The sequence below is a fragment of the Paenibacillus sp. OAE614 genome, from assembly GCF_040546645.1.
Lineage (GTDB): Bacteria > Bacillota > Bacilli > Paenibacillales > Paenibacillaceae > Paenibacillus_AQ > Paenibacillus_AQ favisporus.
In genome coordinates this window covers 6,212,115-6,268,064 of sequence record NZ_JBEPOD010000001.1, presented here as the reverse complement: position 1 = coordinate 6,268,064, position 55,950 = coordinate 6,212,115, and the positions used below count along the sequence as shown (strand labels likewise).

Below are 55,950 nucleotides of genomic sequence, written 5' to 3'. Positions count from 1 at the left end.
CCGGCGATCCGCGGTACCGCCACGTCGCCGAGGCGCATATGGACACGGTGGCCGCCGACTTTGTCCGGCCGGACGGCTCCGTGTACCACATCATGCGCTACGACCCGGACACGGGCGAGCGCATCGGCGGCATCGGCGGCCAGGGTTATGCGCCGGAGTCGGCCTGGTCCCGCGGCACGGCCTGGGCCATCTACGGCCTGACGCTGGCCTATCATCATACCGGCAAGCAAGCCTATCTGGACACGGCCAAGCGCGTCGCCCACTTCTTCCTTGCCAATCTGCCGGAGGACCACGTGCCGCACTGGGACTTCCGGGCGCCGCTGGAAGAAAGGCAGTACCGCGACTCCTCGGCCGGCGCGTGCGCGGCCAGCGGGCTGCTCCTGCTGTCAGAGCAGGTGGGTGAGCTGGAAGCGGCCGTCTACCGCGAGCCGGCCGTGCGCATGCTGGAGTCGCTGTACGCGAGTTACGGCGCTTTTAACGATCATGCGCAGGAAGGCCTCATTTTGCATGGGACGAGCCATTATCCGAACCAAACGAATGTGGACGTGCCGCTGATTTACGGCGACTTTTTCTTCGTGGAAGGCCTCGCCCGGCTGCAGGGGAAAGGACCGTTTTATTGGGAATAAGCGGGCGTTGTATTGCGGCGTATGGGCGATTTGAACGTGCAAGGTTGAGCGGTCGAAGCCGTTTTTTTTACAGCTGAATACTTGAATTGACGAAAGGAATGGGACTTTAGGGTCTCATTCCTTTTTTTGTTTCATACTTTTCTAAACTTAATGAAAGGTGATAACTGTTATTTCAGCAGCGATAAGTTAAATATTTTCCAAAGACGATTGAAATTTAATGATTATCATTATATGATTACTTAAAACATTTTAGTTTTAGTTAAATGAAATACATGTTGAAAGCGATTTACAGGTCGATGAAACGGTAAAAAGGGAGGGATCGGTCGCTGGGCCGCGGCAGGCGTCACGATGAAGCAACGCTGTGCGGATCAATGAATGCGTTTTCGCAAAAGGTTGAATGATTTTGTTTTCTGAAGATTTTATTTGTTGGAGGGAGCAAACATGAACAGAAGGTGGGTTTCGGCATTGTTGATGATGATGCTGTTCGTCACGGTTCCGGGGCAGGTATTTGGCACCGGGTCGGACAGTACGGCGCAGAAGGGCGGCAAGACACAGGAGCAGCAGGGACAGGCGCCGGTGTATCAAAACGTATCCGTACACGATCCATCCATCGTGAAAGACGGGGATACGTATTACGTTTTCGGTTCGCATATTGAAGCGGCCCGATCAAAGGACCTGCAGAGCTGGTCCCGCTTCACGAACGGGTATACGACGCCGGGCAACGTGCTGTATGGCGATCTGGCGCAAAATTTGGCCGGGTCGTTTGCCTGGGCCGGACAAAATGATTCGGACAGCAAGGGAGGTTTTTCCGTGTGGGCCCCCGACGTGTTCTGGAATCCCGAATATGTGAATACGGACGGCACCAAAGGCGCCTATATGCTGTACTACTGCACGTCCTCGACGTATATCCGGTCGGCCATCGGGTTTGCCGTGTCGCCAAAGATCGAGGGGCCTTATCAGTATGTCGATACCCTGGTGTACTCCGGCTTTACGGAGGGCGATGCCAAGGATAAGGATAGCGCGATTAATAAAAAGTGGACGAACACGAACATTCCGAAGCTGATCGACGCCGGACAGCTCAGCGGGGCAAGCGGTGCCTGGTTCAACGCTGACGGGTCGTTTGCCAACGGCACGTATCCGAATGCGATCGATCCGAACCTGTACTATGACAAAAACGGGCAGCTGTGGATGTCTTACGGCTCCTGGTCCGGTGGTATCTTCGTCCTTCCCGTGGACCCGAAGACCGGCAAGGTGAAATATCCCGGTAAAGACGGCAAGACCGCCGACGGACGCCTGGTGGACCGGTATTTCGGCACGAAGGTGGCCGGAGGCTACGGCAAATCGGGCGAAGGTCCGTACGTAGTGTTCGATAAAGCTACCGGCTACTACTACCTGTACATGACTTACGGCTGGCTGGGAGCCGACGGCGGTTACAACATGCGGGTGTTCCGCGCGAAGAACCCGGACGGACCGTATGTGGATGCCCAGGGCCAGAATGCCGTTCTGCCCGGAGACACGGACAACGCGCCGTACGGCAACAAGCTGATGGGGAACTACCTGTTTGCCAGAGACGTGGGTGATCCGGGCAGCGGCATCGGCGTCGGCTATGTGTCACCGGGACATAACTCCGTGCTGCTGGAAGATGCGACCGGCAAGCGGTTCCTCGTCTTCCATACCCGCTTCCCGCAGATGGGCGAAGCGCACGAGGTGCGGGTGCATCAAATGTACATGAATGCGGACGGCTGGCCGGTGGTTGCCCCATACCGGTATGCAGGAGAAACGTTGAGCAAAGTGGACCGTCAGGACCTGATCGGGGACTATAAATTCATCAACCACGGAAAAGGGACGACCGCGGATATCCAGTCCTCCGTGTATATCCGGCTGAACAAGGACAACACAATTTCAGGCGATGTGACCGGAACTTGGAAAAAGACCGGGCACAACGAGGCGGAGCTTGTCATTGCCGGTTCCGTGTACAAGGGCGTCTTCGCCAGCGGCTGGGACCCGGTGTCCGAGCGTTATGTCATGACCTTCACGGCTTCTTCGCGGGAGGGCGTGGCGGTCTGGGGCAGCCGGCTTGAAGACAAAACCGATCAGGCGCTGGTTCAGGACGTATACAACGATCTGAGTCTGGGGGATACGGCGAAGGTCGTGTCGGACCTGGCCCTTCCGGCGGAAGGAACCCGACACATCGCGATTTCCTGGAAGAGCTCGGATGAAGCGGTCGTATCGTCCACAGGCGAGGTGCACCGTCCGGCGGGCGGGGCGCCGGCTCAAGCGGTGCTCACTGCGACAATCACCAAAGGCGGCGCTTCGCTGACGAAGTCCTTTACGGTGACCGTTCTGCCGTACCAGGACGCCAAGCTGTCTTCTTATTACGGCCTTGAGGGTAACTTTGCGGACAGTCAGGGGCGGTTTGCCGCAGGTACGGTGACCGGCGACCGGATTGACAAGTCCGGCGGCAGCATCACCTTCGCTGAGGGCAGACAAGGCCAGGCCGCCAAGTTCGACGGAGCCTCCGGGATCCGGCTGCCGGACGGACTGATTTCAAGCAATGCCTATTCGGTTGCGCTGTGGATCAAACCGGAGGAGCTGACGACGTACACGACGGCCTTCTTTGGCGCGAAGGACGGCGACCATTGGGTGAGCCTTGTGCCCCGGGGAGCCGTCGCCAACAATACGATGGTCTGGTCGGGCAGCACGAGCTGGTATGACGGGGCGACCGGACTGACCATTCCGACCGGCGAGTGGTCGCATCTGGCCTTTTCCGTGGAGAATGGCACGCTGACCGTGTACGTGAATGGGGTGCAGAAGTTCAAGGGAGCGAACTTCCCGGACTGGTTTACCGGCACGAAGGCAAGCTTTAGCCTGGGCGTCAATTGGTGGGATCCGCCGTTTAAAGGTCTGATCGACGAGCTGCGCGTGTACGATGGCGCACTGACGCCTGCGCAGGCGGCGGATTTGGCCAAGAATCCGTCTTAAATAATGGAGGGGGGCCAGTTTCTATTCTGGCCACAAACAAGAGGGACAAAGCGAAAGATGACCTTTCGCTTTGTCCCTTTTTTGAAGAGATCAGAAAAGTATAAGTTTCGGAGCTTCTGCTTCCTGATCTCGCAAGAAAAACTTCCTCTAGACGCGGTCTGTCCTCTTTGCGAGTACGTCGATAGACGTTTTTCTTAAGATTACAGAATTTATTTTCTTTAGCAGCGGTTACAGCTTCGGCAGTACTTTGCGCGCGGCGAGGAACAACCAGGTACTGAGCACAAATGGCAGGGTCAGCGCGGGCAGGCCGTAAGGCAGAATCCAGGTATCGATGCCGGCCGTAACCGGCACCGTTACCGCGGCGGCAATCAGCCCGGTGAACGGCGCCCAGCGGCTTTTGGTGTCAAAAACGGCGCCAACGGCGAGAATGGTCAGGACGGCGTTGTACCCGTACAAGCCGAGGTTCATCAGAGATATTTCCGCGCCAAGTCCAAATGCTGTAAGCCACCCGGCTATAGAGCCGATGGCCGCGTAAATGCCGAGGCGCCAGTTCCCCCACAGCACGGCGACCCAAATCAGCAGGCAGGGCCAAATCCCGTCCTGAAAGAAAACTTGTCCGACACCGTCCACGAGGCTGCGGAACAGGTGGATGGCTCCTTCCGGATGAAGCATCCAGTGGGACAGGTCCTGCGGAGCAAGGTCCGGGCTAAGCCTGAACTGGCTCAGCCGGTAGGATGCCATCAGCAGAAACCAAGTGACGACAATGAAAGGGAGCGTCAGCACCGGGAGCCCGCTGCCCCGCATCGCATGCATCATGGCGGCTGTGAGGATTGCGGCTGCGGCAGCACCGGCCAGCGCGATGACCCATCGGTCCGAGCCTCCCAGATAGAGCGACAACGAGATGCCGGCCAGCACCGAGTTGTAGCCGAGCAGCCCCTGCTTGACCGCATCGCGGTCGGCGCCGCCCCACCAGCCGATCAGTGTAGCGATGCAGGCCGACAGCAGTGTGATGACGCCTACCCGGACCGAGGAGATCAGAATGGCGATTAGGATGAGGAGGCCGGAGACGGTATTTTCGACCAGGATTACCTGAGAAATCCCCTTCAGGACGGCTTCCGCAAAAGCGGGCAGTCTCCAAGCCCCGAAGAGATAGCGTTCGATTTTCAGCATCATATTCCCCTTTTCCTTTGATATGCTTTCGAGATATCCGGGCATCCCTCCATGACAAGACGTGATAGATGTATGTAATTTATTATATATATAATTTATGATATATTAAGGCTGCGGGGTTATCAATCACAAAGTTTTTCGCCCGGAAAGGCCATTAAACAAGCGCACCGCGGACGGGAAATCGAAAAGAGATTGCCGCACACAAATGTATCCGAATGGATAAGGAGGCCGAAAGCACAATGCAGCTGCTGCCGCGTGAGGTTGATAAGTTATTGATTGTTGTCGCCGCGGATCTTGCAAGACGCCGCAAGGAAAGGGGGCTTAAGTTAAACCACCCGGAAGCCATTGCCTACATTACCTATGAGGTATTGGAAGGGGCGAGGGACGGACGTACCGTTGCCGAACTAATGGAGTATGGGGCGACCATACTGACCCGTGCTGATTGCATGGAGGGCGTACCCGAAATGATCCACGATATTCAGGTGGAGGCTACCTTCCCCGACGGCACTAAACTCGTCACCGTACATAATCCGATACGATAGGAGGAATCGTGATGATCCCAGGGCAATTATTTTTGCAAAACGACGACATTGTGTGCAATGAGGGAAGGGTCGTGTCCCGGACGAAGGTGACCAACACGGGCGACCGCCCGGTACAGGTCGGGTCCCATTTCCACTTCTATGAAGTGAACGAAGCGCTGCAGTTTAATCGCAAAGACGGCTTCGGCATGCATCTGAATATTCCGGCAGGGGCCGCAGTCCGCTTCGAGCCGGGGGATGAGAAGGAAGTTGAGCTGGTAAGTTACGGCGGAGAGCGACGCGTATACGGCTTCAACAATAAAACCGACGGTTCCGTGGAAGGAGGCCTCCGCCCATGACTTTTCGGATGCCAAGAACGCAATATTCGCAAATGTACGGTCCGACCACCGGCGATTCAATCCGGCTTGCGGATACGGATTTGATCATTCAAATCGAGAAGGACTATACCCACTATGGGGATGAAGTGGTGTTTGGCGGCGGGAAAGTCATCCGGGACGGCATGGGACAGCATCCGCTCGCCACCCGCGCCGACGGGGTCCCGGACGTTGTGATCACGAACGCCGTAATCCTGGATTATACCGGTATTTACAAGGCGGACATCGCCATTCGCGACGGGAAAATCGCCGGCATCGGCAAGGCGGGCAATCCGCTGGTGATGGAGAAGGTGGACATCGTCATCGGGGCATCGACGGAAATCATCGCCGGGGAAGGCATGATCGTCACGGCCGGCGGCATTGACAGCCACGTCCACTTCATCAGTCCTTCCCAGATTGAAACGGCCCTGTCCTCCGGCCTGACGACGCTGATCGGCGGGGGCACCGGCCCGACGGCCGGCTCCAAGGCAACGACGGTCACCCCCGGAGAGTGGAACATCCACCGCATGCTGGAAGCTGCGGAAGGGATGCCGATTAACGTCGGCTTTACCGGTAAAGGCCAGGCCGCCGCAATCGAGCCCCTTGCAGAGCAGGTTCGGGCGGGTGTGATCGGGCTGAAGGTTCACGAAGACTGGGGAGCGACGGCATCGGCACTGGATCATGCGCTGACCGTGGCAGACCAATATGACGTGCAGGTAGCGGTACATGCCGATACCCTCAATGAAGGGGGCTTCATGGAGAACACGATGGCCGCGATCAAGGGCCGGGTGATCCACATGTACCATACCGAGGGTGCGGGCGGCGGTCACGCGCCGGACTTGATCAAGTCCGCCGGCTACCCTAACGTGCTTCCTTCATCCACCAATCCGACGCTGCCCTATACCGTGAACACGATCGACGAACATCTGGACATGCTCATGGTGTGCCACCATTTGAACCCGTCGATTCCCGAGGATTTGGCGTTTGCGGACTCACGGATTCGGCGCGAGACGATTGCCGCGGAGGATATTTTGCAGGACATGGGCGTATTCAGCATGGTCAGCTCCGACGCCCAGGCCATGGGCCGGATTGGGGAAGTCATTCTGCGTACCTGGCAAACCGCTGACAAAATGAAAAAGCAGCGCGGCTCCCTGCAGGGTGACAGCGAACGGTCTGACAACAACCGCGCGAAACGATATGTCGCCAAATATACGATCAATCCGGCCATCACCCACGGCATTTCCGAATATGTGGGCTCGGTCGAAGTCGGCAAGATGGCTGACCTGGTCATTTGGAATCCGGCCTTTTTCGGGGTGAAGCCCGAGTTGATTCTGAAGAATGGCATGGTGGTTCAGAGCCTGATGGGGGATGCCAATGCGTCGATTCCGACGCCGCAGCCGGTCATCTACCGGCCAATGTATGCACAGTACGGCAAGGCTCTGGCTTCCTGCTCCGCTACGTTTATATCGCAATCGGCCTTTGATCTGGGCGTCCACGAAAAGCTGGGCCTGCAGAAAATCGTCCTGCCCGTCCGCGGCATTCGCTCTTTGACGAAAAAGGACATGCGGCTCAACAGCGAAACGCCAGAAATTACGGTAGACCCGCAGACATACGAGGTTCGGGTGAACGGGGATTTGATCACCTGTGATCCGGTCAGCGAGGTGCCGATGGGCCAAAGGTATTTCCTATTCTAAGCATGGAGGTAAGCGCGTTGATCATTGAACAAATCGTAGGCAATCTGGACCGATTGGAGCCGGAGGAAATCAAGAAACGCCATACCGAGAAGGTGTATCTGGAGAGTTCCGATCTCGTGAAACGGATCCAGCGCGTCAAGACCGACCACGGAAAAGAAATCGGGATTCGGCTGAAAGACCCTCGCGACCTTGTGGCCGGCGACATTTTATATATGGATGACACCAACATGATCGTGATCGATGTGCTTTCTGACGACCTGATCGTAATTCGTCCGCGCAGCCTGAAGGAGATGGGGACGATCGCCCATCAGCTGGGCAACCGCCATCTTCCGGCACAATTTGAAGGCGATGAGATGCTTGTCCAGTACGACTATTTGGTGGAGGAACTGCTGATGCAGCTCGGCATCCCGTACCAGCGGGAGGAGCGCAAGGTGAAGCAAGCCTTCCGCCACATCGGCCACAGCCATGGATAAATCGATGTTGTCCCTGCTGCAGCTGTGCGACTCCAACTTTCCGACCGGGGCTTTCAGCCATTCGTTCGGCCTGGAGAGCTACATTCAAGAGGGGCAGGTGCATGATCCGGCGACCTTTGCAAATTGGCTCGGCGTTTATTTGAACCAGCAGCTGGTGCATGCCGACGGGCTCGCCGCGCGCTGCGTGTTTGACGCCGTACAGGGGAACCGACCTGACGAGGTGTGGAAATGGGACCGGCTGCTTACCGTGCAGAATCTGGCACGGGAGACGAGGGAAGGCACGCAGAAGATGGGGGACCGGATGCTTGCGCTCATCGAATCGATGTACAGCTTCCCCCTTCTCTCGCAATACCGGGAGCGCATCCGGGGCAAGGCCAGCTTCGGACATCCCGCCGTCGTCTTTACGATGACGGGTCACCATTTGGGGGCAAGCCGGGAAGATGCGCTTGTATTTTATCTGTACTCGGTGGTAGTCGGCCTGGTGCAAAATGCGGTCCGGGCCATCCCGCTCGGGCAGACGGCGGGGCAGCGAATCATCCGCGACGTTCAGGAGGCGCTGCCTGCTGCTGTCGACCGGATTCTCGCCTTGGATGAAGAAGATTTCGGCGTCTTGTCGCCGGGAATCGAGCTGTCCCAGATGAAGCATGAACGCGTCAATATCCGGATTTTTATGTCCTAAACTATTAATCTATAGAAAGAAGTGTGTGAGGATGGAGCCGATCCGTATTGGAATTGGCGGCCCGGTAGGGGCCGGAAAAACGATGCTGGTGGAAAAGCTGACCCGCCATCTTGACGGAGAAATCAGCATGGCAGTAGTCACCAATGATATCTATACGAAGGAAGACGCCAAATTTCTGATGGCCAACGGGGTGCTCCCAGACGACCGGATCATCGGGGTGGAGACTGGAGGCTGTCCGCACACGGCGATCCGCGAGGATGCATCGATGAACTTCGCGGCGATTGATGAGCTGAAGGAAAGACATCCGGACGTACAGCTCATCTTCGTCGAGAGTGGAGGGGATAACCTCGCCGCTACGTTCAGCCCGGAGCTCGTTGATTTTTCCATCTATATTATCGACGTGGCCCAAGGAGAGAAGATTCCGCGCAAAGGCGGGCAGGGAATGATCAAATCGGACCTGTTTATCATCAACAAGACCGATCTGGCGCCTCATGTCGGGGCACGGCTGGAAGTGATGGAATCGGATACGAAGGTGTTCCGCGGCAACAAGCCGTTCGTCTTTACGAATCTGAAAAAGGAAGAAGGGCTTGACCAGGTCATCGCCTGGATCAAGGATAACGCCTTCCTCCACGGTCTGAGCTAGGCTATGAAGGATTGGACAGGCATTCTGCGACTGGAGGCGGAAGAGCGGGACAGCAGGACGGTCGCGCGGAACGTCTATTTTCAAGGGGCCTTCAAGGTGATGCGTCCCATCTATCACGACGATTCCGGGCAGCCGTGTTATTATTTGCTGAATCCGGGGGGCGGCTACCTGGATGGGGACCGCTATCATCTTGCCATATCGCTGCTGGAAAACGCCCGGCTCACGCTGACGACGCAGTCGGCCACCAAAATCTACAAAACGCCGAACACGCCAGCGTACCAGGAAACGGAGATTTCGCTGAAAAAGGGAAGCTATCTCGAATACATTCCCGATCCGCTGATCGGTTACGAGCATGCCCGGTATGATCAAAAGACGGTGATCCGCATGGAAAAGGGGGCGTCGCTGCTGTACTGCGACAGCGTCACCCCCGGCTGGTCGCCCGAAGGTACCCTGTTCAGCTACGATACCCTTCGGCTTCGCACGGAGATCTATATGGACGGCGAGCTTGCCGTCTATGATCATATTAAACTGCAGCCTGCGGGCCAGCCGGTGGATGGGCTGGGGTTTCTGGAGGGGTACACGCATCTGGGATCGATGCTGTTCATCGGAGAAGAGGCGGATGCCGGACTGCTTGACGAGCTGTACAGCGCCGTTCAACCGGAGCCGGACGGGGTCCGGATCGGCATGTCGCTGCTAAATGTCCCCGGCCTGGCTGTCCGGATCCTAGCTCACTCCACCCAGGCGGTGGAACGGATCCAGGCGGAATGCCATCATCTCGTCAGCCGCCGTCTGTTCGGTAGGAATCCGAGCTTTCTGCGCAAATACTAGATTCGTCCGCCGGCCGCAGCGATCCGTCCCGCCGGCTGCATGTTCTTCGCTAAACTTCTTTGCTAGCTTTTTTAGCCGGAAAGGTACCATTTCGAGATCATTGCGGATACACTGGTAGTATACAAGCCGGATAAAGCTGCCGGTTCGAGGTATATATCTATAAGAACGCAGGGAATGAAACGAAATGAACACATTAGGTTACGCAATACTCGGCGTGCTGGCCCGTACGCCGTGTTCGGGATACGAACTGGCTGCTTACTTGGAGGTTTTGTGGCCTGCCAAGCACAGCCAGATCTATCCGCTGCTGAATAAAATGGAGCAAAAGGGCCTGGTGGCATATGAGCATGTGGAGCAGACGGGACGGCCAGACAAGAAGACGTATTCCATCACGGATCAGGGCCGGGAGGCTCTGGGTTCCTGGGTGGAAGAAAAGCCGGCGGACCCCGCAGTGCGGGACGAGTTCCTCATCAAGGTTTACTCGATGTGGTTGACCGATGAGGAGAACGCCAGAAAGTTGATCCTGGAAAGGATCTCCAAGCTGAAGCTGAGAGTGACGGTCCGGGAGAAAAAAATTGCGTCGGTGGAGAAGGACCATACCCGTGCCTCCTCCAAGCATTTCGGGAGGTACGTGCTGCTGAACCGCAGCAATTTTCTCGACAAGGAAGAGATTTCGTGGTGCAAGTGGGTACTGAATCTGATGGATAATCCGCTGATTGTCAAGTTTGTGATCGGGTTCATCGGCGCCGGCACGTTCAATACATTGATCCGGGGCATTTCGATGCTGTCCGAATGTTGACCGGCTCTTTCGCGAAAGGTAGGAAACATGAAATTCATTTGGAACCGTTACATGCTGGGCGTGGCATTGATCCATGTCCTTGGGCTGCTTGCCTTATTTACGGTGGTGCCCGCCCATCCGGCTTTTGTCGGCATGGGAATTGCGGCTTACGTCTTTGGCGTCCGCCATGCTTTTGATATCGACCATATCTCCGCGGTGGATAACACGATCCGCAAATTGGTGGCGCAGAAAAAGGATTCCCGGGGCGTTGGCTTCTTCTTTTCCTTGGGGCACTCGACCGTCGTCTTCCTGCTGGCGGTGCTGACGGCCATCTCCGTGCGCTTTGTCGCCAAGCATATGTCCGGGATGCAGGAGATTGGCGGCATCATCGGGGTGACCGTGTCAGGAGTGTTCCTGCTGTTTCTGGCCGTGCTCAATTTCATGCTGTTTGCCCAGCTCTGGCGCACGTTCCGCCGAATTCGGGAAGACCGGATCGGGGAAGCGGAGCTTGAGGAGATGTTCGAAGCCAAAGGCTTCTTTACGCGATTTATGGGCAAATGGTTCAAGCTGGTCACGAAAAGCTGGCATATTTACCCGATCGGCTTTCTGTTCGGCCTCGGCTTTGACACCGCCACCGAGATTTCGCTGCTTACCATGTCAGCTGGGGCGGCCAACGAGCAGGTTCCGGTCCTGGGCATCATTGCGCTGCCTTTGCTGTTTGCGGCCGGCATGAGCCTGTTCGACACGCTGGACGGCCTCATGATGACCAAGAGCTATGCCTGGGCCAGTGACCGTCCGATCCGGAAGGTCTACTACAACCTGATCGTCACGGCGATTTCGGTGATCGCCGCCGTGGCAGTCGGCGCGGTGGAACTGGCGCAGATCACGACGGAGAAGCTGCATTTATCCGGTGGCATCTGGGACGTGATCGCAGGCATCGACTTTGGAAATTTGGGTATTTTCCTGGTCGTGGCGTTTCTGGCCATTTGGGGCGTGGCTGTGCTCATTTGGAAGGTTTACCGGATTGAAGAGCGGTATGCGGTGAAAGGGAAAAGTCTATAAGGACCGTGAAAGCAAAAACGGGACCTGCCCGGCGTGATGCCGGCGGGTCCCGTTTTTGGATAAACGCGGTCTGTCTTCATATGAACGTGCGTCGATAAGCGTTTTTCTTTGTCCGCTAGTTCTTTCGGCGCGGAATCGTCAGTGTCTCCCAAGCGTCCGATTGAATCTGTTTGGCGATGTAAATGATCTGCCCGATATGGCTGGAATAGTGCGACATCTGCCGTTCGATCGCTTCCAGCACCGAATGCGGCTTTTCCCGGATGTAGACGGTCCGCAGCAGGTCATCGCTGCCGAGGGAGCCGAGCGCCTGCAGAAAGACGCCCCAGCCGCGGTTCCAGATGTCCAGCAGTTCTTCTCTGGAGGCCACGGTGCCCTCGAACTCGCTGTCCCGGTCGCGGCCTTCTTTTTCCCCGTCGGAATCGAGGAAGTCCGTCCAGCGGGAGATCATATTCCCGCTCATATGATGAACGATAACCGCAATGCTGTTGGAGTCTTCGTTTAACGACCAATTCAGCTTATCGTCCGGAACCTGCGCGATCGCCTTCTCGGCGGAACGCTTCAGCTCGGCGAATTTATCGTTGACCACCCGGAAATATTCAGTTCCGATGTCGTGGGCGCTCATTCCAACCACCTCCACTATAAAATGATTTCTTCATACCAGTATAGGGGCCGTCCTTCTTTCCCGGCAAGCAGGGAGGTGACTTCAACAATATCTTTTCATTTTCGGGTCTTCCGGTTTTATCGCCGCTCTTGCCATTCCTGGACTCCCCATATCCCCAATAGTCCACGGTTACTCTGCTCCGGGGCTGGGGGGCACCAGCTTATCGATACCGCCCATATACGGCCGAAGGGCGCTCGGAATGTAAATCGAGCCGTCTTCCTGCTGATGGTTTTCGAGCAGTGGGATCAGAATGCGGGGCGAGGCCACGGCTGTATTGTTCAGCGTATGGCAGTACTGCAGCCTGCCTTCCGCATCGCGGTAGCGGATGTTCGAGCGCCGGGCCTGGAAGTCGAGCAGATTCGACGACGAATGGGTTTCGCCGTAGGCTCCGCGGCTCGGCATCCAGGTTTCGATGTCGTACTGCTTATACGTCTTCTGCGACATGTCTCCGGTGCAGACGGCCATCACCCGGTAAGGAAGCTCCAGCAGCCGCAGGATCTCCTCGGCATGGCCGGTAATTTCCTGAAGCATCGCTTCCGACGCCGCGGGATCGTTCTCACAGAGGACGACCTGCTCGACCTTGGCGAATTGGTGGACGCGGTACAAGCCGCGTACGTCGCGGCCCGCCGAGCCGATCTCCCGGCGGAAGCAGCTCGACACGCCCGCTAGCCGGATAGGGAGGGCGGCGTCAATCACTTCGTCGCTGTAGTACGACACCAGCGATACCTCCGAAGTGCCGACGAGCCACTTGTCCTCACCGGCCAGCTCATAGGTCTGATCCTTCCCGGTAGGGAAAAATCCCGACCTGGCCAGCGCCTCGGGACGGACCATGACCGGCACGTCCATCAGCGTAAATCCGCGCGACGCCAGGAGGTCAATCGCCAGCCGCTGCACGGCCAGATGAAGGAACAGGCCAGCTCCCTTCAAATAATAGCTGCGGCTGCCCGCCGTCTTGACCCCGCGCGGAATATCGAACAGATCGTGCAGCTCGCCGAGCGTGACATGATCCTTCATCTCAAAATCGAATTGCCGCGGCGTCCCGATCCGGCGGACCTCCACATTGTCGCTGTCGTCCTTGCCAATCGGCGTATCCTCCGAGACAACGTTGGGGGCGAGCAGCATCAGCTCCTCATACTTACGGGTCGCCTCGCGCAGCCCGGCTTCACAGCCGTCCAGGGTGCGGTTGATTTCCTTCACCCGGCCCTTTGCCTGCTGCGCAGCTTCGTCCTGACCCTGTTTCAGCAGTCCCGCGATGCTCTTGGTCAGCTCATTGCGCTGCGCCCTTAGCGATTCCGTCTCCTGCAGCAGCCTTCTTCGCTTCTCGTCCCATTCCAGCAGATCGTCCACCTGAAAGGGAATGTTTTTTTGCTCCGCGACTTGCTGTACCTGCTCCTGATGGTCACGGATGAATTGAATGTTTAGCATCGATACCGTCTCCTTTGTCTCTCTGTCCTGTAAAAATACAAAAAGCGCCCTCATCCCTTGGGACGAGGAGCGCTTGCTCGCGGTGCCACCCAATTTGACCGGCCTGCCCGAAGGCAGTGCCGATCCGCTTGGTTCCGCGATAACGGACGGAGGCCGGTTAACTTAGAGAGGGAATGGTGCAACCGCTGCACCGTCATGCTGCGTACATGCGGGAATCGCCATCCGCTCCGGTCGAAAACGCCTCACAGTTGGATGCTGTTCATCGGCGTAATGTCACTGTTCAGTTCTTTGCGGTTTAGTATAGCGTAAACCAATGAAAAGCACAATATACGTACATCCCTTACCTGGATGCATACTCCTCCAGAAGCTTCTGTATGCTTTGGTGAATGCGGAGCAGGCTTTCAGCATCTGAAGCGGGTAACTGCTCGAGGGCATACCCCATGGCTAGGTAGGAGCGGGGGTTGGCCGCTGACTGAAGGGAGCGCTGCCGACCCTCCGCGGTCAGGCTCAGTTTGACTTCCCTGCGGTCTGTCTCGGAGATGACGCGGTCCACCAGCCCTGCTTGAACGAGACCTTCCACTTGTAAGCTGATGCTGCTTTTGGGTGAGGAAAGACGCACGGTTAATTCCTTTAGCGTCAAGCCGGGCGCGGCATACAGCGTGTTCAGGATGCCGAGCTGCAGTACATTCAGTCCAAGGCTCTCCGCATTGCTGCGCGTAAACTCCAGGAGGCGCCTTTGAATGCCGGTAAAGGATTGAACGACTTCAGCGGCCAGCTTCATTTGGGGATCCTGGTAACCTTGATGATTCATGGCATAAGCAACCTTTCGTTTATCAATTTGTTCAACATTGAACAGTTTAAGTATGAACAAATTATATTCGGATCTGGGGTATTTTTCAAGGTTCAAATCCGCGTTACGGGGTTAAAAACAAGTACCACATTCTAACGAAAGAAAGGTGATCACGATGATCGGACTCGCGATTTTGTTTTTGATCATTGCCATCGTAGCTGCGATTTTCGGCTTCTTCGGCATCGTCTCTGCGCTCGTTGGCGTCGCAAAGGTGCTGTTCTTCGTCTTCCTGATCCTGTTTATTCTGTCGCTGATTTTTGGCAGAAGACGGAGCAGTTGACGCTAGCTGCGCCGCTGATCCCGTTCATACGAACACTCGATAAGAGCAGAAAAGGCTTGCGCCCACATACGTGTGGGACAAGCCTTTTTTTGGGTTGAGAGAATTCGAGACCGCGTAAGTTTTATCCGGTCCGCATGCTGGTGTTTGCAGCAGGCTTTCGCGCGGGCTTCCGCCAAAACAAGGTCAGGCTTTGGGTGGTGCACCAAAGCGCAAACAGCAGAAACAGCACCGACCAGGCGATGGCAGGGAGCACCGTCATGTGAGCCAGGTTGGCCGCGTCACCGGCCTGCCGCGGATTGGTCAAGGAAGTGATGGCCAGGGTAAGCGGCCCGACAACCGATTCTTCCAGGCAAAGGAAGGCGAGCAGAAGGTAATAGAAATTGCGCACGGTGCTGCCCAGCAAATAAAACACGATGTTCAGCGCCATAAAGATGACGAGCCACCAAACGCCGTAGCTGTTCCGGACAAAAAAGAGCAGGTTGACGGCAGCCAGCAGCGTGATCAGGATCAGCCCGGCGGCCTGCTTGCGTTTGGCGTACCCGTAGAACAGAAGCACAGCGAAGATTGAAGCGATCGTATACCCCGACAGCGAGACGAGCACGGAGCTCCAGCCGGAGGATAAATAGGAGTAGGTGGTCCCGCTGTGATCGGCATTGAGCTCGATGCGCAGAACCCTTCCGGAGAGCAGCAGGGTGACGACCGCATGACCGAACTCGTGAATCATCGTATCCAGGGTGCGGAACCAGGAGGAAAACGGGATCAGCCGGGTCAGAATCGCGGATGCGACAAGAAACAATACAGCCTTTAAGGACTTATTCACGGGCAACGGGCAGCTCCTTTCCAAACGGTAACATGCGGATCTAATATCTTTTGTTCCATCATACACGATCCAATGAAAAAGGGAAGCGCAGCGGAGCTGCACTTCCCGGGTCTTGCGAATGTATAGGATTGTGGGCGAGCGGCTTACAGATCGTCGAATCCGTTGTCGTCGCCGACCTTGCCGTAGTTGCGGGATTTGGCTTCGAAGAAGTCCGTTTTGGTGGCGTTGAGCGCCTCGTCGGAGAAAGGACGAATCCATGGCATGCAGTTGGAATCCACGCCTTCGTAGCCTTTTTCCATCCCCATCATTTTCAGGCGTTTGTTGGCGATGTATTTGATGTAGTCGGACAGCTCATTCAGATCGATGCCTTTAACCTCGCTGAGCGTGTAATGCGCCCAGTTCGTTTCCAGCTCTACCGCGCGGTCGATCGTGCGGTAGACGTAGTCCATGTTCTCCTTCGTGTTCAGCTCAGGGAAATCCTTGAGCAGCTGCTTGAACACTTCGCCGAAGAAATAGCAGTGCTGGTTCTCGTCGCGCTGGATGTAGGAGATCATTTGGCTGGTCGCCATCATCTTCTGGTCACGGGCCAGGTTGTAGAAGAAGGCGAACGTGCTGTAGAAGAAAATGCCTTCCAGGATCAGGTCGGCCACGAGTGCTCTAAAGAACGTTTGCGGATTCTGCTCGTCGCGGAACTCCTGGTAGATTTCAGAGATGAAACGGTTGCGGTCGAGCAGCACCGGATCATGCTTCCAGTATTCGAAAATCTCTTTCTGCTCCTGCTCGGATACGATCGAAGACAGCACGTAGGAGTAGGATTGGTTGTGCACGACTTCCTGCTGCCCGATGATGGCCGAGATGGCCTCCAGCGAGGAATCGGTAAAATAACGCTTTACGTCGCTGATGAACATCGTCTGCATCGAGTCCAGCACAGCGAGCAAAGAAATGTTGATCTTGAAGGTGCGCTGCTCCTCCGGATCGAGGTTGACGAACTGCTGCGCGTCTTTGGCCATCGGAATTTCGTCGGCGATCCAGTGGTTCAGCAGCAGAACCTTATACAATTTGTACATATGGGGCATGCGGATATCGTTCCAGTTCAGGATGCCCGAGCATTCACCTTCGATGATGCGGGTCGAGCGGTTCGGCGCTTCGGTGTTAAAAATCTTTTGCATTTGCATACTCGATTTCACTCCTTGTTCTTTATTTTGCTTGTTCATATATATCAACATCCGTCACAGAATGCTGTAATCCATATCAAAGGTTTCTCGTAGTTGTACTTATCCGTTAGCCGGACGCGTGGCGAGCTCCCGCATTTTGCGAAGCAAAACAGGGAGCAAAGCCGCGCGACGCAAGGGGTCTCCGAGAATCGAGGAGACCACCACACGCACCGCTCAAACGTAAAAGCGTGTCCCCCATACCTGCAAAGCAGGAGGGGGACGAAAGCGACTCACAGCACATATTCACATCAAGAAAATCCGCAACCCGCCGGTCATCCGCCACATTCCGGGTGTCCAGAGGGCAGCGCCCTCGGGGCCCTCCCTTGGAAGGGAGGGTTTGGGAGGGATCGAAAAAGGTTTTAGGCTTTAACATCTTTTACGATGCACACGACTCGCACTCTTCAATCGTCAGCGCACGGCTGCGGACGTAGTACGTCGTTTTGATGCCAGCTTTCCAGGCGTGAAGGTGAAGCTCAAGGAATTCCGTCGCCCGGATATCCGGACGAACGTACAGATTGAAGCTTTGAGCCTGGTCGATATGGCGCTGACGCGCCGCGGCCATCTTGATGGACCAATGCTGGTCAATCAGGAATGCCGTTTTGTAATACCAGATCGTCTTCTCGGACAGGTCCGGAGCCGGGTTGGCGATCTTGTAGGTCGTTTTTTCCTCGTAAGACAGAAGGTCGTACAGCGGATCGATGCTGGCGGTGGAGCCGGCAATGATCGAAGTCGAGCCGTTTGGCGCGATAGCGAACAGCCAGGCGTTGCGGACGCCGTTCTGCTGCACTTCCTGCTGGAGCTCTTTCCACTGCTCGGTGGTGACGAACTTGCCTTCATGCTCGCCGTCGACATAACCGCGGCTGGTGAAGTAAGCGCCGTTCTCCCAGTCGGAGCCTTTGAACTTCGGATAGTGGCCTTTCTCCTTGGCCAGCTCCATGCTGGATTTCACGAGCAGGTAGTTGATTTTTTCGTACAGATTGTCGTTATATTCAACCGCCTCGTCGGACTCCCAGCGGATGCCTTCAAGGGCGAGCAGGTGATGCAGGCCGAAGGTGCCGAGTCCAACCGCGCGGTATTGGCTGTTCGTATATTGGGCTTGCAGGACTTCAATGTTGTTGATGTCGATGACGTTATCCAGCATGCGTACCTGGATCGGCACCAGGCGGTCCAGCACATTGTCCGGAACGGCACGGGCCAGGTGAATCGAGTTCAGGTTGCAGACGACGAAGTCGCCGGGAACCTTGGAAATGACGATCCGGGTTTGGCCGTCTTTGGTCACGAGTTCTTCTTTTTCCACCACGGTGGCGGACTGGTTCTGCATAATTTCGGTGCACAGGTTGGACGAGTAGATCATGCCATGTGCACGGTTCGGGTTCGCACGGTTGACGGTATCCCGGTAGAACATGTACGGCGTGCCGGTTTCCAGCTGCGATTTCATGATGCGCTTCATGATGTCGATCGCAGGCACCGTAATTCTTGGAAGCAGCGGGTGGGCAACCGCTTCGGCGTACTTCTCGCGGAACGATCCTTGACCTACCGTTTCGTCATAATAATCCTCAAGACCCGCCGGGCGGCCATTGGCATCCTTCCAGCCCATGATTTTCTTCACTTCATGCGGGCAGAACAGGCTCCACTCGCCGCGGGCTTCAACCGCCTCCATGAACAGGTCAGGCAGGCACACGCCATGGAACACGTCATGCGCTCTCATGCGCTCGTCGCCATTGTTCAGCTTCAGGTCCAGGAAGGCCAGGATGTCTTTGTGGAAGACGTCCAAGTAGACGGCAACCGCACCTTTACGGGTGCCGAGCTGGTCAACGCTGACCGCCGTGTTGTTCAGCTGGCGGATCCAAGGGATAACGCCGGAGCTGGTATTCTTGTGACCGCGGATGTCAGAGCCGCGTGCCCGGACTTTGCCGAGGTAGACGCCGATGCCGCCGCCCATTTTGCTGAGACGGGCCACGTCGGTATTGGAGTCGAAAATCCCTTCCAACGAGTCGTCCACCGTGTCGATAAAGCAGCTGGACAGCTGTCCGGCGACCTTCTTGCCGGCGTTGGACATCGTAGGCGTAGCGGCGGTCATGTACAGGTTGCTCATGGCCCAATACGCTTCCTTCACGAGCTCAAGGCGCTTGTCCTCTGGCTCAGTGTGCATCAGATACATGGCGATGACCATGTAGCGCTCCTGCGGAAGCTCCATAACGCGTCCGTCGAAATCATGCGCAAGGTAGCGGTCGGACAGGGTCAGCAGACCGATATAGTCGAACAGCAGGTCGCATTTGTAATCGATGCAGCGGCCCAATTCTTCAATTTGCTCTTTTGTATAGCAGGTGAGGAGCTCCTCGCGGTAGATTCCTTTTTGCACCAGCTCGGTAATGAGAGGGTAGAACGCACCATATGGCTCGTCAGGATAGGCTTTGTAGCGGCGGTTGTAAGCGGCCTTCTTGTACAGGGAGGTCAGCAGCGAGCGCGCTGCGGCGAACTTCCAGTTCGGCTCCTCCTTGGTGACCAGCTCAAGCGCCGACATCGTGAACGCGCTGCTGATTTCGTCGCCGGTGACTTCCTCGCGGCGCAGTTTGCTCTGCACGCCTCGAAGGAGGCGCTCCTTGTCCAGGGTCTCCAGCCCCTCCAGGATTCGGTCGGCATAAACGGAGAGACGGATTTCATCAAAAGCCAGCTGGCGGTTGTTCGGTTTGGTAACGAGCTGCGGCATGGTGCAGATCTCCTTTCAAAGTTTGTATATTTGGTATAACGGAAAGTAGGACGATGCTGTTAAGAGGGAGCTCTTGCTGTGCTTGCCCATACAAAAGGCATTTCCGAAGAACCTGAAGCACAGGTACGAAAATGCCGCTAGATCCCGTATGCCCTATTTACGAGCATGGGAAAAAATATCTATCACCCTATGTATAGATATCGACTGGCATCACGCACCTATTCCTCGTAGGCCTTTCGTGAGACAAAACAGGCAGGTCTCCTGACTCCCGAAAATGCGATATTCGGCGCCTTCCCGTCCGCGTGACGGACAGTGGCCTTAGCCGATATCGTGCCGAAAGCTCGGAGCTCTCGGGCCTTCCGGTTACAGTGGCGGGACCGTGACGGATTCACACCGTGCTTCCCTATTATGAACGCCTGGCAAATCGAGCCGTGTTCACCTGTTTCCACTATATTTGGTTGCTTTCATACTAATTTAACCCAATATATTGTGTTTGTAAACATAGTTCCTCTTAAAAGACGAGCAATGAGAATTATACCAGATGGACCCCCGGGGCGCTACTGTGAACCATTGGAGATTAACCTCTAGAGGGGGCTGAAAAGGTAGAAATCGGGCGGAATTTGCAGGAAAAACGCGAATAAAAAATTTTGCGGGCCATCCTTTTGCGATTCCGCAGGCGGTCGGGTACAATAAAATTAGGAATAAAGTTCGATCCGCTTGCAAAAGGATAAAGGAGGCGCACGACCATGGCAATTGCAGAGGTAACGGTCATTCCGATCGGAACGGCAACGACCAGCCTGAGTTCCTATGTGGCACAAATGCAGCAGGTGCTGGCGGAACAGAAGGGGATCGGCTACGAACTGACGTCGATGAGCACGATCATCGAGGGGGCTCTTCCGGATGTATGGCAGGCGATAGCAGCCCTGCACGAAGCACCGTTCCTGGCCGGCGCGCAGCGCGTATCCACTTCGGTCAAAATCGACGACAGACGGGACAAAGCCTCTTCCAGCGCCCAGAAGCTGCAATCGGTCCGCGACAAGTTGAAATAAATTCCAGTCGCAATGAAGTATTGCATTTTGGAGAAGAAGTTGTATAATAGTTTTTGTTTGACGGAAAATTTCATTTTCCACGCTGGTGTAGCTCAGGGGTAGAGCAACGCACTCGTAATGCGTAGGTCGGGGGTTCAATTCCCTTCACCAGCATCTTTCATAAGCCTTGCAGGACGCGGGTTTCCGGATTTCGGAGACCGCGTCTTTTTTTGTTGATTTTGCTAAACTTCTAACATTCTTCTACCCTTTGGTTGAGTAAAGTGTGTTTTTCGCCATCAATTAAAAGAAAATGGAATTTCCCCTGACGGCTGTCGCAGGTCCTAGCAGCGCAGCATGATCGATCCAGAGGAGCGCAAAGGTATCCCACTCATGACAAGAATCAGGAATGATAAAGACCTGTATGTAAGAACCAATTTCCTATACAGGGCATATAGTATAGTGGCTCATAAAACTTCCTTGATGTAAGGCAAAGCCCGCTTTCGAAGCGGGCGTTTTCATTCAAAAAAAAATCAATCTTAAGTGCGTTTACCCATACCAAATAGTGGAATACACATATTGTAATATTAACTTCTGACAAAGGAGGTATATGAATGAGCGACGGTGTTGTTGGTGGCGTAGGATACGGATACGGTTTGCACAGCAATGTAGGTGCTATCCTGGTGCTCTTTATTCTGTTGGTAATTATTGTTAAGGCATTCTGTTGGTAATAAAAAGTCAGGAATGAGGAAGCCCCTGCTGGCTATGTGCTGGCAGGGGCTTTTTTATTTATAAATAAAGTAGTTTCTTACTATCTAGGCACGTACAGGTTGGATTATTAGGGTAGCACGTGTTGTGCTAATCCCGTGAGCCCGCCGTGGGCTCTCTCGAGACCGAGAAAAAATAGTCTTTTAAACCGCTGACTCTGTCCACAACGCTGAAAGGTTTCTTTCATAGAATAAAACTGATCCTATGAAGAAAGGGGAATATCACATGAGCGAAGTTGGTGGAGTTGGTTATGGTGGCGGCTGGTCGACGAGCGTCGGCATCATTCTTGTCCTCTTTATTCTGCTTGTCATCATCGCGAAAACTTGGGGATACTAATTGCTGAACGGTCCTTAGCCCACCTGGTCGATCCGAGGGCATGAGACCAGCACAAGCGAAGCGCAGTGATCCGTTACGGATCCTGCGCTTTTTTATACATATCATCGGCGAAATTTTCAGTGGACAAACGCCTAGCCGTAACGGCGGGGAGCTGAGAGTGATTCAGCCGCCGGAGGGCTTCCCGGTACCGATGATGCCTGAGCTGGCCGATGAGCACAGCCCGGGGATCACGGATATGAATCGTTAAGGCTGACAGCTGCCCCATATTTCTGTAGTTCCTAGTACAGCGTCCCAAGCCTGAATAATCCCGGTACCCCTGGGTAAAATACGGGGGATCATTCCTAGAGGAGGTAAACAGCAATGACGATGGTTCGCGACGTAATGACCAAAGACGTAAAGGTATGCGCACCCCATGATTCGGTCACGGCGGCGGCGCAAATCATGCGCGATGTCAACTGTGGATCGGTTCCGGTCTGCGAAGGCAAAAAAGTGGTAGGTATGATTACCGACCGTGATATCGTGCTGAACTGCGTAGCTGCGGGTAAAGACCCGGGCAGCGTACACTGCCATGACTGCATGACAAGCGATGTCATTTCGTGCTCGCCGGGACACCGATGCCCATGAGTGCGCGCAATTGATGGCCGACCATCAAATCCGCCGCATTCCGGTTGTAGAGAACGGAGAAATGGTAGGGATTTGCGCAATTGGCGACCTGGCAACAATGAACATCCACATCAATGAAGCCGGCGATGCGCTCAGCCAAATTTCTGAACCTCTCCATTAAGAGGACGGCGCGGCAGGGAAACTAGTTCCCAGCAGAAGCACCCGTATAGCGATAGCGCGATACGGGTGCTTTTTCGTCTATTGTGGCGTTCAGATTTTCTGTTGACTTCAGGCCAATCGCTCATTACAATAATTTGTAACAACATAGGCGATGGAGTTCGCCTTTAACCGCCCGTGAGCTAATGACTCCTACCAGTGCAGACACTGGTAGGAGTCTATTTTTTTGCAGACATTCCGGCACCGGGACAGGCAGGGGAGCGGTAATTTGCCCCTAAATGAGGAACAATAGGAAATACATCATAGCTGGGGGGAAACCGCTGTAATGGGAAACCGAATGACGAGGGGAAAACGCAGGTTATATGTATATGCAGGCAAATTCATGCATCTCGCGCTGCTTGGCTATATCGTGAAGTGGACGGTCATCGGGAGTCTGGTGGGGGTGCTTACAGGCTCCGGATCAGCCTTGTTTCTGGCAGCGCTGGATGCCGTTACGCAGCAGCGTCTGCAGCACCCGTGGCTCCTATGGCTGCTTCCATTTGGGGGAGCCTTGGTGAGCTACCTGTATTGGAAATACGGCAAGGACGCGTCCAAGGGCAACAACTTGATACTGGAGCAGATTCATGACGGCGGCGGAGCTATTCCGCTGCGCATGGCACCGCTCGTCCTGTTCGGAACGATTCTGACCCATTGGTTCGGCGGCTCGGCCGGACGGGAAGGTACGGCGGTGCAGATGGGTGGAAGCCTGTCGGAATGGATTGGCAAGAGACTTCGGCTGAGCCCCGCCGACCGGCGCATCATTTTAATGTGCGGCATCAGCAGCGGTTTTGGCTCGGTCTTTGGGACGCCGCTCGCCGGAACAGTCTTCGGGCTGGAGGTGCTTGCGTTGGGGATGATCCGTTACGAAGCGCTGTTTGCCTGTTTTGTGGCGAGCTTTATCGGGAATTTGACCACGAAGGCCTGGGGAATTCATCATATTCATTATTCCGTAAACACGATTCCAGCGATCACGCTGATCACGGTGCTGAAGGTCGTGCTCGCGTCGATGGTGTTCGGCCTGGCCAGCATTTTGTTCAGCGAGCTGACGCATTGGCTGAAGGCGCGGTTCACCGGCTGGTTCCGGAATCCAGCGGTCAAGAGCTTTGCCGGGGGCTGCATCCTGATTGCCATTGTCTACTCGTTCGGCACAAGGGAATACCTCGGGCTTGGCCTTCCGCTGATCAGCGATGCTTTTGAAGGGACGGCGCCAAAGCTGGCGTTTCTCTGGAAAACCGTGTTCACTTCGATTACGCTGGGGGCCGGATTTCAAGGCGGGGAAGTGACTCCGCTCTTCGTCATCGGCGCAACGCTGGGCAGCACGCTGGCGGGCCTGCTGCATCTAGCGGTGCCGTTTATGGCAGCCCTCGGTTTTATCGCAGTGTTCAGCGGTGCGACGAATACCCCGATTGCCTGCTTTATTATGGGGATCGAGCTGTTCGGTTCGGGGAATTTAGTGTACATGTTCATCGCCTGCGTCGTCAGCTATTATTTTTCCGGGCATACCGGCATCTATGTGTCGCAGCGGATTGGGGTGTCCAAGTCCAGGCTGCTGCGCCTGCCGGAACAGGCAACGCTGGCTTCGGTCCGAGGGAGGAAGGGAAGGCAGAAGGGGAAAAGGGAGCGCGCCTAATTTTTTTGGCAAGACATCTTCCCCTCTGGGCGCCCTGGGCATATGCTATCCCATCATCGATTGGAGGGATTGCATTGTCTTCTGGAAAGAAAGCTCAAGTGAAACACTTAGCATGGCATGAAACATTGGAAATGCATGAGCTGGTAGCAGCACAGTCCAACGACCTGATTTGCCTGAAAATGGACATCGGCAAGGTCACCGATCCGCAGCTGCACGCCCTGTATAAAGAGGCTATTATGAGCCTGGAGCAAAACATAAAGGACCTGCTGCAGTTTTACCCGCAAGCACCGGTCCCGGCAGCGAGAGGCGGCAAAGCCGAGGCGGCAGACATGACGGGCTTTTATGCCGGCCATTTGCTAGGCAAGGCCAAAGGTTGGGTTCGCAATTATGCGCTTGCGATTACGGAAACGGCAACACCGGCCTTAAGGGAGGTTTTCGTTAAGCATCTGAACAATGCGATCAAACTCCATGCCAAGGTTTTTGATTTTATGGAGGAGCGTTCGATGTACCCTGCTTACGACCTGGAGCGGCTCCTGGCCAATGATCTGGAAAATGCGAAAAAGGCGTTAAGCATGTAACATCTCCACCGCTTGGGGGCAAGGGGAAAAAGAGATATCGAGGAAAGTCCGGGAGCCTGGTCCCGGGCTTTCCTCGTTTTTCGGCCAAATCCTACACCGTGAAGCCGGGTCTCCCCAGCAGTTGGCTTATGCAGTATACTTTCATTAAAGTAATAAATAGTTTACGTGGAACGAATAAATAGTTTACGTGAAACGGATTAACAGTTCAGGAGGTGAACGATGTGATTATGGTCAGTTCTTGCCTGGCCGGACTGAAAGTCCGCTATAACGGAACGGACAGCCTGAATGACGTGATTCAGCAATTGGTGGCGCAGAACAGGGCAGTGACGGTCTGCCCCGAACTGCTGGGGGGATTCGTCACCCCGAGAGAGCCTGCTGAGATCGTAGGCGGTGATGGGAGGGACGTGCTGGAAGGCCGGGCCAGGGTTGTTGAGAAATCTGGCCGGGACGTCAGCGGAATGTATATTCAGGGGGCTCACCGGACGCTGGAAAAAGCCCGTGAAGTCGGTGCGTCCATGGTGGTGCTCAAAGAGTACAGCCCCTCCTGCGGAAGCGCCATGATTTATAACGGTTCCTTCGCCAATGAGAAGGTGGCCGGCAGTGGGGTGACAACCGCCCTGCTGGAACGGGAGGGCATTCGGGTGATGTCCGAAGAGACGTTTTTGGAGGTTTTGGACTCAGGGCTCCTATAAAATCGCTGGCATCGCTCGTCCATCCCGTAAAAGTTTCGGACAAGTTTGCCTGGGCGGATGAATATATATGACCTTAAAGGAGGTCATATGATGCTCAAGAAGAAACGGTTTCGCAACTATGCGCTCTGGATCAGTATGGTCTCGCAGGTGCTTCTGCTGGTGCAGCTGATCGGCCATCTCACAGGCGCGTTTGAACTGTCGGATATGAAGCGGCAAGAGCTCGTGGCGGCCGCAGACCTGGTGCTCGGAATTTTGGCGACGCTGGGGATTATCTCCAACCCGACCAAGCCGAACAGCGGCGGATATAATTTGTAGACGGGAACCCTGCCGTGCAGCCTGCAGCTGCCGGGCAGGGTGTCTTTTTTGCCAAATTCCGGTGTCTCCGTATATAAATAAATCCGTATAGAAGCAGCATCCCGTCTTGGCGGCGTGATTTCGGGTAGGAACGATCTGTCCCGTTTGATATGATGGAAGGAAAGACTTGCCGGGAGGAGAAGCTTCATGAAAATACTGGTATCAGGATTTGAGCCCTTTGGCGGAAATGCGGTCAATCCGACGGAGCAGCTCGTGCGGGATATCCGGGAGGAGACGTTTGCGGAGGCCGAGATCCGGACGGTTCTGCTTCCGGTCCATTATGACGAATGTGCCGAAAGGCTGCTTGAGGCAGTCCGTGACTTTCAGCCGGACGCCGTAATCTGCTGCGGCCTGGCCGCAGGCCGGACGGCGGTAACGCCGGAGCGGATCGCGGTGAACGTCAAGGGCGTGGCGCCGGAAGCGGCATACGCCGACAATAAAGGGGAGAGACCGCAGGATTTGCCCATTAATCCGGCAGGACCGGACGGATTGTTCTCGCGGCTGCCGATCCGTGAGGCCGTGAACCGGCTGAAGGCGGAGGGGATTCCGGCTGCCGTGTCCGAGTCGGCCGGCACGTTTATTTGCAACAACACGATGTACGCCGTGCTGGATTATATCCGTGAGCAGAAGCTGCCCACGCTGGCGGGTTTTGTCCATTTTCCGGCCTCCACGGAAATGGCGCTGCAGAAGCCGGGCCTGCCTTCGCTGCCGCAGGAAATGATGCTGCGGGCGCTGCGCGTGATCATCCATGCGACGATTGATGCGGTAAAGCAGCAGCGGCAGCCCGCGGTGTAACGGGTATCGCTCACCGCCATTAATCGAACACCTTCAGATGCTTGTTCACAACAAGCGCCGGGGGTGTTTTTTTGCTGTTATTGCCCTTCGCCGGCGAGGTGAACCGGACGCTTGAAAAAACCGATCAGGCGGTCCTGATGCGGCACGATCTGTACAAGCTCCCAGCCATGGCGCCCCCACGAGGACAGCGCATAATTAAAGTCCACCGCCGTGTGGCCGCGGTATGATTGCACGTATTCGAGCAGCCCCGCGTCCGTCCCGTATTCCCATTCCAGCGGCTCGTCGCCTGCGGAATGACGGTAACGCTGGGGCAGTCCGCTTAGGCGCACGCCTGTGGTGCAGAGTGCTTGGAGAATGGCTTCTTGCTCCGTTTCTTCCAGGGCTAAAAGGCGTGGCGGCTGCGGGAGATGAAACTGGGCGTGAGAATGGAAAATTTGCAGCACTGCTGTGCCGCACGGATGGCCGGTTTCGTCTCTGACCACATACCATACGCATCGCTCACGCTCCTCGGGCGGGCCCCAGTTCTCGACCGACTCCGACAAGCGGAATCCGGCGTGGACCTCGTATCCCGACTTCCGCACCTCCTCGCAGATCGGACCCATCAGCTGTTGAATATAAACGCCGTACGCGCGGTCGCCGAATTCCGCAAACATGCTGCTGAGTTCCTCCGCATGCTCTTGAAGAATCGCCTCCCAAATTTCACCCAGGTGCCGGTTCATGGACCGGACCACCGAATAAATTGAATTCATATAAAACTCCCTTCACATCGTAAAATTTTGCCTAGGCTGTTCTGATTCCGTTGCGGAATACTACTGCCCATTAATCTAATGGTTTTAGATTAATCTAATGGGATTAGAATAATGGCATATGCTATAATTGTCAAGTGAAAAGGAGGGCTCTTCGATGGCCAGAAAACGAACGGTGCCTCAGCATCCCTTCTCCGGCACGGGGGAACAGGAGGAGCTGCACATTCCACTAGACCGTGACCGGATTGTCCGGACGGCGCTCCGCGTGTTGAACGAATTTGGCTTGAAGGAGCTGAGCATGCGTAAGATTGCCGATGAGCTCCAGGTAAAGACTGCTTCCCTGTATTATCATGTGAAGGATAAAGAACAGCTGCTCCAGCTTATCGGGGATAAAATAAGCGAAGAAATGGACGGGCCAGACCCGGACCTGCCTTGGCAGGAACAGCTGATCGAGTGGGGGCATGCATTCCGGCGCGTACTGCACCGCTACCGTGATGCGGTGGATCTGTTCAATGGCGGCATCGCCATGGGGTACCACCGTCTGCTGCAGATTGAAAGACTGTACCAAATCTTTGCATCGGCCGGATTTGCGGATGGTCACATCCCGTGGATGGCATCCATGGTGAAGAACCATGTGCTCGGCTTTGTGGCCGAGGAGGTGCGGCTGAAGGGGATGGCCGGTTCCGGCGAGGAAGCCCAGGCTCGGCTCAGCGAGGAGTACGCCCGGTTCTTCCGCAGTTTGCCAAGGGAGCAGTTTCCGAATATGATCCGGCTGGCTTCCCATACGACCGGTACCGGATGGCAGGAGGAATTCGAATTCGGACTGGACGTCCTGATGGACGGCTTCCGGCAGAGGCTGACCGAATGAGCCGGCGCTAAACAGAAAATCAGGGGGACTAGGAAGTCCGCCCTGTTTTTTTTCCGTAAAACACCGCGAAGTCCAAATACTTGTACATACAGTCCACGTCTTCAAAGCCGGCCTCTTCCATCCACTGCATCTGGTCGGCGGCGGTAGCGTTGATATCCAGGCTTCTGCGTTCAATCGACGCCTGAATGGCCTTTTCCGGCAGACCGCTTGCCCTGATTTCTTCCAGCCAGCGTCTCCGGTAATATACGTCCGCCTGGTCGGTATGGCCCTTCACCTGATCGGCATTGACAAAGATGCCGCCTTCATTCAGCAGCCGATGGATCGTGGCGAACAGCTGCCTTTTTTCCGGATGGGACAGATGATGAATGGAGAGGGAAGAGACGACGGCATCGTAAGTTTGCGTAAACGGATAACTGCTGTAATCCCCGGTAACATAATCTACATTCGTTGCCCCGTGGAACCGCCGGCGGGCCTCCTGCAGCATGCTGTCGCTTAAATCCATCAGCGTAAGCCGGGCCTCAGGGTATTTGAGCAGTACCATGCTGGAGAACAGGCCTGTTCCAGCCCCCAGATCCAAAATACATGGAGAAGAATTGCCGCACTCCACCAGGGACAGGGCCATCCCATAAAAGTCGTCGAAGCAGGGAATCAGTCCCCTCCGCTGCCGGTCATAATCCTTTGCATTGGCGTCAAAAAGCTTGATCACAGATCTGTCCATCACCATTCTCCTTTACCCGTGGATTGTTGGAATTGACTTCATTGTACCGGCAGTCCGCTCATTATGGAAATATATAAACCGTATTATACTTATAGGTATTTCCTATATCATTTCTTCCACGGATCAGCATTGATAAGCTCGAGAGAGTTGTGGCGGCAAGGTCCTTTAACCTCGGGAACATCGCGCATTTTCATAGGGCAAATGGACTTGAATGATATTTGTCCAAACCGATTCGCCTTACGTGGCATACGATAGAGTATAAACAGGAGAGAGGGGGAGAAACCATGAGTGGTGTAGGAAACCCATTTACCTCAACGGGAGCCATCCTGGTTCTGTTTATTCTGCTCGTCATCATTACCAAATCCTTTATCTACTAATCCTTGGATCCAAGCGATCCTTGGGCAACGAAGCTCCCGCCCTCCGGCGGGGCTTACGTCATTTCATAAGAAGGGCAGATACCGCAGTATATACATATGGATTGAAAAAGGAAATATAGACGAGTAAATGGGAGAATGGATCAGTATACAGAGGGAAATAGCGCATACATGCAGTTTTGGGTTCAGACGATTATAACGCTATAATGAAAAACAGTGAACCATCGGACCCGGCGAACCTGAAAGTGGGGAGCCCGCTTGAACATCTCGTAACATTTCATGAACGGATAGCAGCACGATCAGCCATACAGATACAACTTTATATTCACAGGAGGGATTATTTCTTGTTTTTGAATTGGATCAAACAAGGCTTCTTTAGCAATGTCAGTAAAGATATTTTGTCCGGCCTAACCGTTGCCTTTGCGCTTATTCCCGAAGCCATCGCGTTCTCCATTATGGCCGGTGTGGATCCGATGGTCGGTCTCTACGCATCCTTTGTGATTGCCGTCAGCATTTCGTTTTTCGGCGGACGCCCGGGGATGATTTCGGCGGCCACCGGTGCCATGGCATCCTTGATGGGACCGATCGTTGCCAAGTACGGGATCGAGTATTTGTTTGCGACCACAGTGCTGACCGGCATTCTGCAGTGGATCATGGGGGCGCTGAAATTCGGGCGCTTCATCACATTTATCCCGCAATCGGTCATCGTGGGCTTTGTTAACGCGCTGGCGATCGTTATTTTTATGGCGCAGCTGCCGAATTTTGAAGGGGCTACCTGGATCATGTACTTGATGGTGGCCGCGACGCTGTTGATCATTTATCTGTTCCCGCTGCTCACCAAAGCGGTGCCTTCAGCGCTTGTCGCCATTATCGTCATGACGATCATTTCGGTGCTGACCCATGCCGATGTCCGTACCGTTGGCGATATGGGTACCATTACGCAGTCGCTTCCCGCATTTCATGTTCCGTCGGTTCCCTTGTCGTTTCATATGTTCCTGACGATTTTGCCTTACGCGCTGGCGCTCGCGGTCGTTGGCATGACCGAGACGCTCTTGACCGCCAACCTGGTGGATGAGCTGACCGATACCGGCAGCAACAAAAACCGCGAGATCAAAGGGCAGGGCATCGCCAACATCCTCACCGGCTTTTTCGGCGGGATGGCGGGCTGCGCCATGATCGGCCAGACGGTCATCAATGTAAAGTCGGGGGGCCGCTCCCGGCTGTCGACCTTTATCGCCGGCGCCTTTCTGCTGTTCCTGATCCTCGTGCTCGGCGATGTCGTCAGGCAGGTGCCAATGGCGGCGCTGGTGGGCGTTATGATCATGGTGTCGGTGGGCACGTTCGACTGGCATTCTTTACGAACGATGAACAAGGTGCCGCTGGGCGACACGATCGTCATGGTCGTGACCGTCGTGATCGTGGTGGCCACGTCCAACCTGGCGATCGGCGTTGTGACCGGAGTCATTCTGAGCGCCCTGAATTTTGGCTGGAAAATGGCGCGTATTCAAGCGCAGACCCATATCGATGAGCATGGGGTAAAGGTGTACGAAATCAAAGGACAGATGTTTTTCGGAACGATGAACCATTTTGTGCATCTTTTCCATTACCAGGAGGATCCCGAACAGATTGCGATTGATTTTTCCCATTCCCACGTTTGGGACCAGTCGGGCGTGAACGCCGTGTCCAAGGTGCTGGCCAAATATGAGGCGCTGGACAAAAAGGTGGCCGTCCGGGGATTGAATCCGGAGAGTCAGCGTATCATCGACAAGATTGGCGTAGCCTCGGTATCGTCCCATTAACCAACTCGTAAAACCTGCGTTCTATATACGATATGAGAAAAGCCTTCCGGCATGCCGGAAGGCTTTTTTGCGTAGTTATCCGCTTGAGGAGCGGATGCTACCTCACCATTTTCTCATAAATATTGAACCCGCTCTCATGCTGGCCCTTCAGCGTAAAGCCGGCCCCGCTGTACAATCGGTTCAATCCGGGGTTATTGGCGATGCAATCGAGACGGATTCGGTCTTTGCCCTGGAACCTTATTCCGGTCAAGGCCCAGTGCAGAATGGCACTGCCAAGACCCGTCCCCCCGAATTCACGTTCAATGGCAAGCCGGTGCAGATAGACAGAGGTATCGTGCCCCTCCTCGCCCCACAGGTTGCGGTCCCATTCGCTCGCATGCTGCTGGAGGATGACGATGGCGGCAAGGCGCTCCTCCTTTTTGAACAGGAAGACCTCCCCTCGCAGGACCGCCTCGTCGATATGATGCCTGTCCTCGCCGTTCAGCAGCTGATTCCACTGCTTGGAGCCTATGCTCTGAAGCCATTGCGCCGTTCGAAACAGCAGTCCCTGCGCGGCCGCGACATCTTCCGGACCGGCCTGAACGGCACGGATTTCCGGGGTAACCCACTCCTGATTGATGATAAAATGATCTGCTTTTGCCTGCTTCATACATCCACCCTCCAAGCGTTACATATGTTCTTATTGTAAGAAGCCGTGAAGAATTAGGCAAATGCTTCATACCGGAGCGGTCCGGAGATTTTTACGTGACGCAGGTGCTCTGAAGACGTGGGGCGCAGCCGCGTCCAGGCTGTTAGCAAGCGGTCAGCATTGTATGTACCAGAGGGTTGGGAGGGAGGATTATGAAGAAACAAAACTTTATCGCCATCATGGCACCGTTGGCTGAATTCGATCAGCTGCAGTCCGGCGTGCCGGCATCGCTCACGATCGCCCAGGCAGCCCTCGAATCCGCCTGGGGCACGAGCGAGCTGGCGGTGAAGGCCAACAATCTGTTCGGCATCAAGGGACAGGGCACCGCAGGGAGCATGCGCCTGCAGACCACCGAGTACGTTCGCGGCGTGGCCGGCCGGGTGATAGCCGACTTCCGCGCGTACAACAGCTGGGCCGAATCGGTGGCCGATCACTCAAGCCTGCTGGTGAACGGCGTGTCCTGGGACCGTGACAAGTATGCCGGCGCGCTCCGCACGGACGGGCGATCGGCCGCCGCCGCGATCGGCGCCGCCGGTTATGCCACGGACCCGGAGTACGCAGATAAGCTAATCCGGATTATTGACCAGTATAACCTGGACCAATACGATGCCTGGAAGGAGGGGGCGCATATGACCCCTGAGGAAAAGGCGGCATTTAGCGAGCTGCAGAACATGGTTGCGAAGCAGGCGGAATGGATCAAGCAGCAGCAGGCGCTGTTAAGCATGCCCTGCCCGGACTGGGCAAAGGAGGCTTACCGCTATTACAAGCCTTATATTGCAGATGAAACGGGAAGTTATGATTTCTGGCGGCAGCTGGTGATCCAGTACCGCAAAGAGAAGGGAATCAAGGTCGTTTCGGATCAAGACTGACGGCACTTACAGCCATTACGGCCGGATGGTCACCCTTGTATTCACAGGAACGTAGGAAGACAAATCCAGCACGTCCTCATTGTGCATCCGGATGCAGCCGTGGGAGACTTCCCGTCCGATGGAGGCGGGATCGTTGGTTCCATGAATGCCATAATGGGGCTTGGAGAGGCCCATCCACAGCACCCCGAACGGTCCGCCCGGATTTTCCTGCTTATTGACGATCGTGAATTCTCCGGTCGGGGTTCTCGTCAACATTTTTCCGATGCCTACGGGATAGGATTTGACGGTCTGATCGCCGTCCAGCAAATATAACATGCGTTCCGACAGGTCGACGATGATCCGGTATTTTGGCATTTGCATCACTCCTTGTTTCCAGAGTATGTTTATAGGGCGGGGAATGCATCCCTCTGCAAGTGAATTTATGGAACGAAGGGGATTGGAACGTGATGCTGAGAAAAAAAATTGTCCTCTACTGCACCTTTTCCGTGCTTGTGCTGTTCGCGGCATTTTTCGTCTGGAGGCAGGGCCCTTATGTGTATCATCTGGTTCGTTATCCCGGAAGGCCTCACATCAAAAAGGAAGAGGGCGGTGTTCCGGCTTACAGCTTTATTTCCACCAGACCGACGCCAGGTGCGGTGTATTATAAAAACAAAGTCATCACGCTGATGTACCATGATGTCTCCCCGCGTCCGATCAATGACAAGAGTCTGGATACCGCTGTATTCGAGGAGCAGCTCGAGACCATGAAGGCGAACGGATTCCATTGGATTACGATGGAGCAGTACGCTGACTTCGTCACCCGGCATCAGCCGGTGCCGGACAACGCCGTGCTGATGACGTTTGACGACGGCTATGAGACGTTCTATACCAATGTGTTCCCGATCCTGAAGAAGTACCACGTGCCGGCAACGAATTTTCTGATCGTGTCGACGGTGGGAAATCCGAAGCATCCCGGACTGCCAAAGTTGACCTGGGCCCAAGTCAAGCTCATGCACCGAAGCGGTATCGACTTTTACAGCCATACGTTTGATTCGCACGCTTACGCTTATGTTCGCCCCGAGGGGAAAACCCATGACAGGCTGGAGCCGATGCTGATGGGACCGGAGCATAACAAAACCACCGGGCATGTGGAGACGGAGCAGGAGTATATCCGGCGGGTGAAGGGTGATTTAACCCGGGCGGATCAAATCCTCCGGAATGAAATCGGCAACCGCCGCGACATTCTCGCTTTTCCCTACGGCGGCTATACGCAGCAGGTGCTGGGCATCTGCCGCCATATCGGCATTCAGGTAGTCTTTACTGTCAAACCGGGAATCGACGGCCCCGGGCAGTACATGGGATACCGGGTCAATGCGGGCGGCATGGACAATAACCCGATCGCGCTCATTGAATCGATGAAGCATGCGGAGTCGCTGCGCGGATACAGCAAAGCCGGCTAAGCCTCCTGACGAGAGAAGGAAGTGGCAGTAGGCCGTAAATACATTGGAAAATATGGATAACCCCCCGGACATTTCTCCGGGGGGTTTGGCTTTGGCGGCGCTGCGGCCGCCTCATATATTTAACCCCTGACAGCCGTTCAAGGCTGCAGTCTGGTTCCTTGTTCTAGTTCGTTAACAGAATAATGACTTCCAAAACAACAAAAGCCCTGCCTCTCTTTTGTCCTTGCGGCTCCGATGACCGCGCCAGCGTGAATCAGAAATAGCATCCTTAAATCTCATACTTCGCATTGGGTTATTTCAAAATAGGAAATTAAGTCTTCGAGGTTGAAGATTTATTCTTTCTTGCGGGGAACGAAAAGGGTTAAATGAAGTTATATTAATATAATATATCACATATTATTTATAAATGCAATAGGAAATTATATCGCCCACCAGACTTGTATAAATGTGCAAAAGCACCATTTCATATGGAGGGATTTTATGATAAAAGTTGGTTTTTGTCGCAGGTTCATGTCACATTTTGGGATGAAATAACCGATATTCTTAATAGTGCTGCGCCGAACGGCCTATATTGATGAAAAAGGAAGGCTGGCTTATGGATACCGATTCTACCCGTTTGCAGGGGGTTGCCCTGTATTATGCTTTTCGGAACAAATTGGTACGGAATTATATTTTCGGATCGCTATTCGCGGTATGGATCGTGGGCAGCGCTCTCGTTCTGACCACGATCAGCATTTCTCCGCAGGAGATCAAACGGCTGGCGATCATCTTTGCTTGCTCCATGGCGGTCATGGTCGCGGTGGAATCCTGGGTATTCACGCGGCACGTTCGGCCGATCCGGCAGGGTTTGTTCTGCCGGACCTGTACGGTTCAGACCATTGAAACAGCCTACCGGCAGGCACATAAGCTGCCGCAACTGGCGGTGTTCCGGATTCTGGTCCCGCATTTCCTCGGGCTTGCCATACCTGCGGCCGGCTTGACGCTGTGGCAGATGAGCCGTGGCCTTCTTCATTTCCCGCCGATCTATGTTGCGGCTGCGGTAGCCGGCGCCTTCCTCGTAGCCAGCATGCATGCGATGATCGAGTTTTTCCTGACGACGGCGACGGTCCGGCCGCTGATGGAGGAATTTCACCGGCTCGCCCAGGAAACGCACCGCATTGAGCTGAATCCGGAGGGGCATGTCGTCTTGTCTATCCGTCCGAAGTTTCTGCTCAGTGCCATGCTGATCGGTACCTCGCCGCTCCTGCTGTTCACCCTGGCTGCCCAGATTCGGCTGGGCAATTTAAACGAGGAAATGATGACCGGGTACTGGGGCTGGGCGGGGCTGATCCTGCTGGTCGACATCATTTTTACGTATACGGGTGCCAGGCTGTTGACCCATGAGGTGGAGCGGCCGATCTCCCATCTGTACGACGCCATGAATCATGTCAAGGACGGCCGGCTGAAGACGGTCCAAAACGTGTATTCGGACGAGTTTTCCCGGCTGGCCACCGGCTTCAACATGATGGTTCGGGCGCTTCAATCGCGTGAAACCCAGACCCGGGCGATGCTGGACAGCTACTTTGTGACCCTCGCCGTTGCGCTCGATGCCAGAGACGCCTACACGGCAGGGCATTCCTTGCGGGTGGCCGAATATTCGGAGCTGATCGGGCGGCTCAGCCGGATGACCGAGGAGGATATCAACGTGATCCGCCAGTCGGCACTGCTGCATGACATCGGGAAAATCGGCATCCGGGACACCGTGCTGTTGAAGGAAGGGCGTCTGACGGAAGAGGAGTTCGACCAAATCAAGGCCCATCCGGTGCTTGGCGAGACGATTCTGAAGCAGATCGAGCCGAAGGATGCCATGGCGCCGCTCCTTCCCGGCGTAAGGTCCCATCATGAGCGATATGACGGGAAAGGGTATCCGGACGGACTGGCCGGGGACGATATCCCGCTGCTCGGGAGAATTATCGCCGTAGCCGACGCCTTTGATGCGATGACTTCGGATCGGCCATACCGTAAAGGCATGGATGTCGCCAAGGCGCTGTCCATTCTCGAAGAGGGCGGAGGGACGCAGTGGGATCCGGAATACGCCCGCATTTTTGTCGACTATATGAGAAATCAAAGGTTGGGAAAAGCGGCAGGCGACGATACATAAGCGATGACCAAGGATCGGAGAGCAAGAAAACCTCCCGGTCGTGAAGGATGACTTCCGGCCGGGAGGTTTTTTCGTCGTTTTGAACGTTGATAAAGAATCAGTTTGCAGCCGAGCGCAGGAACCCTGGCAGACGGAAGAATGCAACCAGGAGGCCGGCGGCCCCGAACGTCAGGAGAATAAGGGCAGGTCCCGCGACGTCACCGAGATGGGCGCCATGGGCGATAATGTTCTGCAGCGAGTGCAGCGCCCAGTACTGCGGCAGAAAGTGCCCGACGGTCTGTACGGATTGCGGAAGCAGGTAGGACGGTACCCACAGGCCGCCCAGCATGGCACCGCCCATGGCAATGACCTGGGTGATGACCATGGCGGCTCCCTCGCCGGGCACCAGGAAGGATAAGCCGAGCCCGATGCCGGTTCCGCAGATGCTGAGGCTGAGCACAATCAGGGTAAGGGCGGCGACGTCGCCAAGCTTCACATCATAGACGAAGTGGCCGAAGGCGAACAGGACGACACACTGGGCGATAACCGTCAGGATGAAGGGCACCCACATCCCGACCAGGTACTGCAGCGGCTTTACGCGCGTGCTGCGAATGCGGGACAGAAGGCCGGTCTTTTTTTCGTCAAAGAAGCGGCGGGCCATCGTGATCATAATGTAGAAGACGAACATAACGGTCATGCTGGGGACCATGGAGTCCATATAGCTGATATGGTCGGACGTCGTCGCCACATCTTTAATCTGGATCGGGGAGGCCAGCGCCTGCTCTGCCTGCTCCTTGGAATCTCCCTTGGCCAGCAGGACATCCGTCAGCTTCTGCTCGCGGTATTGGCTGGAAATGCTGCTGAGGATCGCCTGAATCGGCGCAAGCTCGGTCTGTGCGGTGGGATCCTGGTACAGCTGGATATCCGCGGGACTGCCTTTCTTCATAGCTTTTTCGAATCCGGCGGGAATGACGAGCATGGCCGAGAACTGGCCCTGCTTCATTCTGTCGACCTGGTCGTCCAGGCTGGATGCCGATTCCAGCTTCACGTCCATAATCCCCTGCATTTGCTTCACAAAGGCTTGGGACGCGGCGGATTGATCCTGGTCGATCGTGCGGATGGATACGGAGGAACTGTCGCCTCCGGCACTGTTGAAAATCGTACCGAACATAGCGATGAACAGGATTGGCATCAGCAGCAGGAAGAAGAAGCTTTTGCGGTCTTTGCGGATCAGGCGCAATTCTTTGATAATCATGGCTCTCATGGGTTTTGCTCCTTTGCTTGTTAATTTCTTTGTTTGTTTCATACGATGAACGATTTATCACCTTAATGAGTGAGAGGGAAGCTTGTGAAAGAATTAATCCCGGAGCGCGGTACCGGTTACCCGCAGGAATACGTTCTCCAGCGAAGGACGGACGATTTCCAGCTGCTTCACGTCCCAGTTGTGCTGGGAAGCGAGGCGAAGCAGTCGCTGCATCACGCCATGCAGATTTTCCGTTTCCAGCACGTATCCGGAGCCTTCCTTGCGGACCGCGGTTACATCCGGGTCTTCCGGGAGGTGATGGGCTCCTGCAATTTCCACATAAATGGCCTTCTGTCCGTAATTCTCCAGCAGTTCTCCGAGCGGGCCCATCGCCTTGATCGTGCCCTGATCCATAATGGCCACTTCATCGCACAGCGCTTCGACTTCCTCCATGTAGTGGGTGGAGTAGATGATCGTCACGCCTTCGCGGTTCAGGTCGCGGATCATTTCGAAGATGTGGTTCCGCGACTGCGGATCGATCCCAACCGTCGGCTCGTCGAGAATCAGCAGCTTGGGACGGTGGAGAAGCGCGGCGGCGATGTTAATCCGGCGCTTCATGCCTCCCGAGAACGTGCCGACTTCCTCTTTGGCCCGGTCCAGCAGACCGGTCTGGGTCAGCACCTCGTGAATGCGCTGCTTCAGCATCTTGCCCCGGACGCCGTAAGCCTCGCCGAAAAACTCCAGATTGTCATAAGCGGACAGCTTATCGTACAGCGTAATTTCCTGCGGGACGTAGCCGATATATTTCGATACGGCGTCCGGATTTTTGGTCGCCTCCTTGCCGAGCAGCCGGACGGAGCCGCTGTCGGCCTGGACAATGCCGGTCAAAATTTTCATCGTGGTGGACTTTCCCGCACCGTTCGGTCCGAGGAAGCCAAACGAAGTGCCGGCTTTCAGAGAGAAGCTCACGTCCTGGAGCGCCTGTTTCTTCGGATAGGATTTGCGGAGCTGGGAAACTTCTAGCATATAATCGTTGTTATAAGAAGTATGATTGGATTCGGCGTTGTTGCGAGCCGTCGTTTGGATCATAGGGACAACCTCCTAAAAGTTTTGTGAAGCATAACCTCAAAGCAAAATCGTCGCAGCAAAACTGGCATCGGAAGCATAAGCTTAAGTTTTGTGAAGCATAACCTCAAAGCAAAATCGTCGCAGCAAAACTAGCACCGGAAGCATCCGCTTAAGTTTTGTGAAGCAGAACCTCAAAGCAAAATCGTCGCAGCAAAACTAGCATCGGAAGCATCCGCTTAAGTTTTGTGAAGCAGCATGTTTGCAAAATGACGGGCCGCCGGCTGTACCGGCTCGTGCGGATGAACGAAAGGCTTCCGGCGGCCACGTTGAATATCCCGTTAAGTTTATAGAAGAAAAGCGTTTTGAACTTGCTACAGATCCAGCTTTTTATCCATGACGTATGTCACCGCCCGGATCAGGCCATAGGCTACCGCCCAACTGCCGATGATGATTGCCGGAAGCTCCCATGGAAAGGGGAAGAACGTCGCCGGTCCTGCGGTTTCCAGCCGGCCTTCAGGCAGCAAATACTCGTTCATGTTGGAGTATACGATGCTGAAGCCTCCCATAAACAGAATCCAGAGCAGCGGCGTCAGCGGCTTGGCGGTGCTGTACATGACGCTAATGGTCAGCATGCCTGCGGCTATGATGAATGGGGTCAGGCCGGCGACGACGGTCAGCCAGTTAATGCCCGTAATCATAAAGGAGACGGCCATGTCGTAGGTGTAATGATCGATGGCCGAGGTCAGAATAAGCACGTACGCCGATAAGGCGATATAAATGGCGATCATTGCGATCCATACCTTCAGGCAGTTACCGAGCCATTTGGCGGCAATAAGGCGAAATCTCGGGATCGGGAGCGTCAGCCACCAGCCGTACGTATCGTTGGACCATTCTCTTTTTACAGCGCCGTATCCCAGGAAGAAGATCCAGTAAGGGAACGCCAGCGTCATATACCAGAAGCTGCTCAGTTCCAGGTCGTTGCGTGCCGCCAGATAAGTGGTGACGATGACCACCGCTGCGGCAACAATCAGGATATAAGCGACACACCAGCTTCTGGATAAGCGGACGCGGTTCAGTTTTCTCCAACTGCCCCGCACCATAAACTCATGCTGGACAAGGTCCATAAACGTGCCTGATGACATCAACGCTGCCACTCCTTTGCGTACATTTTACGGAATACATCGCGCAGTGAACCGTATTCCGCCCTCAAGCTTTCGGTATCGCCGGACCAGATCGCCTGACCCTGCTTCATCATGACCGTGTAATCGAACAACCCTTCAACCTCCTGAATATCATGGGTGCTGATCAGGACGGACTGCCCGCTGTCCTCGAGGTAGTCGATGATGCCGGCCACAATCGCCTCCCGTGACATGACGTCGATGCCGGTAAAAGGCTCGTCGAGAATAATGAGGGACACTTCCCGGGCAAGGCACTGAATCAGCATAACGCGGGCTTCCTGGCCCTTGCTCATTCCGCCGATTCTCGCATCCAGTTCAACATCCATATAATCCGCCAGGCGGATGGCCTGTTCCATCGAGAAGCGAGGCAGGAAGGACTCTCCCCATTCGAACGCCTGCCGCACCGTATGGTTCGGATACCAGCGGGCCCGGTCGGGGAGGTAGGCAATGTGGTGGTTGGTTTCCCAGCCGGGCTTCGAGCCGAGCACTTCCACGGTGCCCCGGTCTGGCCGGACGAGGCCGGTAAGCATCCGGAATAACGTGGATTTTCCACAGCCATTCGGGCCCAGAATACCGGTGATCCGCCCTTCGGGAACGGTGATGTTCAGCCCGTTTAGCGCCTGCTTCTTCCCATAGGCCTTGCTTACTTGTTCACATCGCAGTATCGGTGCCGTCATCGCATGGATCCTCCTTCCTCCGCGTCGTATTTTTGTTCAATATAGGACTGGATATCGTTCCAGGTTAGTCCGAGGCTTTCCATTTGATCCATAAAACTGTCGATATATTTGGCCGCGAGCGCCGTTCGGAACGACCGGACATGCTCCGGGGAAGAGGTGACAAAGGTTCCTTGACCCCGCCGTTTCTCGGTAAGTCCGTCCCGTTCAAGCTCCTGATAAGCCCGCATGACGGTGTTCGGGTTCACCCGAAGCTCTTGAGCCAGCTCGCGCACAGAAGGCATCTTGTCTCCCAATCCAATCTCTCCTTTGGCAATGGCGCTGCGCACCTGATCCAGAATTTGTTCATATAAAGGTTGGCTGAAGTCGATGTGGAACCGCAGCGGGCCAACCTGTTGGTCTTCCATGGCCTTCCCTCCTAAAAGCTCTGCTGGTCTTGAAGCACAGCTTTCCTTCTCGGCATAAGCGCAAACGTTCAGGTCACTTATGTGATTTAAGTGTATTATATCACTTAATACACTTAATGCAATAGGTGATCAATATGTTGGTTAAAATCTTTTTCGCACCGGTTTATGCTATGAAGACTGGGGCAGCATTGCTGGTGCTCGTTGGATTCAGCCCGCGTTCCTGCGGGTAATAAAGAACTACAGGCGGAGCGAATAGATTCCGCCGACCAACAACTTATACCGAGAGGAGCTGATCCTCATGGATCATAACGTATTCAAGGGAAAATGGAATCAACTGAAAGGCGAAGCCAAAAAGCAGTGGGGCGAGCTGACGGATGACGATTTGGATAAAATTGACGGCGAAAAGGACAAGCTGATCGGCAAGCTTCAGGAACGCTATGGCCATACCAAGGACGCCGCGGAAAAAGAGTACCATGACTGGACGCGTTCGCGTCAGTTGTAGGCCTCTTCGTCCTGCGGCCGGCATGTGGAAATAACAAAAGGCGCAGCGAATCTCCGGCAACCGGGGAGCGCTGCGCTTCTTTCGGGTGTTCACCTAACTAACCCAAGTACGCCCTGCCCTCACCTGGATGACTTCAAGCACGCCATTACCTCAAAGGTCTGACCGGTTTACCCACAAGAAGGTTTCCCCACTTACCCGGTATGGGCCGCAAAATCAGCCAGAATCCCCCAGCTTCGGCGGGCTGCCGCGGCAATCACGGTTTAGCCCGGCATCGTTATATATAAATTCTGGATATATGGATCTGCCATGATATGATAAGAGAGCACGGCTAATATCCATCTTCAGGAGTGAGTACATGGATTTTTGTAAAATATTTCTTGGTAACACAGCCCTGCTCATAGCGGCTGCCTACTTGGCCAACCTGGTCTACAAATATGGACTTGCCCGTGCCCCTAAACATGTGAAATACACCTGCTCGGTGCTGCTGATCATCTTTTGCGGATGGCTGAGCATGGTTTTCGGATACAAGCTTAGCGAAAATGTGATTTTCGATCTCCGGATCATACCCCTCATCATTGCGACGGTTGCTTACGCAGAGCCGGTGACGCTGGTCATTATCGGCATCGGCATCGGATTCGCGCGCCTTACGTTCGGCGTGAACGAGGCCTCGGTCGCCGGTTTGTTCAATCTGTGCATTTTGGGCGCTGCGGCGGCACTGCTCAATATTTGGATGAGACGCAAGGGGTTCAGTCTTGTGACCCGCGGCTTCCTGGCCATTCTGGTCTTGAACGTACTGAATTGTATCGATATTGCCTTTTTAGGGGTTATTCCTGCCGCTCATTATTTTGAAACGATCATGCCGGCCACGCTTCCGCTCACCCTCTTGCTGAGTTTGATCTTTTCTTTGATCCTCCGCGATTTTCAGCTTGAAGCAGCCCGCAACATCCAGCTCAAACAAAGCAACGTGCTGCTGTCGGCCCAGGCCGAAGAGCTGCATCAGGCCAAGCGCGTGCTGGAGGAACGGGCCAAAGAGCTGGCGAGGTCCTCGCGCTACAAGACGGAGTTTCTGGCGAACATGTCCCATGAGCTGCGCACTCCCTTGAACAGCATCATCAATTTTGCCGAGCTGATCAGCGACAACGACGACAGCCGCACCAAGGAGGAAATGGCCGAGTACGGTGAAATTATCCACCAGTCGGGCTATGAGCTTCTGCGCATCATCAACGATATTCTGGACTTGTCGAAGGTGGAGGCCGGTCGGCTGGAAATCATGCGTGAAGAGATGAATATCAGCGAAATTCCGCAGCTGCTGCAAATGCATTTTGAACTGGTCGCCCAAAAAGAAAACGTCGGCTTCTCCATCAAGCTGGACCCCTCGCTTCCGGAAACGTTCCGGACCGATCCGAGCCGGGTGCAGCAGATTTTGAGGAATTTGCTGTCCAATGCTTTCAAGTTTACCCATCAGGGAAAGGTGAGCCTCGTCATCCGTGCGGAGCATAACCCGGAGGGAAAGCTTGTGGGCTCATGGATCGTGTTCGACGTTCAAGATACCGGTATCGGTATTTCGCCGCCGCAGCAGCGGCGGATCTTTGAAGCGTTCGCCCAGGCGGACGGCTCCATCAGCCGGAAATACGGCGGGACGGGCCTCGGGCTCTCGATCAGCCGGGACCTGGCGCATCTGCTGGGAGGGTTTATCCGGCTGGAGAGCAAAGTGGGGAGGGGCAGCTGTTTTTCGCTCTATTTGCCGCTGGCCAACGAAGCGGAGGAATGTGCCACCCTGGAAATCACCCCATCCGCCGGCGGAGTGGAGCAGAAAGCGCTGCTTCCGGGACGCACCGGAACGGTTCCGGGCCTGGAATAACCGTCCTTCCGCTGCTCATATACGCTGAGCGGTCCCCGGAGCCAGAGCTGGAGAAGGTTGGTGACGGGCAGCATGCAAACGAGGCAGCCGCACGCCTGGAGCAGCGCGGTGCCGTATTGCAACTTGGCCAACCTCTGTTTACAATGAGAAGGATAGTACGAAGACGAAAGGGTGATTTCCATGAGTAAAAAGGTGATTTCGACCGAGTCCGCGCCAGGAGCGATCGGACCTTACAGCCAGGCCGTTCAGGTCGGCGACTTTATTTTCACATCGGGACAATTGGGGCTCGACCCGGCGACCGGTGAGTTCGGCAGCGGCGTTCAGGAGCAGGCCCGCCTGGCTCTGAACAACGTGAAGGCGATTCTTGAAGCAGCAGGGAGCAGCCTGGATCAAGTGGTCAAGACGACCGTGTTCCTGAAAGACATGAACGATTTTGCTGCGGTCAACGAGATTTACAGCTCCTTCTTCACCCAGCCTTACCCTGCACGCAGCGCTGTTGAGGTCGCACGCTTGCCGAAAGACGGATTGGTGGAAATCGAGACGATTGCCGCCGTTAAATAGATCGGAAGCTACATATCCTATAGAAAGCCGGACTTTGCCCGGGGTGCCGCCCCGTTGTGCAAAGCCCGGCTTTTTTGTGTTGTTTATATCTCGGGTCTCCACGCAAAATACTGGATATACGCCGAAGCTGAGGGCGCGCTTTGCGGGGTTACATTCAGTCCCGATCCCGGCTCCGGGCGAAGAAAAGATAGATCGCATAGACGAACAGAATGATCGCCAGGATGAGTGCGGCTATAAACGCCCGCTCTACCTGATCCTGCTGCTCCAGGGCAATGGCGACATAGCCCCATACGAAGACCAGCGGATAGATGCTGTCCCGGTAAGGGTAGCTGACCAGAATGGCGACCAGTGCACCGGCGAGCAGGAAAACCACGGCCCACACCAGCTCGCTCAATCCGAAGCCGTTCCAACCGTTCTTTTTCAGCACGATCGCGATATTAAGAATGACGGCTACGCTAAGCCAGCCGAAATACAGGCTGAAGGGAAGCTTGATAAGCCACATTTCTCCGGATGTCGGATAATAGATGCTGCGCGTCCGCCGGTAGATGACAAACAGCGAGAGCAGAAGCAGCACCATAGCGACGAGCGACAGCTCGATATATTCATACTGCCACAATAGCAGCCACGCGATGTTCAGCACGCAGGAGATGATAAACCACGGACCGATGGACCGGACCGAATCCCGGGTTTCGGTGACCCGTCCGCTTTGATAGAGAAGAAAGCCAAGCAGCAGTACATAAATTAAGGACCAAATGGAAAAAGCATACCCTTCGGGCGTGATCATGGTTGGGTATTGGTCCGATATTTCCCCTGTCGTTTTTCCCCCGAGTACAGCAGTATTGGCCAGCGCGTTGACCACCATCGCGGCGACGAACGCGAGCCAGTTCCACCATTTATACGGATTGCTTCTAAGCATCGTACCAGCCTCCTGAAGTGATGTCTGCGCCTTGCCGCAAAGCGGCCTTTCCCCTACAAATATACCCGAATTTGTCCCAAAAAGAACAAAATGATGCAGATTCAATCCTTGTCGATATAGGTAATTAAATGAAAAACCATGAAAGTGTAAGGAGTGAGGGCATGAACTCGAAAAAATCGTCCCAGCTGCTGCAGCAGCTCATTTTTGTCGGACCGTCGGCCCTGTGCTTCCTCGTCATTGTTGTCGTTCCCTTTCTTTTAGGACTGTATTATTCGTTTACCGACTGGAACGGGGTGTCGAGGCATGCGGGCTGGGTCGGCTTCCGCAATTATATCCACATTTTCACGGAAGACCCGGCGTTTCTGAATTCGTTCTGGTTTACCGTCAAATTTACCGTACTTGGAGTCATCCTAACCAATGTGCTCGGTTTTATTCTCGCCTATGTGCTGACGCGGTCGCTGCTGACGCGAAATGTGCTGCGGACCGTGTTTTTTGTGCCTCATGTCATCGGGGGGCTGCTGCTCGGATTTATCTGGCAGTTCATCTTCGTGAAAGGGTTTTCTTCTGTCGGTGCGGCCACCGGGCTCTCCTTCTTCAAGCTGCCCTGGCTCGGCACCGAGGCGACGGCCTTCTGGGCAGTCGTTATCGTCTTTGTCTGGCAGAACGCCGGCTATTTGATGGTCATCTACATTTCCTCGCTGAACAATGTGCCGAAAAGCCTCATTGAGGCCGCTCAAATCGATGGTGCATCCAGGGGACAGGTTCTCCGGAAGATCACCGTTCCGCTGGTCATGCCGGCCGTGACGGTCTGTCTGTTCCTCGCCATTTCCTGGTCGTTCAAGCTCTTTGACCTGAATCTGTCGCTCACCAAGGGCGGTCCGTTCAAGTCAACCGAATCCGTCGCGCTGAACATTTACAATGAGGCGTTTAACATCAGCCGCTTCGGCATGGGCTCGGCGAAGGCGATTATCTTCTTTATCGTCGTGGCCCTGATTTCGATCCTTCAAGTGCGCGCCACGAAGCGCAAGGAGGTGGAAGTATGATGCACACAAGCACGAACACAGGCACAAACCGAGGACCAAGCCCAAGAGCCGGCGCAAGCACAAGCCGCGGGTATCGCGCCAAACGGCTGATCCTTGAGCTGCTGATGATTCTGCTGGCCCTGGTGTTCCTGGTGCCGTTCTACTTTCTGCTCGTCAATTCAGTCAAGTCCTTCGGCGATATTCTGACCAACTCCGCGGGCTGGCCGCATGCCTTTCTATGGAACAACTATGCACAGGCGTGGAAAATTACCGCCTTCCCGAAAGTGTTCGGCAATTCCCTGCTGATCGCGGTTATCAGCAACGTGCTGTTGGCCTTGATCAGCTCGATGGCGGCGTACCGGATGGTGCGCAGGGACACGGTGTTCAACCGGCTGCTGTTCGCTGCGTTTGTCGCCGCGATGGTCATTCCGTTCCAATCGATCATGATCCCGCTCGTTAAGGTCGTCAGTACGCTCGGTTTGATGGACACGAGAACCGGGCTGATCATCTGCTACCTCGGATTTGGCGCGCCGCTGTCCGTATTTCTGTTCCACGGATTTGTCAAATCGGTGCCGCGGGAGATCGAGGAGGCGGGCCGCGTTGATGGCTGCTCCACGTACGGTATCTTTTTCCGCATCGTTCTGCCCTTGATGCAGCCGATCATCGTCACCGTCATCATCCTGAACGCGCTGTGGATCTGGAACGATTACCTGATGCCGTCGCTCATTCTGCAGAGCCCGTCGCGGCAGACGATCCCGATCGCGACCTATGCGTTTTTCGGCCAGTTTACGAAGCAGTGGGATCTGGCCCTGCCCGCGCTGGTGCTCGGCATTACGCCGATCGTCATCTTCTTCCTGGCCATGCAGAAGTACATTATCGAGGGCATCGCCCAGGGATCGGTGAAGGGCTGAACCCAGCCCCAGCCCGTCCCGGCAGCTCAAGTATATTCCATAAAGGAGGTTATGCGGCATGAAGAAAAAGGCCTATGCCGTTGGAGCCCGCCTTGGCGTGCTGCTGGCCTCGTTCGCCCTGCTGGTCGGATGCGGCAGCGGAAGTGGCAGCGGCGGGGTCAAGACCATTCATATTTTTCAGTTCAAGGTGGAAATTGCGGATGCATTAAATAAACTAAAAGCGGAGTATGAACAGTCCCATCCGGGGATCAAGCTGGATATACAGACCGTCGGCGGGGGCAGCGACTACGGCGCCTCGCTCCGGTCCAAATTTGCAGCTTCGAAAGAGCCGGACATTTTCAATATCGGCGGGTATGCCGAAATGGACATGTGGCAGGAATATTTGGAGGACTTGTCCGATCAGCCTTGGGTCAAGGATGTGAAGGACATCGCCAAAGAGCCGATGACCAAGGACGGCAAGCTGTACGGGCAGCCGATGAACCTGGAAGGGTACGGCTTCATTTATAACAAGGATCTGTTCAAGAAGGCGGGCATCACACAGCGTCCGACCACGCTCAGCGAGCTTGAAGAGGCGTGCAAGAAGCTGAAGGCGGCCGGCATTACCCCGTTTGCCAACGGGTATCAGGAAAACTTCGTACTCGGCAACCATAACATCAACGTGGCTTTTGCCGACCAGAAGGACCCTGGCGCTTTTATCCAGCATCTGAATGACAAGACGGAAACGTTCGCAGACAACGAAGTCGTGAAGCAGTGGTCGAACCTGTTCGACCTGACGCTGAAATATGGCAATCCAGGCCCGCTTACGACGGACTACAACACCCAGGTCACGATGTTCGCCAGCGGGGAAGCCGCCATGATGCAGCAGGGGAACTGGACCCAGGTGCAGATTGACGGCATTAATCCGAAGCTGAACCTGGGCATCCTGCCGATGCCGATCAATGACGATCCGCAGCTGGGGGACAAGCTGTACGTCGGGGTGCCGAACAGCTGGGTTATCTATAAGGATTCACCGGTCAAGGAGGAGGCCAAGGAGTTTCTGAACTGGCTGGTGACCTCCGATACCGGGAAGAAGTACATTACGAAGGAGTTCAAATTCATTCCGGCCTTCAAGTCCATTAAAGGTACAGACGAAGACCTGGGACAGCTGGGCATGGAAGTGCAGAAATACACCGACGAAGGCAAGACGCTGACCTGGAACTGGTTCCGGTTCCCGTTCGGCATGCAGCCCGAATTCGCCGCAGCCATGCAGGGATACATCGGCGGCAAAATCACGAAGCAGGAAATGTTTGAGCAGTTCCAGCAGAACTGGGACAACCTGAGCGTCCGCTAACGACCGCCGGGCTCAGTGCGTCTGAGCCGCGAGGTCCTTCCGGAACTCGTTGGGCGTGCGGCCTTCCTGCTTCTTAAACACTTTGCTGAAATATTTCTCGTCCTGATAACCGACCATTTCGGCAATCTGGGAGATGCGCAGCTGCGGATTGTGCAGAAGCAGCTTGGCCTTCTCAATCCGGATCCGGGCAAGAAAGTCGGAGAGGTTCACCTGGAATTCCTGCTTGAAGCGTCTGGAGATGTATTCCCGGCTGAGAAAAAAGCGCGCAGCCATTTCCTGCAGGGAAATATCCTCGGCATAATGGCTTTCCAGGTATGCGGCAATGTCGTGGATGATATGATTCTCCCGTGAGTGCTTCTGTGTCAAAATGCGGCTGGCTGCGGTCAGCCGCCCTTCGTATTGGGAAGTCCACAGGTCATAGGACAGCCGCCCATGCTTGTCGAGCGGAAGGGAGCGGGGCAGCTCCAGCAGGGCGTCCTTGTCGGGACTTGGCGCCGCTGCTTCGGCGCCCTGATCCATCCACTGCTTCAGCATCCAGTCCCACTCCGCGTTCCATTGCACCAGCTGCTCGGGCGTTACCCGATCGAGCTGGCGGACGGCCTGCATCCAGCCGTCCACGGCGGCGCTGATCTGCTCGCGGCTGCCGCTGAGCGCTGCCAGGCGGAACTGCTCCTCATGCGCACTCAGGCGCAGGGGCCGGGGAGCTGCCGGACCGGCGGCGCTCAGCGTATGGAGCCAGGCGGCGGGGTCCTGCAGGCTGCGCTGCCAGAGTGCCCGGTGCGCCTCCTGATAGGAGCGGGCGAGGCCCTCCGGGAACGGCTGGAAGGACCCGGCGCCGATATGCACGCTGCGGTGCAGGGTGGCGTCGATGCCGCGGTGGATGTCCTCCAGCAGGGAGGACATCGGCATGGAGTCATCCCATAGGAGCAGCACGATTTCTTCGGGGTTCGCCAGATGATGGAAGGCGAACCCTTTTCGTTTGGCCGACAGCAGCTCGTTGCCGATATTCGTCAGCGTAAAATAGAGCAGCTGCTTCATACGGGCAAACTTCTCCAGCAGCTCGTCGTCCAGCTGCGCCGTGCTGATGACCGCCGCGGCGCAGCGGTCGATTTGCTCCGGCAGGCCGTATTCCTCCCGCAGCTGCTGAAGGAGCTCCTCCCGGCGCCCGTGCCCGCCGATCAGGTCGGACAGCAGCTTGTCGGCATAATGCGGCCGCATCCGGTTCATCTCGATGCTCTGGCGGCTGCTCTGCCGCCGCTTCAGCTCCTCCTCCCGGCAGGCCGCTGCGGCTTTAGCGAGCGCCTCGTTCAAGGCGGCGGGGTCCACCGGCTTCAGGATGTAGTCCATCCCGCCATGGCGGATGGCATGGCGGACCAGATCGAAATCGTCATAACCGCTGATGACGATCGTCTTTATCCCGGAATGGCTCCCGCTCAGCCATTCCATCAGCTGCGTGCCGTCCATGCGCGGCATGCGCATATCCGTCATCACGATCTGGGGAGCGTGCTCCTCGATCATCTCCGTTGCTGACTTCCCGTCGGCCGCTTCCAGAATGTCCGTAATGCCATGGCGCTCCCATTCCCCGAGCAGCTTGATAGCCTCCCGGACATGCTTCTCATCGTCTACAATTAACACTTTCATGGCTGTCAATTCTCCTCTGTATGAACTTCCCCCGGCCCAGCCCCTGTGCGGGCTTCGGCCGTTTTATTTTCTCCGGTGTGCATATCTTGCATATCTTCTGTATCGATTTCCAAGGAAATACGGACCCCATGCGGCTCAAGGTTTTCGATCCGCATGCCGACGTCATGCGGCGTATACAGCTGCAGACGAAGCAGGACGTTGCGCACGCCGATTTCTCCGTTATCGCCTGCCCATTCGTCCTCCAGGTCGCCGTTTCCCCGGCCATCCAGCTGTTCCTGCAGCGTGGCCAGCTTCTCCGGCTCGATCCGGCTGCCGTTATTTTCAATGACGATCTGCAGCACGCCGTCTTCCCTCATATGGCTTTCGATGCGAACCATGCCTTGACGGCCTTCGTGATCCATACCGTGCTTGAAGTAATTTTCGATCAGCGGCTGAAGAATCATTTTCGGCATGGGCTTATCCAGCGTATCCGGCGCCAGGTCCAGCGTGTAGACGAGCTGGTCTCCGAAGCGTTCCTTCTGCAGCTCCAGATAGAGCCGGACGTGATCGGCCTCGTCCTTCAGCGTCACCAGCACATCGTTATTGCGCATGCTGTAGCGCATAATTTTGGCCAGGGAAGAGAGCAGGGCATAAATCCGCGGAACGTTATTTTGCAGCGCCAGCGTTCCGATCGACTGCAGGGTGTTGTACAGAAAATGGGGATTGATCTGAGCCTGCAGCGCTTTGAGCTGATTGGTCTTGTTCGCCAGCTCCAGCCGGTATTCCCGCAGGATCAGGTTGTTGATCGTATCCATCATTTGCCTGAAGCGGGTGAACATGATGCCCGTCTCGTCCTGCCGGTTCCAGGATATGTCGACGTCGAGCTGACCGGATTGAATCCGGTTCATGTAGCTGGTCAGCTTCTTGATCGGCTCGGTGATCCGGATCGAAATGAACAGCGTGCCAAAGATGATGATTCCCAGGGCGATGACCGCAATGGCGGCGTTGATCTGGGTCAGCTGTCGCGCTCGCTCATACAGCGTGCTGTTCGGTATTCTTTTAATCATCGTCCATTCGGTATAAGGCGTCTGCATCTTCTCGAAGACGTTCATGGCCCCGCCGCTTTCGAAAAAGCCCTCGGTCTGCGTTCCCTTGATCCGCGCCAGCAGCTCTTTGTCTGTGATCTGGGTGCCGAGCTGGCTGTCCCGCCCGGAATAGACGACGGTACCGCCCTGGTCGACGACGAGCAGCTGCTCCTTGTCCTTGTTGAACAGCTGCTCGGTAATATCCGCCACCGAATCCAGGCTGACGTCGATCGCCAGCAGGGCCAGCACCTTCTCCGACGGCACATTGGTGATGGACCGGTGGAAGGTGAAGACCATTTTGTCCGAGTAGGAGGTCGGCGACGGGGGAAAACCATAGTCATGGCTTTTATGGGTCGGCTCGATGGCCGTCGTATATTTTTCATACCCTTGGGTCGAAATGTAGGGCTCGGTCCGGTACTCCCGCTTTGGGTAGATCGCTGGGGTGACCAAGGTGGACTGTCCGGACTGGGTGGCATGCAGGTAAATCCGCTCGATGCCGTGCACCGTATTCAAAATATTTTGCAAGGACGTGTACACCTCGGCCACCGCCCGGTAATCGTCCGGGATTTTCCGCAGGTTGCGCAGGAAGTTGGCGTCCGTATACAGGGTGAGCGAAGCCTGGTTGATGCTGTTCAGATAGTTGGTCAAATTGACCTTGCCCTGGTAGATCAGGTTCCGGTTCTCTTCGAGCGCCTGCTCTTTGATCGTCTCCTTGGTATGGATGTATGTGATCGTAATGGAGAGCAGCAGCGGGACGGTTGTCGCCAGCAGCATAAACAGAATCAGCCGCGAACGGATGCTGCGGAATTTCATGGAAACACCACTCTTTCGGGGTGCGTGAGGTATGTCATATCAATATTTTCCCCCTAACGGTTCACGATCCTCCGTGTTATTGAAGAACCGCTTCCCTCATACTGAAATAGTCATATACGAATCGTAAAGGGGAGATCAGGATGAATCGCCAAAAGTCATCCGGGCTGCTCCAGCAGCTGATATTCGTGGGGCCATCCACGATTTTTTTTCTCATCATCATTGTCGTTCCGTTCCTGCTGGGCTTATATTATTCTTTTACCGACTGGAACGGGGTATCCGGCGACGTCACCTGGGTCGGATTCGACAATTTCAAACAAATCATAACCAATGATCCCGATTTTGGGAAGGCTTTCTGGTTTACGGTAAGGTTCACGGTCATCGGCATTATTGTAACCAATGTGCTCGGATTTTTCCTTGCCTATTTCCTGACCAAGCCATTGAAGTCGCGCAATGTGCTGCGGACGATTTTCTTTATGCCGAACGTCATCGGCGGACTGCTGCTTGGTTTTATTTGGCAGTTTATCTTTGTAAAGGGTTTCTCGGCGCTCGGCAGCGCAACCGGCTGGCACTTCTTCAACCTGCCTTGGCTGGGGGACGAAACGACCGCCTTCTGGGGCATCGTTATCGTGTTCGTCTGGCAAACTGCGGGCTACCTGATGGTCATTTACATTTCTTCAATTAATAATATCCCTAAAGATATCCTGGAAGCGGCCGAAATCGACGGGGCCAGCAAGCTGCAAATTCTGAAATCGGTCATCGTGCCGCTAGTGATGCCTGCCGTTACGGTCTGTCTGTTCCTGGCCATTTCCTGGTCGTTCAAGATGTTTGACCTGAACCTGTCGCTGACGAAGGGCGGACCGTTCCGCTCGACGGAATCGGTGGCGCTCAACATCTATAATGAAGCATTCCAGAACAACCGTTACGGGCTTGGAACTGCCAAAGCGATCATCTTCTTCGTCGTGGTTGCCATCATTACCAGCCTTCAGGTTAAAATCACGAAAAGCAAGGAGGTCGAATCGTAATGGAAGCATCCAAACAATACCGCTGGGGGACGCTCGTCACCGAAATCATTATGGTGCTGGTTGCGCTGCTCTTCCTTGTTCCGTTCTACTTTCTGTTCGTTAACTCGGTGAAAACGTTCGGAGATCTGCTGACGAACTCCGCCAGCTGGCCGAAAACCTTTGAGTGGCACAATTACAGCCGGGCCTGGGACATTACCAACTTCCCGTCGGCGCTGTGGAACTCGCTGGTCATTACCGTGGTCAGCAACGTGCTGCTGGCGCTGTTCAGCGCCATGGCCTCGTACCGGATGGTGCGTCACAATACGCGGTTCAACCGCTTTCTGTTTATGATTTTCGTGGCTGCCATGGTCATCCCGTTCCAATCCATCATGATTCCGCTTGTCAAAGTCACCAGTACGCTGGGCCTGATGAACAGCATTCCGGGACTGATCGCCTGTTACCTCGGCTTCGGGGTGCCGATGACGGTATTCCTGTTCCACGGTTTCGTCAAATCGATTCCGCTGGAAATCGAGGAAGCCGCCACGGTGGACGGAACGAATATTTACGGCACGTTCTTCCGGATCGTCGTTCCGCTGATGAAGCCGATGTTCGTTACCGTTATCATTCTGAACACGCTCTGGATCTGGAATGATTACCTGCTGCCGTCGCTGGTGCTGCAAAGCCCGGACCTGCGGACGATTCCGATCGCGACCTTTGCCTTCTTCGGACAGTTCACAAAGCAGTGGGATCTGGCCCTGCCGGCGCTCGTCTTGGGCATTCTGCCGGTCATCGTCTTTTTCCTGGCAATGCAAAAATATATCGTCGAAGGCATTACGCAGGGAGCGGTCAAAGGCTGAAGCCTTCAGCTGCGAACAACAGGTCAATCCCGTCCCCCTGTTTGATCAATATCGTAAGTGCCGGGGGGACAGGCTGTTCCCTATAATGAGGGAGTAAGCGATTTCAACGAGAGAACTTTTTAATGAAGCATTCCGCTTGATATGCAAGAACAAAAGGGAGGATTCTTGATCATGAAAAAACGGACCAAAATGGCGCTGGCTTCGGTGCTGGCCCTTTCCGTCGTACTGGCCGGCTGCGGCTCCAAAACAGATAAAAGCGCCGAAGGCGCGAGCGGCGGCAGCGGCGGCACCAAGACGATTCACATTTTCCAATTCAAGGTGGAGATCGCCGAGGCGCTCAACAAGCTGAAAGCCGACTATGAAGCCAGCCATCCTGGTGTGAAGCTCGATATTCAGACGGTGGGCGGCGGTTCGGATTACGGGGCGGCGCTGAAGGCGAAATTCGCTTCGGGCGAGGAGCCGGATATTTTTAACGTAGGCGGTTATACCGATCTGGATACATGGCAGGCCAAGCTGGAAGACCTGTCGGGCGAAAAATGGGTCAGTGATATGGTGGATGTCGCCAAGGACCAAATCTCCAAGGACGGCAAAGTGTACGGCATGCCGATGAACCTGGAAGGCTACGGCTTTGTCTACAATAAAGACTTGTTCAAAAAGGCGGGCATTACCGATATTCCGAAGACGTTAACCGAGCTTGAGGCAGCGGCCAAAAAGCTTCAAGACGCAGGCATCACCCCGTTCGTCAACGGATACCAGGAAGGCTGGATTCTCGGCCAGCACTCGCTGAACGTGGCCTTTGCCCATCAGAAGGATCCGGGCGCTTACATTGAGGGCCTCAACAACGGAACGGCCAAGTTTGCCGGCAACGAGCAAATGGACCAGTTCATGAATCTGTTTGACCTGACGCTGAAATACAGCAACAAAAATCCGCTGACGACCGACTACAACACGGAAATGACGATGTTTGCGAACGGACAGGCGGCTATGACGCAGCAGGGCAACTGGACGCAGGTGCAGATCGACGGCATCACGCCGAACATGAATATCGGGATTCTGCCGATGCCGATCAACGACAACGCGGAGGAGAATGACAAGCTGCTTGTCGGCGTGCCGAACAACTGGGTCATCAACAAAAACTCCAAGGTGAAGGATGACGCGAAGGAATTCCTGAACTGGCTCGTTACCTCCGATGAGGGCAAAAACTACATCACCAAAGAATTCAAATTCATTCCGGCCTTCAAGAGCATTAACGCCACTGAAGAGGATCTGGGCGCGCTCGGCGCGGAAGTGCTGAAATACAGCAAAGAGAACAAGCTGCTGAGCTGGCAGTTCGCGAGATTCCCGGAAGGCGCCTGGAACGAATTTGGCGCAAGCATGCAGGGGTATATCGCCGGCAAGACCGACAAGGCCAAGCTGTTCGAGGACTTCCAAAAAACATGGGATAATTTGAAAAAATAATAGCTTAAGCAGCATACGAATGACCTGGAGGCTTCCTTTTGAACCAATGAAAGGGAGCCTCTTCATCTTAGAGGAGGGAAGCAGGATATGGAGGGCAGCGAAGCAATCCGGCCGGATAAAGACGGACCTGTCATTGTGCAGGAGGCTTGGGAGAACCTGGGTATCTATACCGGCGTGGAAAAAAGAGAAGGAACCTACTGGGTACGAACGGAACGCGGGGGAGCGGCCGTGGAATTCGTCACGGACGACATGCTGCGCATCAAATATTTCCTCGGAAATGATCCGGAAATGTCGACTACGGTCGCCATCGATCCGGCCGCTGCGGCAGGGGGCGAGGTCCAGGCACAGCTGGAGGAGACGGAAGGGGGCGTCCGGTTCCGCACGGCGTCGCTGGAAGTGACGCTGGACAAGCTGGGATTGTCCATGACCGTCAGGGACCTGGCAGGAACCGTGCTGGCCGAGCAGAAGAGCATCACCTTCAGCCCGGACGGATCGGCCTTCGGCGTGTACGACATGCCGCAGGATTCTCATTTCTACGGACTCGGGGAGAAATCGAGCTTCCTTGATAAACGCGGCGAGCGGTACACGAACTGGAACACCGACGTCTACGCTCCGCATATGCCGGAAATCGAGGCGCTGTACGAGTCGATTCCGCTGCTGATTCATATGCACGGCGGCATCAGCTGCGGACTATTCCTCGATAATCCGGGACGCTCGGATTTCGACATGCGCAGCCATGGCGTCGCCTTCACGGTCAGCTGCACGACAGGAAGCTACGACCTGTACTTCATCAACGGGCCGGAACTGAAGGATGTCGTCAAGCGTTACACCGCTCTGACCGGGCGGATCAACCTGCCGCCGAAATGGGCGATCGGGTATCATCAGTCCCGTTACAGCTACATGAACCAGCAGGAGGTGCTGGAGCTCGGCCGGACGTTCCGGGCGAAGCAGATTCCGTGCGACGTCATTTATTTGGATATTCATTATATGGACGAATACCGGGTGTTTACGTTCGATCCGGTGCGGTTTCCGGATCCGGCCG

Annotated in this window: 56 protein-coding genes, 1 tRNA gene, 2 pseudogenes and 2 riboswitches (2 of these 61 running past the window's edge); of the genes and pseudogenes, 40 read left to right on the top strand and 19 right to left on the bottom strand. The window is 55.1% G+C overall.

Going from position 1 to position 55,950, the window contains the following annotated elements:
• On the top strand, positions 1 to 626 hold the 3' portion of the coding sequence (locus ABIE48_RS28790; protein WP_192716183.1) for a glycoside hydrolase family 88 protein. It extends 514 nt beyond the left edge of the window; the window shows 626 of its 1,140 coding nt (coding positions 515–1,140); its start codon lies beyond the left edge, outside the window; it ends in the stop codon at positions 624 to 626.
• A gap of 441 nt (positions 627 to 1,067) precedes the next feature.
• Complete coding sequence (locus ABIE48_RS28785) at positions 1,068 to 3,608, top strand: LamG-like jellyroll fold domain-containing protein (protein ID WP_192715976.1); 2,541 nt, start codon at positions 1,068 to 1,070, stop codon at positions 3,606 to 3,608.
• A 228-nt stretch (positions 3,609 to 3,836) separates the two neighbouring features.
• On the opposite strand, the gene ABIE48_RS28780 is transcribed toward ABIE48_RS28785, so the two are convergent.
• The gene (locus tag ABIE48_RS28780; RefSeq protein ID WP_354520145.1) at positions 3,837 to 4,781 is read right to left on the bottom strand and encodes an urea transporter; all 945 of its coding nucleotides are present in this window, start codon (positions 4,779 to 4,781) and stop codon (positions 3,837 to 3,839) included.
• Positions 4,782 to 5,017: 236 nt separating this feature from the next.
• Here ABIE48_RS28780 and ABIE48_RS28775 point away from each other — a divergent pair, with 236 nt between their 5' ends.
• From ABIE48_RS28775 to ABIE48_RS28735, 9 genes are all read left to right on the top strand, one after another.
• A complete protein-coding gene (locus ABIE48_RS28775; protein ID WP_145026848.1) occupies positions 5,018 to 5,320 on the top strand; it encodes an urease subunit gamma in 303 nt (100 codons plus the stop codon).
• 11 nt (positions 5,321 to 5,331) lie between these two features.
• Positions 5,332 to 5,655: an urease subunit beta gene (locus ABIE48_RS28770; protein WP_145026847.1), complete on the top strand. Its 324-nt coding sequence runs from the start codon at positions 5,332 to 5,334 to the stop codon at positions 5,653 to 5,655.
• On the top strand, positions 5,652 to 7,364 hold the full coding sequence (gene ureC, locus ABIE48_RS28765) for an urease subunit alpha (protein ID WP_145026845.1): 1,713 nt from the start codon (positions 5,652 to 5,654) through the stop codon (positions 7,362 to 7,364). The genes ABIE48_RS28770 and ureC overlap by 4 nt, the downstream gene beginning before the upstream one ends.
• 17 nt (positions 7,365 to 7,381) lie before the next feature.
• Positions 7,382 to 7,837, top strand: a complete 456-nt coding sequence (gene ureE / locus ABIE48_RS28760; RefSeq protein WP_145138467.1) for an urease accessory protein UreE — start codon at positions 7,382 to 7,384, stop codon at positions 7,835 to 7,837.
• Positions 7,830 to 8,516 (top strand): urease accessory protein UreF, encoded by a 687-nt coding sequence (locus ABIE48_RS28755; RefSeq protein ID WP_145026841.1) that lies wholly within the window; start codon positions 7,830 to 7,832, stop codon positions 8,514 to 8,516. The genes ureE and ABIE48_RS28755 overlap by 8 nt, the downstream gene beginning before the upstream one ends.
• A 31-nt stretch (positions 8,517 to 8,547) precedes the next feature.
• Positions 8,548 to 9,159 (top strand): urease accessory protein UreG, encoded by a 612-nt coding sequence (gene ureG / locus ABIE48_RS28750; protein ID WP_145026839.1) that lies wholly within the window; start codon positions 8,548 to 8,550, stop codon positions 9,157 to 9,159.
• 3 nt (positions 9,160 to 9,162) lie between these two features.
• A complete protein-coding gene (locus ABIE48_RS28745; protein ID WP_192715974.1) occupies positions 9,163 to 9,987 on the top strand; it encodes an urease accessory protein UreD in 825 nt (274 codons plus the stop codon).
• A 184-nt stretch (positions 9,988 to 10,171) separates the two neighbouring features.
• Entirely contained in the window at positions 10,172 to 10,783 is a 612-nt protein-coding gene (locus tag ABIE48_RS28740) for a PadR family transcriptional regulator (protein WP_145026835.1), read from the top strand.
• Between the two features lie 27 nt (positions 10,784 to 10,810).
• The gene (locus tag ABIE48_RS28735) at positions 10,811 to 11,824 is read left to right on the top strand and encodes a HoxN/HupN/NixA family nickel/cobalt transporter (RefSeq protein ID WP_192715973.1); all 1,014 of its coding nucleotides are present in this window, start codon (positions 10,811 to 10,813) and stop codon (positions 11,822 to 11,824) included.
• A gap of 115 nt (positions 11,825 to 11,939) precedes the next feature.
• Here ABIE48_RS28735 and ABIE48_RS28730 read toward each other — a convergent pair whose 3' ends face one another.
• Entirely contained in the window at positions 11,940 to 12,446 is a 507-nt protein-coding gene (locus tag ABIE48_RS28730; RefSeq protein WP_192715972.1) for a DUF1572 family protein, read from the bottom strand.
• Positions 12,447 to 12,614: 168 nt separating this feature from the next.
• Positions 12,615 to 13,910 carry a serine--tRNA ligase gene (gene serS / locus ABIE48_RS28725; protein WP_192715971.1) on the bottom strand — a complete coding sequence of 432 codons (1,296 nt, stop codon included), beginning with the start codon at positions 13,908 to 13,910 and terminating at the stop codon, positions 12,615 to 12,617.
• Here serS and ABIE48_RS28720 point away from each other — a divergent pair.
• Positions 13,900 to 14,076 carry a hypothetical protein gene (locus ABIE48_RS28720; protein WP_167527137.1) on the top strand — a complete coding sequence of 59 codons (177 nt, stop codon included), beginning with the start codon at positions 13,900 to 13,902 and terminating at the stop codon, positions 14,074 to 14,076. The two genes, serS and ABIE48_RS28720, sit on opposite strands and share 11 nt — an antisense overlap.
• A 174-nt stretch (positions 14,077 to 14,250) precedes the next feature.
• On the opposite strand, the gene ABIE48_RS28715 is transcribed toward ABIE48_RS28720, so the two are convergent.
• Positions 14,251 to 14,721, bottom strand: coding sequence for a MarR family winged helix-turn-helix transcriptional regulator (locus ABIE48_RS28715; RefSeq protein ID WP_354520139.1), 471 nt, complete (start codon positions 14,719 to 14,721; stop codon positions 14,251 to 14,253).
• A gap of 154 nt (positions 14,722 to 14,875) precedes the next feature.
• On the opposite strand from ABIE48_RS28715, the gene ABIE48_RS28710 reads away from it, so the two are divergent.
• Positions 14,876 to 15,040: a DUF1328 domain-containing protein gene (locus tag ABIE48_RS28710; RefSeq protein WP_076172824.1), complete on the top strand. Its 165-nt coding sequence runs from the start codon at positions 14,876 to 14,878 to the stop codon at positions 15,038 to 15,040.
• A gap of 121 nt (positions 15,041 to 15,161) precedes the next feature.
• Here the strand turns inward: ABIE48_RS28710 and ABIE48_RS28705 are convergent, their stop codons facing one another.
• The 3 genes from ABIE48_RS28705 to ABIE48_RS28695 form a co-directional block, all read right to left on the bottom strand.
• Entirely contained in the window at positions 15,162 to 15,860 is a 699-nt protein-coding gene (locus ABIE48_RS28705) for a M50 family metallopeptidase (protein ID WP_076172968.1), read from the bottom strand.
• A 143-nt stretch (positions 15,861 to 16,003) separates the two neighbouring features.
• Positions 16,004 to 17,035, bottom strand: a complete 1,032-nt coding sequence (locus ABIE48_RS28700) for a ribonucleotide-diphosphate reductase subunit beta (RefSeq protein ID WP_192715970.1) — start codon at positions 17,033 to 17,035, stop codon at positions 16,004 to 16,006.
• 415 nt (positions 17,036 to 17,450) lie between these two features.
• Positions 17,451 to 19,784 (bottom strand): ribonucleoside-diphosphate reductase subunit alpha, encoded by a 2,334-nt coding sequence (locus ABIE48_RS28695; RefSeq protein ID WP_145026824.1) that lies wholly within the window; start codon positions 19,782 to 19,784, stop codon positions 17,451 to 17,453.
• Positions 19,785 to 20,018: 234 nt separating this feature from the next.
• A riboswitch (cobalamin riboswitch) is annotated at positions 20,019 to 20,242 on the bottom strand.
• A gap of 288 nt (positions 20,243 to 20,530) precedes the next feature.
• Between ABIE48_RS28695 and ABIE48_RS28690 the strand changes: the two genes are divergently transcribed.
• From ABIE48_RS28690 to ABIE48_RS28640, 11 genes and pseudogenes are all read left to right on the top strand, one after another.
• Positions 20,531 to 20,833 (top strand): MTH1187 family thiamine-binding protein, encoded by a 303-nt coding sequence (locus ABIE48_RS28690; protein ID WP_192715969.1) that lies wholly within the window; start codon positions 20,531 to 20,533, stop codon positions 20,831 to 20,833.
• A gap of 81 nt (positions 20,834 to 20,914) precedes the next feature.
• Positions 20,915 to 20,986, top strand: a tRNA-Thr gene (locus ABIE48_RS28685).
• 437 nt (positions 20,987 to 21,423) lie between these two features.
• On the top strand, positions 21,424 to 21,540 hold the full coding sequence (locus tag ABIE48_RS28680; RefSeq protein ID WP_208837126.1) for a YjcZ family sporulation protein: 117 nt from the start codon (positions 21,424 to 21,426) through the stop codon (positions 21,538 to 21,540).
• Between the two features lie 262 nt (positions 21,541 to 21,802).
• On the top strand, positions 21,803 to 21,913 hold the full coding sequence (locus ABIE48_RS28675; RefSeq protein ID WP_105445680.1) for a sporulation protein YjcZ: 111 nt from the start codon (positions 21,803 to 21,805) through the stop codon (positions 21,911 to 21,913).
• Positions 21,914 to 22,016: 103 nt separating this feature from the next.
• Positions 22,017 to 22,160, top strand: a pseudogene (locus ABIE48_RS28670) (manganese catalase family protein); the annotation flags it as partial.
• 113 nt (positions 22,161 to 22,273) lie between these two features.
• Positions 22,274 to 22,697: pseudogene (locus ABIE48_RS28665) on the top strand (CBS domain-containing protein).
• A 137-nt stretch (positions 22,698 to 22,834) separates the two neighbouring features.
• Positions 22,835 to 22,895: riboswitch (Fluoride riboswitch) on the top strand.
• 135 nt (positions 22,896 to 23,030) lie between these two features.
• Entirely contained in the window at positions 23,031 to 24,362 is a 1,332-nt protein-coding gene (locus tag ABIE48_RS28660) for a voltage-gated chloride channel family protein (protein ID WP_145027422.1), read from the top strand.
• Between the two features lie 131 nt (positions 24,363 to 24,493).
• Positions 24,494 to 24,940, top strand: coding sequence for a spore coat protein (locus tag ABIE48_RS28655; RefSeq protein ID WP_105445830.1), 447 nt, complete (start codon positions 24,494 to 24,496; stop codon positions 24,938 to 24,940).
• A gap of 221 nt (positions 24,941 to 25,161) precedes the next feature.
• Complete coding sequence (locus tag ABIE48_RS28650) at positions 25,162 to 25,632, top strand: 2-thiouracil desulfurase family protein (protein WP_192715968.1); 471 nt, start codon at positions 25,162 to 25,164, stop codon at positions 25,630 to 25,632.
• Between the two features lie 90 nt (positions 25,633 to 25,722).
• Positions 25,723 to 25,947, top strand: a complete 225-nt coding sequence (locus ABIE48_RS28645) for a phage holin (protein WP_076172832.1) — start codon at positions 25,723 to 25,725, stop codon at positions 25,945 to 25,947.
• A gap of 186 nt (positions 25,948 to 26,133) precedes the next feature.
• A complete protein-coding gene (locus ABIE48_RS28640; protein WP_192715967.1) occupies positions 26,134 to 26,781 on the top strand; it encodes a pyroglutamyl-peptidase I in 648 nt (215 codons plus the stop codon).
• A gap of 77 nt (positions 26,782 to 26,858) precedes the next feature.
• On the opposite strand, the gene ABIE48_RS28635 is transcribed toward ABIE48_RS28640, so the two are convergent.
• Positions 26,859 to 27,530, bottom strand: a complete 672-nt coding sequence (locus tag ABIE48_RS28635; RefSeq protein WP_192716215.1) for a DUF6022 family protein — start codon at positions 27,528 to 27,530, stop codon at positions 26,859 to 26,861.
• 154 nt (positions 27,531 to 27,684) lie between these two features.
• Between ABIE48_RS28635 and ABIE48_RS28630 the strand changes: the two genes are divergently transcribed.
• A complete protein-coding gene (locus ABIE48_RS28630; protein ID WP_192715966.1) occupies positions 27,685 to 28,395 on the top strand; it encodes a TetR/AcrR family transcriptional regulator in 711 nt (236 codons plus the stop codon).
• Positions 28,396 to 28,423: 28 nt separating this feature from the next.
• Here the strand turns inward: ABIE48_RS28630 and ABIE48_RS28625 are convergent, their stop codons facing one another.
• A complete protein-coding gene (locus ABIE48_RS28625; RefSeq protein WP_192715965.1) occupies positions 28,424 to 29,113 on the bottom strand; it encodes a class I SAM-dependent methyltransferase in 690 nt (229 codons plus the stop codon).
• Positions 29,114 to 29,397: 284 nt separating this feature from the next.
• Here ABIE48_RS28625 and ABIE48_RS28620 point away from each other — a divergent pair, with 284 nt between their 5' ends.
• Both ABIE48_RS28620 and ABIE48_RS28615 read left to right on the top strand, forming a co-directional pair.
• Positions 29,398 to 29,490 (top strand): sporulation protein YjcZ, encoded by a 93-nt coding sequence (locus ABIE48_RS28620; RefSeq protein WP_084203986.1) that lies wholly within the window; start codon positions 29,398 to 29,400, stop codon positions 29,488 to 29,490.
• A 341-nt stretch (positions 29,491 to 29,831) separates the two neighbouring features.
• Positions 29,832 to 31,286: a SulP family inorganic anion transporter gene (locus tag ABIE48_RS28615; RefSeq protein WP_354520133.1), complete on the top strand. Its 1,455-nt coding sequence runs from the start codon at positions 29,832 to 29,834 to the stop codon at positions 31,284 to 31,286.
• Between the two features lie 97 nt (positions 31,287 to 31,383).
• Here the strand turns inward: ABIE48_RS28615 and ABIE48_RS28610 are convergent, their stop codons facing one another.
• Positions 31,384 to 31,935: a GNAT family N-acetyltransferase gene (locus ABIE48_RS28610; protein ID WP_192715963.1), complete on the bottom strand. Its 552-nt coding sequence runs from the start codon at positions 31,933 to 31,935 to the stop codon at positions 31,384 to 31,386.
• A 191-nt stretch (positions 31,936 to 32,126) separates the two neighbouring features.
• On the opposite strand from ABIE48_RS28610, the gene ABIE48_RS28605 reads away from it, so the two are divergent.
• Complete coding sequence (locus ABIE48_RS28605) at positions 32,127 to 32,843, top strand: glycoside hydrolase family 73 protein (protein ID WP_192715962.1); 717 nt, start codon at positions 32,127 to 32,129, stop codon at positions 32,841 to 32,843.
• A gap of 15 nt (positions 32,844 to 32,858) precedes the next feature.
• Here ABIE48_RS28605 and ABIE48_RS28600 read toward each other — a convergent pair whose 3' ends face one another.
• On the bottom strand, positions 32,859 to 33,197 hold the full coding sequence (locus ABIE48_RS28600; protein ID WP_145026807.1) for a L,D-transpeptidase: 339 nt from the start codon (positions 33,195 to 33,197) through the stop codon (positions 32,859 to 32,861).
• Positions 33,198 to 33,289: 92 nt separating this feature from the next.
• Here ABIE48_RS28600 and ABIE48_RS28595 point away from each other — a divergent pair, with 92 nt between their 5' ends.
• Together ABIE48_RS28595 and ABIE48_RS28590 are read left to right on the top strand one after the other, a co-directional pair.
• Positions 33,290 to 34,282 carry a polysaccharide deacetylase family protein gene (locus ABIE48_RS28595; protein ID WP_354520130.1) on the top strand — a complete coding sequence of 331 codons (993 nt, stop codon included), beginning with the start codon at positions 33,290 to 33,292 and terminating at the stop codon, positions 34,280 to 34,282.
• A gap of 595 nt (positions 34,283 to 34,877) precedes the next feature.
• Complete coding sequence (locus tag ABIE48_RS28590; protein ID WP_192715960.1) at positions 34,878 to 36,422, top strand: HD-GYP domain-containing protein; 1,545 nt, start codon at positions 34,878 to 34,880, stop codon at positions 36,420 to 36,422.
• Positions 36,423 to 36,519: 97 nt separating this feature from the next.
• On the opposite strand, the gene ABIE48_RS28585 is transcribed toward ABIE48_RS28590, so the two are convergent.
• The 5 genes from ABIE48_RS28585 to ABIE48_RS28565 form a co-directional block, all read right to left on the bottom strand.
• Positions 36,520 to 37,665, bottom strand: a complete 1,146-nt coding sequence (locus tag ABIE48_RS28585; protein ID WP_186326075.1) for an ABC transporter permease — start codon at positions 37,663 to 37,665, stop codon at positions 36,520 to 36,522.
• A 93-nt stretch (positions 37,666 to 37,758) separates the two neighbouring features.
• Positions 37,759 to 38,733, bottom strand: coding sequence for an ABC transporter ATP-binding protein (locus ABIE48_RS28580; protein WP_354520127.1), 975 nt, complete (start codon positions 38,731 to 38,733; stop codon positions 37,759 to 37,761).
• A gap of 350 nt (positions 38,734 to 39,083) precedes the next feature.
• The gene (locus ABIE48_RS28575; RefSeq protein WP_145026797.1) at positions 39,084 to 39,854 is read right to left on the bottom strand and encodes an ABC transporter permease subunit; all 771 of its coding nucleotides are present in this window, start codon (positions 39,852 to 39,854) and stop codon (positions 39,084 to 39,086) included.
• Entirely contained in the window at positions 39,854 to 40,567 is a 714-nt protein-coding gene (locus ABIE48_RS28570) for an ABC transporter ATP-binding protein (RefSeq protein ID WP_145026795.1), read from the bottom strand. Before ABIE48_RS28570 ends, ABIE48_RS28575 begins: the two co-directional genes overlap by 1 nt.
• Positions 40,564 to 40,971 carry a GntR family transcriptional regulator gene (locus ABIE48_RS28565; protein ID WP_076172845.1) on the bottom strand — a complete coding sequence of 136 codons (408 nt, stop codon included), beginning with the start codon at positions 40,969 to 40,971 and terminating at the stop codon, positions 40,564 to 40,566. The genes ABIE48_RS28570 and ABIE48_RS28565 overlap by 4 nt, the downstream gene beginning before the upstream one ends.
• 298 nt (positions 40,972 to 41,269) lie before the next feature.
• On the opposite strand from ABIE48_RS28565, the gene ABIE48_RS28560 reads away from it, so the two are divergent.
• The 3 genes from ABIE48_RS28560 (at position 41,270) to ABIE48_RS28550 (ending at position 43,895) form a co-directional block, all read left to right on the top strand.
• A complete protein-coding gene (locus ABIE48_RS28560) occupies positions 41,270 to 41,473 on the top strand; it encodes a CsbD family protein (RefSeq protein WP_105445664.1) in 204 nt (67 codons plus the stop codon).
• Positions 41,474 to 41,828: 355 nt separating this feature from the next.
• The gene (locus ABIE48_RS28555; protein WP_145026793.1) at positions 41,829 to 43,334 is read left to right on the top strand and encodes a sensor histidine kinase; all 1,506 of its coding nucleotides are present in this window, start codon (positions 41,829 to 41,831) and stop codon (positions 43,332 to 43,334) included.
• 180 nt (positions 43,335 to 43,514) lie between these two features.
• The gene (locus ABIE48_RS28550; RefSeq protein ID WP_105445662.1) at positions 43,515 to 43,895 is read left to right on the top strand and encodes a RidA family protein; all 381 of its coding nucleotides are present in this window, start codon (positions 43,515 to 43,517) and stop codon (positions 43,893 to 43,895) included.
• 154 nt (positions 43,896 to 44,049) lie between these two features.
• Here ABIE48_RS28550 and ABIE48_RS28545 read toward each other — a convergent pair whose 3' ends face one another.
• A complete protein-coding gene (locus ABIE48_RS28545; RefSeq protein WP_192715959.1) occupies positions 44,050 to 44,811 on the bottom strand; it encodes a TspO/MBR family protein in 762 nt (253 codons plus the stop codon).
• 161 nt (positions 44,812 to 44,972) lie between these two features.
• On the opposite strand from ABIE48_RS28545, the gene ABIE48_RS28540 reads away from it, so the two are divergent.
• From ABIE48_RS28540 to ABIE48_RS28530, 3 genes are all read left to right on the top strand, one after another.
• Positions 44,973 to 45,854: a carbohydrate ABC transporter permease gene (locus ABIE48_RS28540; RefSeq protein WP_192715958.1), complete on the top strand. Its 882-nt coding sequence runs from the start codon at positions 44,973 to 44,975 to the stop codon at positions 45,852 to 45,854.
• Positions 45,855 to 45,958: 104 nt separating this feature from the next.
• Positions 45,959 to 46,744: a carbohydrate ABC transporter permease gene (locus ABIE48_RS28535; RefSeq protein ID WP_076172973.1), complete on the top strand. Its 786-nt coding sequence runs from the start codon at positions 45,959 to 45,961 to the stop codon at positions 46,742 to 46,744.
• Between the two features lie 58 nt (positions 46,745 to 46,802).
• Positions 46,803 to 48,074 carry an ABC transporter substrate-binding protein gene (locus ABIE48_RS28530; RefSeq protein WP_192715957.1) on the top strand — a complete coding sequence of 424 codons (1,272 nt, stop codon included), beginning with the start codon at positions 46,803 to 46,805 and terminating at the stop codon, positions 48,072 to 48,074.
• A 12-nt stretch (positions 48,075 to 48,086) separates the two neighbouring features.
• Here ABIE48_RS28530 and ABIE48_RS28525 read toward each other — a convergent pair whose 3' ends face one another.
• Together ABIE48_RS28525 and ABIE48_RS28520 are read right to left on the bottom strand one after the other, a co-directional pair.
• Positions 48,087 to 49,715 carry a response regulator gene (locus ABIE48_RS28525; protein WP_192715956.1) on the bottom strand — a complete coding sequence of 543 codons (1,629 nt, stop codon included), beginning with the start codon at positions 49,713 to 49,715 and terminating at the stop codon, positions 48,087 to 48,089.
• A 5-nt stretch (positions 49,716 to 49,720) separates the two neighbouring features.
• Entirely contained in the window at positions 49,721 to 51,592 is a 1,872-nt protein-coding gene (locus tag ABIE48_RS28520; protein WP_192715955.1) for a cache domain-containing sensor histidine kinase, read from the bottom strand.
• A 140-nt stretch (positions 51,593 to 51,732) separates the two neighbouring features.
• Between ABIE48_RS28520 and ABIE48_RS28515 the strand changes: the two genes are divergently transcribed.
• The 4 genes from ABIE48_RS28515 to ABIE48_RS28500 all read left to right on the top strand — a co-directional run.
• Positions 51,733 to 52,614 (top strand): carbohydrate ABC transporter permease, encoded by an 882-nt coding sequence (locus ABIE48_RS28515; protein ID WP_076172854.1) that lies wholly within the window; start codon positions 51,733 to 51,735, stop codon positions 52,612 to 52,614.
• Positions 52,614 to 53,450 carry a carbohydrate ABC transporter permease gene (locus ABIE48_RS28510; RefSeq protein ID WP_076172855.1) on the top strand — a complete coding sequence of 279 codons (837 nt, stop codon included), beginning with the start codon at positions 52,614 to 52,616 and terminating at the stop codon, positions 53,448 to 53,450. Before ABIE48_RS28515 ends, ABIE48_RS28510 begins: the two co-directional genes overlap by 1 nt.
• A 171-nt stretch (positions 53,451 to 53,621) precedes the next feature.
• Positions 53,622 to 54,908, top strand: a complete 1,287-nt coding sequence (locus ABIE48_RS28505) for an ABC transporter substrate-binding protein (RefSeq protein WP_076172856.1) — start codon at positions 53,622 to 53,624, stop codon at positions 54,906 to 54,908.
• Positions 54,909 to 54,995: 87 nt separating this feature from the next.
• Positions 54,996 to 55,950: the 5' end (the start) of a glycoside hydrolase family 31 protein gene (locus tag ABIE48_RS28500; RefSeq protein WP_192715954.1), read on the top strand. 1,496 nt of this gene lie beyond the right edge of the window; only the first 955 of its 2,451 coding nucleotides appear in the window; its start codon is at positions 54,996 to 54,998; its stop codon lies beyond the right edge, outside the window.

Coding starts and splice junctions, on each gene's coding strand:
- ABIE48_RS28785 (WP_192715976.1), top strand. CDS start 1,068: ATGAACAGAAGGTGGGTTTCGGCATTGTTGATGATGATGCTGTTCGTC.
- ABIE48_RS28780 (WP_354520145.1), bottom strand. CDS start 4,781: ATGATGCTGAAAATCGAACGCTATCTCTTCGGGGCTTGGAGACTGCCC.
- ABIE48_RS28775 (WP_145026848.1), top strand. CDS start 5,018: ATGCAGCTGCTGCCGCGTGAGGTTGATAAGTTATTGATTGTTGTCGCC.
- ABIE48_RS28770 (WP_145026847.1), top strand. CDS start 5,332: ATGATCCCAGGGCAATTATTTTTGCAAAACGACGACATTGTGTGCAAT.
- ureC (WP_145026845.1), top strand. CDS start 5,652: ATGACTTTTCGGATGCCAAGAACGCAATATTCGCAAATGTACGGTCCG.
- ABIE48_RS28755 (WP_145026841.1), top strand. CDS start 7,830: ATGGATAAATCGATGTTGTCCCTGCTGCAGCTGTGCGACTCCAACTTT.
- ureG (WP_145026839.1), top strand. CDS start 8,548: ATGGAGCCGATCCGTATTGGAATTGGCGGCCCGGTAGGGGCCGGAAAA.
- ABIE48_RS28745 (WP_192715974.1), top strand. CDS start 9,163: ATGAAGGATTGGACAGGCATTCTGCGACTGGAGGCGGAAGAGCGGGAC.
- ABIE48_RS28740 (WP_145026835.1), top strand. CDS start 10,172: ATGAACACATTAGGTTACGCAATACTCGGCGTGCTGGCCCGTACGCCG.
- ABIE48_RS28735 (WP_192715973.1), top strand. CDS start 10,811: ATGAAATTCATTTGGAACCGTTACATGCTGGGCGTGGCATTGATCCAT.
- ABIE48_RS28730 (WP_192715972.1), bottom strand. CDS start 12,446: ATGAGCGCCCACGACATCGGAACTGAATATTTCCGGGTGGTCAACGAT.
- ABIE48_RS28720 (WP_167527137.1), top strand. CDS start 13,900: ATGTTTAGCATCGATACCGTCTCCTTTGTCTCTCTGTCCTGTAAAAAT.
- serS (WP_192715971.1), bottom strand. CDS start 13,910: ATGCTAAACATTCAATTCATCCGTGACCATCAGGAGCAGGTACAGCAA.
- ABIE48_RS28715 (WP_354520139.1), bottom strand. CDS start 14,721: ATGAATCATCAAGGTTACCAGGATCCCCAAATGAAGCTGGCCGCTGAA.
- ABIE48_RS28710 (WP_076172824.1), top strand. CDS start 14,876: ATGATCGGACTCGCGATTTTGTTTTTGATCATTGCCATCGTAGCTGCG.
- ABIE48_RS28700 (WP_192715970.1), bottom strand. CDS start 17,035: ATGCAAATGCAAAAGATTTTTAACACCGAAGCGCCGAACCGCTCGACC.
- ABIE48_RS28695 (WP_145026824.1), bottom strand. CDS start 19,784: ATGCCGCAGCTCGTTACCAAACCGAACAACCGCCAGCTGGCTTTTGAT.
- ABIE48_RS28690 (WP_192715969.1), top strand. CDS start 20,531: ATGGCAATTGCAGAGGTAACGGTCATTCCGATCGGAACGGCAACGACC.
- ABIE48_RS28680 (WP_208837126.1), top strand. CDS start 21,424: ATGAGCGACGGTGTTGTTGGTGGCGTAGGATACGGATACGGTTTGCAC.
- ABIE48_RS28675 (WP_105445680.1), top strand. CDS start 21,803: ATGAGCGAAGTTGGTGGAGTTGGTTATGGTGGCGGCTGGTCGACGAGC.
- ABIE48_RS28660 (WP_145027422.1), top strand. CDS start 23,031: ATGACGAGGGGAAAACGCAGGTTATATGTATATGCAGGCAAATTCATG.
- ABIE48_RS28655 (WP_105445830.1), top strand. CDS start 24,494: ATGCATGAGCTGGTAGCAGCACAGTCCAACGACCTGATTTGCCTGAAA.
- ABIE48_RS28645 (WP_076172832.1), top strand. CDS start 25,723: ATGCTCAAGAAGAAACGGTTTCGCAACTATGCGCTCTGGATCAGTATG.
- ABIE48_RS28640 (WP_192715967.1), top strand. CDS start 26,134: ATGAAAATACTGGTATCAGGATTTGAGCCCTTTGGCGGAAATGCGGTC.
- ABIE48_RS28635 (WP_192716215.1), bottom strand. CDS start 27,530: ATGAATTCAATTTATTCGGTGGTCCGGTCCATGAACCGGCACCTGGGT.
- ABIE48_RS28630 (WP_192715966.1), top strand. CDS start 27,685: ATGGCCAGAAAACGAACGGTGCCTCAGCATCCCTTCTCCGGCACGGGG.
- ABIE48_RS28625 (WP_192715965.1), bottom strand. CDS start 29,113: ATGGACAGATCTGTGATCAAGCTTTTTGACGCCAATGCAAAGGATTAT.
- ABIE48_RS28620 (WP_084203986.1), top strand. CDS start 29,398: ATGAGTGGTGTAGGAAACCCATTTACCTCAACGGGAGCCATCCTGGTT.
- ABIE48_RS28610 (WP_192715963.1), bottom strand. CDS start 31,935: ATGAAGCAGGCAAAAGCAGATCATTTTATCATCAATCAGGAGTGGGTT.
- ABIE48_RS28605 (WP_192715962.1), top strand. CDS start 32,127: ATGAAGAAACAAAACTTTATCGCCATCATGGCACCGTTGGCTGAATTC.
- ABIE48_RS28600 (WP_145026807.1), bottom strand. CDS start 33,197: ATGCCAAAATACCGGATCATCGTCGACCTGTCGGAACGCATGTTATAT.
- ABIE48_RS28595 (WP_354520130.1), top strand. CDS start 33,290: ATGCTGAGAAAAAAAATTGTCCTCTACTGCACCTTTTCCGTGCTTGTG.
- ABIE48_RS28590 (WP_192715960.1), top strand. CDS start 34,878: ATGGATACCGATTCTACCCGTTTGCAGGGGGTTGCCCTGTATTATGCT.
- ABIE48_RS28585 (WP_186326075.1), bottom strand. CDS start 37,665: ATGAGAGCCATGATTATCAAAGAATTGCGCCTGATCCGCAAAGACCGC.
- ABIE48_RS28580 (WP_354520127.1), bottom strand. CDS start 38,733: ATGATCCAAACGACGGCTCGCAACAACGCCGAATCCAATCATACTTCT.
- ABIE48_RS28575 (WP_145026797.1), bottom strand. CDS start 39,854: ATGTCATCAGGCACGTTTATGGACCTTGTCCAGCATGAGTTTATGGTG.
- ABIE48_RS28570 (WP_145026795.1), bottom strand. CDS start 40,567: ATGACGGCACCGATACTGCGATGTGAACAAGTAAGCAAGGCCTATGGG.
- ABIE48_RS28565 (WP_076172845.1), bottom strand. CDS start 40,971: ATGGAAGACCAACAGGTTGGCCCGCTGCGGTTCCACATCGACTTCAGC.
- ABIE48_RS28560 (WP_105445664.1), top strand. CDS start 41,270: ATGGATCATAACGTATTCAAGGGAAAATGGAATCAACTGAAAGGCGAA.
- ABIE48_RS28555 (WP_145026793.1), top strand. CDS start 41,829: ATGGATTTTTGTAAAATATTTCTTGGTAACACAGCCCTGCTCATAGCG.
- ABIE48_RS28550 (WP_105445662.1), top strand. CDS start 43,515: ATGAGTAAAAAGGTGATTTCGACCGAGTCCGCGCCAGGAGCGATCGGA.
- ABIE48_RS28545 (WP_192715959.1), bottom strand. CDS start 44,811: ATGCTTAGAAGCAATCCGTATAAATGGTGGAACTGGCTCGCGTTCGTC.
- ABIE48_RS28540 (WP_192715958.1), top strand. CDS start 44,973: ATGAACTCGAAAAAATCGTCCCAGCTGCTGCAGCAGCTCATTTTTGTC.
- ABIE48_RS28535 (WP_076172973.1), top strand. CDS start 45,959: ATGATTCTGCTGGCCCTGGTGTTCCTGGTGCCGTTCTACTTTCTGCTC.
- ABIE48_RS28530 (WP_192715957.1), top strand. CDS start 46,803: ATGAAGAAAAAGGCCTATGCCGTTGGAGCCCGCCTTGGCGTGCTGCTG.
- ABIE48_RS28525 (WP_192715956.1), bottom strand. CDS start 49,715: ATGAAAGTGTTAATTGTAGACGATGAGAAGCATGTCCGGGAGGCTATC.
- ABIE48_RS28520 (WP_192715955.1), bottom strand. CDS start 51,592: ATGAAATTCCGCAGCATCCGTTCGCGGCTGATTCTGTTTATGCTGCTG.
- ABIE48_RS28515 (WP_076172854.1), top strand. CDS start 51,733: ATGAATCGCCAAAAGTCATCCGGGCTGCTCCAGCAGCTGATATTCGTG.
- ABIE48_RS28510 (WP_076172855.1), top strand. CDS start 52,614: ATGGAAGCATCCAAACAATACCGCTGGGGGACGCTCGTCACCGAAATC.
- ABIE48_RS28505 (WP_076172856.1), top strand. CDS start 53,622: ATGAAAAAACGGACCAAAATGGCGCTGGCTTCGGTGCTGGCCCTTTCC.